Genomic DNA, 56,507 nt, shown 5'->3' with positions numbered 1-56,507 from the left:
CCGCGCCGGCATGCAGCGGCATCTCGCCGTCGAGGGGATGGCCGACCCCGGTGAAACCGTCGATCAGGCTCTCGGGCGGTGGCGGGAGATCACCGATGCCCAGTGGCTGCGGTTCGCCGCCGGGGAGACGGACTTCCTGGGGCAGCGGCGCGACCGGGTGCGGGTCTTCGTCGGCGGGGCGCTGAGCGACGGCGAGGCCGACGCGTGGTTCGACCGGTACATCACGCACTACGAAGCCGCCTGGAGCCTGTTCCCCGACAGCCTCGCCGCTCTCGACCTGCTCGCCGCCGACTACCGGCAGGCCGTGCTGTCGAACGCCTCGATCATCAACCAGGACCGGAAGCTGCGCGTCCTGGGTGTACGCGATCACTTCGAGGCCGTGCTCTGCGCCGCCGAGCTCGGTGTCTCCAAGCCCGACCCCGCCGCCTTCCACGCCGCGTGTGACGCGCTCGCACTGGAGCCGGGCGAGGTGATGTACGTCGGGAACGAGCCGGACATCGACGCGGGCGGGGCCACGGCCGCCGGGCTGGCCGGGGTCTGGTTGGACCGGGGCCGGCTCGGTGGGCGCCCCGAACTGGTGCGGATCACCGATCTGGGTCAGCTTCCCGCCGTACTGCGCGGGGATACCCGTTTTGGAGCGCCGTCCGCGATCGGGTAATGTTCTTCCTGCGCCGCCCGGAGAAACCGCAAGGTCCGACCGGGAAGCGCACGCCAGACAAGACCCCCGTACGGGGGTTCAGCTTTGGTGGGCTATGGTGTAATTGGCAGCACGACGGTTTCTGGTTCCGTTAGTCTAGGTTCGAGTCCTGGTAGCCCAGCGCAGACTGTATCTGCAACGCCCCCGTTGTGTAGCGGCCTAGCACGCTGCCCTCTCACGGCAGTAGCGCCGGTTCGAATCCGGTCGGGGGTACAGATCCTTCTCTCCGACGTCTTCGGGTCGCCCCCGGATGCGTTGATGCAGGATCGCTAGGGCCCCCGTTGTGTAGCGGCCTAGCACGCTGCCCTCTCACGGCAGTAGCGCCGGTTCGAATCCGGTCGGGGGTACTGATTCTCAGGAATCACCATGGGCTATGGTGTAATTGGCAACACGACGGTTTCTGGTTCCGTTGTTCTAGGTTCGAGTCCTGGTAGCCCAGCTTGGCCCAGGCCATGCCCCCGTTGTGTAGCGGCCTAGCACGCTGCCCTCTCACGGCAGTAGCGCCGGTTCGAATCCGGTCGGGGGTACCACGCAGGACAGTTACGGATCGGACCCTCCCCTCGGGGAGGGTCTTTTCCGTTACCCCGTACCGTCAACCGCCTTCGCCGAAACGCCGGTTGGACTCCTCCGCCTGTGCGAGCCGCCGCAGGCTCAGCAGCACCGGCTCGTACAGCACCGTCCCCGCCACCGCCGCCTCGACCTGTAGCGTCCCCGGTTCGTACCGCTCGATCATGTCCAGGTCCACGGCGCCGAGTTCGCCCGCGGAGTGCCCGTACACGAGCAGGTCCTCCATGGTGCACGGATAGCCGCTCCGCTCCAGGGCCGCGAGGGCGCCGACGAGCATCCGGTACGCGGGGGAGTCGTCCCGTGCCGCGTAGCCGAAGTTCCAGCCGAGCCTTTCCAGCAGCTCGACCGCCTGCCGTTCGGCCGCTTCCGCCGCGGCGTCGGGGACAGTCTCCATGGCGCCGGCCGTGCCCTCGGGCAGCAACCAGACCGCCGCGCCGATACGGCTGTGGTGGTCGAGCGACTCGTCCTCCACAGCCACCAGGACCTCCCGTGCCGTGGCCACCGGCATCCGGCCCACCTGGATCAACGCCCTGACCAGCCGCAGTCTGCGCAGATGCTCCTCGTCGTACGCGGCCTGCGTGGCGTTGATCCGGCGGCCGGGCCGGAGCAGCCCCTCGCGCAGGTAGTACTTGATCGTGGCGGTGGGGACCCCGCTGCGTTCGCTCAGCTCCGCCATGCGCATCCCAGTTGCACCTTTCCTTGGACAGTGGCACTATCCAATCATGGATAGTGGAGCTATCCAATTGATGGGGGCGCCATGGGTGACGTCCCGGAAGACAGGAAGAGGGGCTGGTATGGGTGCGAAGGTGATCGAAGGCCGGATGACCGCCGGTGCCGACCAGGGAGTGGTCGTGTTCCTGATCGGGATGCGCGTCAACAAGTTCCGCTCGCCGCACGACTGGTGGCCCGTCGCCAAGGCCATGCCGCGGATGCTGAAGGAGTTGGCCCGGGACCGCTCCAGCGGGCTGATATCCGCCCGGGTCCTGGTGGGCGGGGCGCGCCTCGTGTACGTCGTCCAGTACTGGGAGTCCACGGAGAAGCTGCTGGCGTACGCGGCGGCGACGGGCGGGGAGCACCGTTCGGCCTGGGCGGAGTTCAACCGCAGGGCGCGGGAGGGCGGCAGCGGTGTGGGGCTCTGGCACGAGACCTATGCGGTCCCCGCCGGCTCGTACGAGAGCGTCTACGTCAACATGCCGGAGTTCGGCCTCGGGGCGGGGAGCGGAGTGATCCCGATCGGCAGACGTGGTGAGCGCGCGGCGGACCGGCTCGCTTCGTAGTGCTGTGATCCGTGCCTGACCGGGGGCCCGGAGGGGCGGGGGACCGGAGGGGCGGGGGACCGGGGGCGGTCGGGCATGGCGGGCCGCTGCGGCGCTGGAGCGGCCTGCCCGGGTTGTTCGGGAACGTCTGGCGAGGTCAGCTCGTGCGGCGCAGGGCCTCGCTCAGCCGTCCCGCCGCGTCGATCACGGCCTGGGCGTGCATCCGGCCCGGGTGGCGCGTCAGGCGCTCGATCGGTCCGGATACCGAGACGGCCGCGACCACCCGGTTCGACGGGCCCCGTACCGGCGCCGAGACCGAGGCGACGCCCGGCTCCCGCTCGCCGATCGACTGGGCCCAGCCCCTGCGCCGTACGCCCGAGAGTGCCGTCGCCGTGAAGCGTGCCCCCTGGAGGCCGCGGTGCAGCCGTTCCGGCTCCTCCCAGGCCATCAGGATCTGGGCCGAGGAGCCCGCCTTCATGGTCAGGGTCGAGCCGACCGGGACCGTGTCCCGCAGCCCGGAGAGCCGCTCCGCCGCCGCCACACATATCCGCATGTCGCCCTGGCGGCGGTAGAGCTGCGCGCTCTCGCCGGTCAGGTCCCGCAGATGCGTGAGGACCGGTCCCGCCGTGGCCAGCAGGCGGTCCTCGCCCGCCGCCGCGGCCAGCTCGGCCAGCCGGGGGCCGAGAATGAACCGCCCCTGCATGTCCCTCGCCACCAGCCGGTGGTGTTCCAGTGCCACGGCCAGCCGGTGTGCCGTGGGTCGTGCGAGCCCGGTCGCCGCGACCAGCCCGGCGAGGGTGGCCGGACCGGACTCCAGGGCGCTCAATACCAGAGCCGCCTTGTCGAGAACGCCGACGCCGCTAGAGTTGTCCATGAAACGATACTCGCGTCTCACTCTGTGAAACGCAAGTTCAATTTTCCGGGGAAGTTGCCAACCTGTAGGTACGGGCCCGCGGAATCGGGCCCGCGGGAGACGGGCCCATGACCAAGGGGTCCCCCGCCGACGTCCGGTGCGTGGGGTACGGGCGTAGGCCCACATATCTCTAGGAGAGCCGGCCACGAGAGGCCGGCCGGAGGGAAAGCGATGGGTAGGACACTCGCGGAGAAGGTCTGGGACGACCATGTCGTCCGGCGCGCGGAGGGCGAGCCCGACCTTCTCTTCATCGATCTGCACCTGCTGCACGAGGTGACCAGCCCCCAGGCGTTCGACGGCCTCCGCCAGAACGGCCGGCAGGTCCGGCGGCTCGATCTCACCATCGCGACCGAGGACCACAACACCCCGACCCTCGACATCGACAAGCCCATCGCGGACCCCGTCTCCCGTGTCCAGTTGGAGACCCTGCGCAAGAACTGCGCCGACTTCGGCGTACGGCTGCACCCGCTGGGCGATGTCGAGCAGGGCGTCGTCCACGTCGTGGGCCCGCAGCTCGGCCTGACCCAGCCCGGCACCACGGTGGTCTGCGGCGACAGTCACACCTCCACCCACGGTGCGTTCGGCGCGCTCGCGTTCGGCATCGGCACCAGCCAGGTCGAGCATGTCCTCGCCACCCAGACGCTGCCGCTGGCCCGTCCCAAGACCATGGCGATCACGGTCGAGGGCGAACTGCCCGCCGACGTCACCGCCAAGGACCTGATCCTCGCGATCATCGCGAAGATCGGCACCGGCGGCGGCCAGGGCTACATCCTCGAATACCGGGGTTCCGCCATCGAGAGTCTTTCGATGGAGGCCCGGATGACCATCTGCAACATGTCGATCGAGGCCGGCGCCAGGGCGGGCATGATCGCCCCGGACGCGACCACCTTCGACTACCTCAAGGGCCGCGACCACGCCCCCGAGGGTGCCGACTGGGAGGCGGCCGTCGCGTACTGGGAGACGCTGCGCACCGACGACGACGCGGTCTTCGACGCCGAGGTCTTCATCAAGGCCGGGGAACTGGCCCCGTTCGTCACCTGGGGCACCAACCCGGGCCAGGGACTGCCGCTCTCCTCGCACGTCCCCGACCCGGCTTCGTACGAGGACGCTTCGGAGCGCCTCGCCGCCGAAAAGGCCCTGGAGTACATGGGGTTGACCGCGGGGCAGGCGCTGCGCGACATCAAGGTCGACACCGTCTTCGTAGGCTCCTGCACCAACGGCCGTATCGAGGACCTGCGCTCGGCCGCCACCCTGCTGGAGGGCCGCAAAGTCGCCGACGGCGTACGGATGCTGGTCGTCCCCGGATCGGTGCGGGTCGCCCTCCAGGCCGTCGCCGAGGGCCTGGACAGGGTGTTCACCGCCGCGGGCGCCGAATGGCGGCACGCGGGCTGCTCGATGTGTCTGGGCATGAACCCCGACCAACTCGCGCCCGGCGAGCGCTCCGCGTCGACGTCCAACCGTAACTTCGAGGGCAGGCAGGGCAAGGGCGGCCGTACGCATCTCGTCTCCCCCCAGGTCGCCGCCGCCACCGCCGTACTGGGCCACCTGGCCTCGCCCGCCGACCTGTCCGACGCCGGTGCCGGCGACCGTACGCCCGCTGGAGCGCGATAACCATGGAAGCCTTCACCACCCACACCGGTCCCGCGGTCCCGCTGCGGCGCAGCAACGTCGACACCGACCAGATCATCCCCGCCCACTGGCTCAAGAAGGTCACCAGGGACGGGTTCGAGGACGGGCTGTTCGAGGCGTGGCGCAAGGACCCGTCCTTCGTCCTCAACCGGCCCGAGTACGCCGGGGCCTCGGTCCTGGTCGCCGGACCCGACTTCGGCACGGGGTCGTCCCGGGAACACGCCGTCTGGGCCCTCCAGAACTTCGGTTTCAAGGCCGTCATCTCCTCCCGGTTCGCGGACATCTTCCGCGGCAACTCGCTCAAGAACGGCCTGCTGACCGTCGTTCTGGAGCAGTCCGTCGTGGACGCCCTCTGGGCGATCACCGAGAGCGACCCCACGGCGGAGGTCACGGTCGACCTGGAGCAGCGCCAGGTCCGCGCGACCTCCTCTGACGGCGCAACGCTTGTGGCCGATTTCGAGCTTGACGAGAACGCCCGCTGGCGCTTGCTGAACGGGCTGGACGACATCAGCCTCACCCTTCAGAACGAGTCCGACATCGCCGCGTACGAGGCCGCCAGGCCGCCCTTCAAACCGCGCACGATTGCCGCCTGATCAGCGCGTTTCCCCTACTGCACCCCCTGCCTCCAGGTAGGGGGTGCAGTTGCTTGTTGAGCCCCTGTCGGGCGACAACTCGCCCCAGATGGCACAATCGGTGCATGGAACGCGACAACCAACTCAAGCTCTACGGGTTAGTCGCCGAACAACTCAAAGATGCGCACGCGAGGGTGCGTGCACTGCAAGTCCCGGAGGGCGTGCGACAAGCTCTCTCCAGGAAGCTGCTGGTCATCACGGCTGCGGCGAAACACGATCTCCCGGGCGCGGCAAGGCGTCTGGACCGCTTGATGAAGGACCTGGACGAGGGTCGTTTTCCGGAAGGTCTCTGACCCTCCGCGGAACTCCGCCAGGCCGACTTCGTTGCGGCACTAGGGTGATTAGCCCGTTTCGTGTTTGATTTGCGGTATATATCTGCCTAACGTGCGAAAAAGCTTGAACACTTTCGTTCTGGCAATGTCTCCGAAGGGGAAGACGTGAACAAGGCGCAGCTCGTAGAAGCGATTGCGGACAAGGTCGGCGGCCGTCAGCAGGCCGCGGACGCGGTCGACGCGGTACTCGACGCGATCGTCCGCGCGGTGGTCGCCGGTGACCGGGTCTCGGTCACCGGCTTCGGTTCGTTCGAGAAGGTCGACCGCCCGGCGCGTTACGCCCGTAACCCGCAGACGGGCGAGCGCGTACGGGTCAAGAAGACCTCGGTGCCGCGGTTCCGCGCGGGCCAGGGTTTCAAGGACCTCGTGAGCGGCTCGAAGAAGCTCCCGAAGAACGATGTGGCCGTCAAGAAGGCCCCCAAGGGCAGCCTCTCGGGCGGATCTTCCACGCGGACGACCGTCAAGGCCGCGGCCAAGAAGGCCACCGCCAAGAAGGCGGCCACGGCGGGGAAGAAGACCGCGGCCAAGAAGACCACGGCCGCCAAGACCACGGCGAAGAAGACCAGCGCCGCGGCGAAGAAGACCACGGCGAAGAAGACCACGGCCACGGCGAAGAAGACCGCCAAGAAGGCCACGGGCACGGCCAAGAAGACCGCGCCGGCGAAGAAGGCGACGGCCAAGAAGGCTCCGGCGCGCAAGGCCACCGCGCGCACCACGACGGCGAAGAAGACTGTCGCCAGGAAGAAGTAAGCAGGAAGCGGTACAGGGCCGTACGCGCCGGGCCGGGCTCCCCTCGGGGAGCCCGGCCCGCGGCGTTCCGGAAGACCGGTCGGCGCCGTTACGGGAGGCCGCCGGCCCGCGTCCCCATGATCGTTCCAGGAGGTACGGGGCAGCCACGGGGCGGCTTCCGGGCCACTGAGAAGTACGAGGCGGCTTCCGGGCGGCTACAAGGCGGGGCGCAAGCCTTCAGAGGGTCTGGAGGGTGACCAGCGTGATGCGGAGCGGCCCGCTCTCGCCCTGGCCCTCGGTCTCGATCCGCACACGCTGACCCGGTCGGAGCAGCCGCAGCCCGCCGGCGTCGAAGGCCGCCGCGTCGAACTCCACCGGAGTGCCGTCGTCCAGCAGCACACTCCCGCAACGGGTCTCGGAATCGTATGTGTACGAGGTCGCCTGCATAGCCGCAGCGTATCGCCCGGTCCGTGGGGCCTCGCGCCGTAGGCCACAGCGGCCCGGCTCGACGGCCGGGCTCGGGCAGACCGGCTCAGCAGCCGGGACCGGGCGCCGGAAGCGGACCGTACGCCTCGTGCCCCCCGTACTCTCCGCGCTCTCCGCTCTCTCCGTGGCCTCCCCGCTCCCCGTCCCCGGCGATCTCCTCGTGCGCCGCGGTCCCCTCGTACCGCAGAGCCGTACGCGGACCGAGCCCCAGCTCCGCCGCCCGCAGCAGATCGTCGCCCGTATCGACATCCCGCCGTACGGAATCCACCCCGGCCAGAAGTATTTCCACCGCCCCTGTCGACAAATGTCCTCTGCGGGACGGGCCGCCGAAAGCCGGATTCAATTCCACGCCGGGCCCCGCCGTCAGCAAAGTCGTACCGATTCCCGCGGCGTCCGCCAGAAAAGCGCGCGGGAATGGCTCCGCGGCGGACAGGACCAGCGCCAGTTCCGCCGGGCGGAGCGCCGGCAGATCCGCGTTGAGCGCGGCCACCGCCGCCCGTGGACGCAGCGCCCTGACGGCCCGCGCCCCGTGCGCGAGCGCCGCGTTGAGGCCGCCCGCCGGGGTGTCCGGCACGATGCGCGCGCCCAGCGCGGACAGCTCCGCCGCCGCCGTCGGGTCGTCGGTCACCACCGCCACGTCGCGGACGGCGGGGCAGGCCAGCGCCGCGCCCACGGTGTCCAGCGCGAACGCGAGGGCCAGACGCGGACGCAGGGCGTCCCCCGTCGCGACGGCCAGCCTGCTCTTCGCGAGCCGCAGCGGTTTGAGCGGGACGACCAGGGACCATAGGGCGGCCCGGTCGGTGTGCGGGGCGAACTCTTCGTCCATCTCCACGTCCGCTCTCCCTCCCTGCGCGGTGGCCCGTGTACAGACCATGTGTATCGGCCCTCTATTGTGGCCCGGCACCGTCCCTGCCCACAGGGCCGGTCCCGGACCGGGGCGTACGGTGTTCTCGACAGAGCGGGGGACCGAGGCCACACTTGACCCCCGGCAGCCGGGCACGGGCCCGGCGAGATGAGGAAGGTGTTCGAGTGTCCCGCCGTAGAATCGGCTTCTGGTACCGCCTGGCGGCGGCCATCGCAAAGCCGCCGCTGATCCTTCTCCTCAAGCGGGACTGGCGGGGTACGGAGCACATTCCGGCCGACGGCGGATTCATCACCGCGGTGAACCACAATTCGCATCTCGACCCGTTCGCCTACGCCCACTTCCAGTACAACACCGGCCGCGTTCCGCGCTTCCTCGCCAAGGACGGCCTTTTCACCAAGGGGTTCATCGGCGCCGTCATGCGCGGCACGGGGCAGATCCCCGTCTACCGGGAGACCAGCGACGCCCTGAGCGCCTTCCGCGCCGCCATCGACGCCGTCGAGCGGGGCGAGTGCGTGGCGTTCTATCCCGAGGGCACCCTCACCCGCGACCCCGGCATGTGGCCCATGAGCGCCAAGACCGGGGTCGCCCGGGTCGCTCTCCAGACCAGGTGCCCGGTCATCCCCGTCGCACAGTGGGGCGCCAATCTCCTGCTGCCGCCGTACGCCACGAGACCCGACCTCTTCCCGCGCAAGACCCACCGCGTCCTCGTCGGCCCGCCCGTCGACCTGACGCGCTTCTACGGCCGGGAGATCGCCCCCGAATTGCTGCGCGAGGCCACCGAGGTCATCATGGCCGCCATCACGGAACTGCTGTCCGAGGTGCGCGGCGAGCCGGTGCCCACCGTTTCGTACGACTACCGCAAGGCCAGGGAAGAACAGCGGCGCAAAGCCGCGGAAGAGGGGTCGAAGTGACGCGGGTCGCCGTCTTCGGAGCGGGATCTTGGGGCACGGCGTTCGCCATGGTCCTCGCCGACGCGGGATGCGACGTGACGATCTGGGGCCGACGGCCCGAGATCGCCGACGCCATCAACACCACCCGCGCCAACCCCGCCTATCTGCCGGGCTTCGAACTGCCCGCGGGCGTACGGGCCACCACCGACCCGGCGGAGGCCGCGCGCGGCGCCGAGTTCACCGTGCTCACCGTGCCCTCGCAGACGCTGCGCGACAACCTCGCGCGCTGGGCGCCCGTACTCCCCTCCGACACCGTCCTCGTCTCCCTGATGAAGGGAGTCGAACTCGGCACCGCCAAGCGGATGAGCGAGGTGATCCAGGAGGTCGCCAAGGTCCCCGCCGAGCGTGTCGCCGTCGTCACCGGACCCAACCTCGCCAAGGAGATCGCGGGCCGGATGCCGGCCGCCGCCGTCGTCGCCTGCGAGGACGAAGGGGTCGCCCAGCGGCTCCAGGCCGCCTGTCACACCCCGTACTTCCGCCCGTACACCAACACCGACGTCGTCGGCTGCGAACTCGGCGGAGCCGTCAAGAACGTGATCGGTCTCGCCGTGGGCATCGCCGACGGGATGGGCCTCGGCGACAACACAAAGGCGTCCCTGATGACCCGCGGACTCGCCGAGACCACCCGGCTCGGCCTCGCCATGGGCGCCGACCCCCACACGTTCTCCGGACTCGCCGGAATGGGCGATCTCATCGCCACGTGTTCCTCGCCGCTCTCCCGCAACCACACCTTCGGCACCAACCTCGGCCGCGGTATGACCCTCCAGGAGACCATCGCGGTCACCAAGCAGACCGCGGAGGGCGTCAAGTCCTGCGAGTCCGTGCTGGATCTGGCGCGGCGCCACGATGTCGACATGCCCATCACCGAAACCGTCGTGGACATCGTGCACAACGGGAAGCCGCCGCTCGTCGCGCTCAAGGAGCTGATGTCGCGCAGCGCCAAGCCCGAGCGACGCTGACTCGGGCGGTACCAGCAGGTACGCTCATCGCGATATGAGCAGCGAGAACTCCCCCCGAAGCCCCGAGCGCAGCCTTGGGCACAGCCCGGAGAGCGGCGCCGAGCAGCCGCTCCGCAAGCCGCGCGTGGCCGTCGTCTTCGGCGGCCGCAGCTCCGAGCACGCCATCTCGGTGGTCACGGCCGGCGCCGTACTGCGGTCCATCGACCGTACGAAGTACGACGTCCTCCCGATCGGCATCACCACCGACGGCCGCTGGGCGCTCACCGCCGACGACCCGGACCGGATGGGCATCGCCGAGCGCTCCCTGCCGAGCGTCGAGCAGATCGCCGAGTCCACGGACGGCTCCGTCGTCCTCTCCGTCGACCCCGGCAACCGCGAGGTCGTCTACAGCGAACCGGGCTCCGTGCCCAAGGTGCTGGGCGACGTCGACGTGGTCTTCCCTGTGCTGCACGGCCCGTACGGGGAGGACGGCACCCTCCAGGGGCTGCTGGAGCTGTCCGGGATCCCGTACGTCGGCGCGGGCGTCCTCGCCTCGGCCGTCGGCCAGGACAAGGAGTACATGAAGCGGGTGTTCACCTCCTTCGGGCTGCCCGTCGGCCCGTACGTGGTGATCCGGCCCCGGGAGTGGGCACTGGTCCCCGACGACGGCGGGGCACCGGGCGCCGCCGCCCGCGGGAAGATCGTGGACTTCGCCGCCGAGCACGGCTGGCCGCTGTTCGTGAAGCCCGCGCGGGGCGGTTCCTCCATGGGCATCACCAAGGTCGACGACCTCTCGGGCCTTGACGAGGCGATCGCCGAGGCCCGCCGCCACGACCCCAAGATCCTGGTGGAGTCGCTGCTGCGCGGGCGCGAGATCGAGTGCGGCGTGCTGGAGTTCGAGGACGGTCCGCGCGCGAGCGTGCCCGCCGAGATCCCGCCCGTCACGGAGCACGACTTCTACGACTTCGAGGCCAAGTACATCGACTCGGCGGCCGGTCTGGTGCCCGCGCCCCTCACGCCCGAGGAGACCGCGGAGGTGCGGCGGCTCGCGGTGGCGGCGTTCGAGGCCACCTCCTGCGAGGGGCTGGTCCGCGCGGACTTCTTCCTCACCGAGGACGGCGAGTTCGTCATCAACGAGATCAACACGATGCCGGGCTTCACACCCATCTCCATGTACCCGCGCATGTGGCAGGAGAGCGGCGTGAGCTACGAGGAACTGGTGGACCGGCTCATCCAGGCGGCGCTGCGCCGCCCGACCGGCCTGCGCTGAGCACGCCGGGGAACGTCCGTACCGTATATGGCGCGTATGGCCCGGTGCGCCCGCCGCGCCGGGCCCGCGTCGCTCGTACGGTTCAGGAGTGCCTACACGCTGGGCGGGACCGTTTTGGCGACGGCCTCGGCCAGCCCCGCGAGCGGGGTGGAGTCATGGGTGAACCGCGTGGACATGATGACCTCGACATAGGTCTGGCGGTAGGTCGTGGTGAACCGAGGACCGGAGTCCCGTTCCTCCAGCATCCAGTTGACGCCGTTCGCCTCCACCCCCTGCGCCTGGGGGTTCTCCATCCCCGCGGGCCGGGGCACCCCGCAGCGCAGTACGATCGCGCCGTCCCCCCACCCGGCGGTCAGCTCCGAGCGCGGCTCGGGATCGGAGCGGCCGAGGTCGGCGAGGGTCTTGGGCAGCTCCTTGTCCAGGGCGCGGCAGAGGGCCGCCTCCTCCTTGGAGGGGGTGGGAACCGTGACCGACGCGTCCGTGGAAGAACAGCCCGCCGCCGCCGTCAGAAGGACGGCGACGGCGGGAAGACGGACGATCGAACGGCCGGACAGCCTGCGGCTCGGAAGCGGGCGACGGGAACGTATCACCGGCCAAGCGTAGACGGGGGCGGTCTAGAGATGGACGACCGGGCAGGTCAGGGTGCGGGTGATGCCTTCTACTTGCTGGACCTTGGCGACGACCATGCGGCCGAGCTCATCGACGGTGTCCGCCTGAGCCCGCACGATCACGTCGTAAGGACCGGTGACGTCCTCGGCCTGGATCACTCCCGGAATCTTTGCGATGGTCTCGGCGACGGCCGTCGCCTTGCCCACCTCGGTCTGAATAAGGATGTACGCCTGTACCACGGAACCTCCAGGGCGGCCACGAGGATCATGTGGGGAAAGAGACGCCACGGTATCGCGTCGCCATGGGCCGCGGGGAGACCCGGGCGCCCGGTGGCGCCCGCAGGGTGGCGCAGGCAGGTCCACGTTGACGCGAGCGGGCGACATGGCACGCGCGGCGTGCGGCGCGGGGTACGACACACCCGCCGTGGCCCGTGGGCGTGACCTGGCGTAAGACGGTGTTGACGTACCCGATGACGGCAGCGACAGCAGTGAGGGACCGCGACCGCAGACGCGGCCCCGTGAAGAGAGCAAGAGAAGGGGAGACTCGGTGAAGGGAACCGTGGGCGAGTTGGGGGAGTTCGGGCTCATCAGAGAGCTGACGTCCCGGCTCACCACCACCCCGGCGGTGCGGCTCGGGCCGGGCGACGACGCCGCGGTGGTGGCTGCCCCCGACCGCAGGGTCGTGGCGAGTACGGATCTGCTCCTCGAAGGGCGGCACTTCCGCCGCGACTGGTCGACGGCGTACGACGTGGGCCGTAAGGCCGCCGCGCAGAACCTGGCCGACATCGCGGCGATGGGCGCGGTGCCCACCGCGCTCCTGCTCGGGCTGGTCGTGCCGGCCGAACTCCCGGTCACCTGGCCCACCGAGCTGATGGACGGCATCCGCGACGAATGCCAGGTCGCGGGCGCCGCCGTGGTCGGCGGCGACGTCGTGCGCGGCGACTCCATCACGATCGCGATCACGGCGCTGGGCGACCTGCGCAACCACGAGCCGGTGACCCGGTCGGGCGCCCGGCCCGGCGATGTGGTCGCCTACACCGGGTGGTTGGGCTGGTCGGCGGCGGGGCACGCGGTGCTCTCCCGGGGCTTCCGCTCGCCGCGCGCCTTCGTGGAGGCGCACCGCAGGCCGGAGCCGCCGTACCACGCGGGCCCGGCGGCGGCCGGTCTCGGCGCCACCGCGATGACCGACGTCAGCGACGGACTGGTCGCGGACCTCGGGCACATCGCGGACGCGAGCCAGGTCCGTATCGATCTGCGGTCCGGACTGATCGACATCCCCTCGCAGATGAACGACATCGGCCAGGCGGTCGGCGTCGATCCGCTCCAGTGGGTGCTGACCGGAGGGGAGGACCACGCGATCGTCGCGACGTTCCCCGCGGACGCCAAGCTCCCGGCGCGCTGGAAGGTGATCGGGGAGGTCCTCAACCCCTCCGCGCTGCCCCAGGTGACGGTCGACGGCGCCCCGTGGACCAGCAAGGGCGGCTGGGACCACTTCGGCGACATCGAGGACACCCTGTAGGAGCAGGGCGGAGGGGCACGTAGATTCGTCGGTATGCCGATATCCGTGCCCGTGCCTCCCCGTGTTCTCACCGTCGCCGGATCCGACTCCGGCGGCGGTGCGGGCATCCAGGCGGACCTCAAGACGATGCTGGCGTTCGGCGTGCACGGCATGAGCGTGCTCACCGCCGTCACGGCGCAGAACTCCCGGGGCGTCCAGGGCGCCTGGGAGCTGCCGGTGGAGGCCGTACGGGCGCAGTACCGCAGCGTCGTCGACGACATCGGGGTGCAGGCCGTGAAGACCGGAATGCTCTCCTCCGCCGTTCTGGTCGACGCCGTGGCCGAACTGCTCGCCGGGACCGGCGTCCCCGTGGTCGTCGACCCGGTCGGGGTCTCCAAGCACGGCGATCCGCTGCTGGCCGCCTCGGCGCTGGACGGCGTACGGAAGAGGCTGCTGCCGACCGCGACGGTCGCCACCCCCAACCTGGACGAGGTGGCGCAGCTCACCGGCGTACGGGTGGCGGACGAGGCGGATCTGCGGCGCGCGGCGCACGCCGTCCTGGAGTTCGGGCCCCGCTGGGCGCTGATCAAGGGCGGCCATCTGCCGGGGGACGCGGTCGATCTGCTCACCGACGGCACCGAGGAACACTGGCTGCGGGCGCCGCGCCTCGACAACCGGCACACGCACGGCACGGGGTGCACCTACGCGTCGGCGATCGCCGCGGGGCTCGCGGGCGGACAGGACGTGGTGGCGGCCGTCGGGGCGGCCAAGGAGTACGTGACGGGCGCGATCGCGCGCGGCTTCGCACTGGGCGCGGGCATCGGCCCGGTGGACCACGCCTGGCGCTTCCGGGACTGAGGCGTCGAGGTCCGGACCTGAGGCGTCGGACCCCGGGCACGGCAAAGAGCCGGCCCACCGAGGTGGACCGGCTCTTCAAGGCAACCGCAGGGGCTGCGCTACGACGCAGGCGTCAGCGCGAGACCTTGCCGGCCTTGATGCACGATGTGCAGACATTGAGCCGCTTCGGCGTCCGACCGACCACGGCACGCACGCGCTGGATGTTCGGGTTCCAGCGACGGGGCGTACGGCGGTGCGAGTGGGAAATGCTGTTGCCGAAGCCCGGCCCCTTGCCGCAGACGTCGCAGTTGGCAGCCACGGGTCACTCCAAAGACTTCAGATGCTCGTACAGAGAAATCCGGCGTGGCTGAATCAACGAAAACCAAAGCTGTCGATATCGCTTTGCCGGGGGATTGGCCCGACTCTCATCGGGCAACCGCAGCAGCATACAACGACTGCCTCGGTACCCGGAAACTATACCCTTCTCGCATCACCCCGGCCGACGGAGGAGGACCCCGCAGGTGCCGCAGACCCTCGATGCCGCAGCGGTGCGGAGCTGGTGCGCGCTGGCGCTGGACGCCCTCGGCCGGGAGCGCGAGGAGATCGACGCGATCAATGTCTATCCGGTCGCTGACGGAGACACCGGCACCAACCTCTATCTGACCGTGGAGTCCGCCGCACAGGCGGTCGAGGCGGTGTTCGCGGCACACGAGACGGGCGTCTCCGCACCCGCTCCGGCCGACGCCGTACGGGCCATGGCGCACGGCGCGCTGATCGGCGCGCGGGGGAACTCGGGGACGATCCTGGCGCAGCTTCTGCGCGGGATGGCCGAGGTGCTGGCGGACGGTCCGGCCGGTGACGGGGATCACGCGGACGAGGGACCCGGCGAGGGGCCCGGACACGGATACGGGCAGCGATACCGGCAGGGATACGACAGCCGGCTCGCCCCGGCGCTGCGGCGCGCCGCCGAACTGGCCCGCGAGGCCGTCGCGCACCCCGTCGAGGGCACGATCCTGAGTGTGGCGAGCGCCGCCGCCGACGCGGCCGAGGCGGCGGCCCGAGCGGCCCGAGCGGACGGTGCGGACAGTGCTGTGTACGGGGCGGACAAGGGCGGCCGGAACGCGGGCGGGGCGTACGGGGCGGACGCGGCCGGCACCGTACGGGCCGCGTACGCGGGCGCTCGCGCCGCACTCGACGCCACCCCGGGCCAGCTCGCCGTACTCGGCCGCGCGGGCGTCGTCGACGCGGGCGGCCGGGGGCTCCTCACCGTGCTGGGCGCGCTGGTGCGCTGCCTCACCGGCGACGTGCCCGCGCCCTTCCCGGCGGGCCACCGCCGTCACGAGAACCCCGTGGCGGTGGAGTCCGCCGCCGAGGCGTGCGCCACGGAGGGCGGACCCGCCTTCGAGGTGATCTACCTGCTGGAGGCGGACGAGGCCGCCGTGGCCAGGCTGAAGGCCCGGCTCGACGGGCTCGGGGACTCCCTGGTGGTCGTCGGCGGCGACGGGCTGTGGAACGTGCACGTCCATGTCGACGACGCGGGTGCCGCCGTCGAGGCGGGCGTCGAGGCGGGCCGCCCCTACCGCATCCGTATCACCCACTTCGGCGCCGCCGCGGAGGAGCCGCGCGTCCAGCGCGCCGTCGTCGCGGTCGTCCCCGGCGAAGGTCTGGCGGGGCTCTGCGCCGAGGCCGGCGCGACGACCGTCCTCGCCCGCCCCGGGGAGCCGCCCGCCAGCGGGGAACTGGTCGAGGCGATCCGGCGCGCGCACGCCCGCGAGGTGGTCCTCCTGCCGAACGACGAGGCCCTGCGGCACACCGCGGCGGCCGCCGCCGAACAGGCCCGCACCGAAGGGGTACGGGTCGCTCTCATCCCGACCCGGGCCGCCGTCCAGGGCATCGCCGCGCTCGCCGTGCACCAGCCCGAACGCCGCTTCGACGAGGACGTCGTCGCGATGACCAGCGCCGCCGGGGCCACCCGCTACGCCGAACTGGCCGTCGCGGAGCGCCAGTCCTGGACCATGGCGGGCATCTGCCAGGCCGGGGACGTCCTGGGGCTGATCGACGGGGATGTCGCGGTCATCGGCTCCGACCTCGCCGCCACGGCGGAGACGATGCTCTCCCGGATGCTCTCCGCGGGCGGTGAACTCGTGACACTCGTCCTCGGGGAGGATGTGCCCGACACGCTCGCCGCCCGCCTGGAGAGCTACGTACGCGAAGGCCATCTCGCCGTCGACACCGTTGTCCACCGGGGCGGCCGGCAGTCCGCGCCGCTGCTCGTCGGCGTGGAGTGAACCCGGTACGGGACGCGGCGGCACGGCTGCGACCTGCGGAAACCCGGGGGTGTGCGACGGCTGTCAGTGGTGTGGTGTGCAATGGATCGCGTGTCCGCGCTGGATGAACCACTCAAGAAGTCACTCGGCCCCGCCACCGCGAAGGTGATGGCCGAACACCTCGGCCTGCACACGGTCGGTGACCTGCTCCACCACTACCCACGGCGGTACGAGGAGCGCGGCCAGCTCACCACCCTGGCCGAACTCCCGCTGGACGAGGACGTGACGGTGGTCGCCCAGGTCGCGGATTCCCGGATTCTCACGTTCAACCACGGCCGCGGCCAGCGCCTGGAGATCACCCTCACCGACGGCAGCGGCCGGCTCCAGCTCGTCTTCTTCGGCCGCGGGCTCCACAAGCCGCACAAGGAACTGCCGCCCGGCAGCCGCGGCATGTTCGCCGGCAAGGTGTCCGTCTTCAACCGCAAGCTCCAGCTGGCGCACCCCACGTACGTCCCGCTCGGCCGGCCCGACGGGGCCGTGGGGGACGACGACGCCGCGAGCGCCGCGGACGCCTTCGCCGGCAAGCTGATCCCGATCTACCCGGCCTGCAAGGGCCTGGAGTCCTGGAAGATCACCAAAGCCGTCGACGCCGTCCTGCCCCGCGCCGTGGAGGCCGCCGATCCGCTGCCGGCCGCGCTGCGCGAGGGACGCGGCTTCGTCCCGCTGCCCGAGGCGCTGCTCAAGGTCCACCGGCCCGAGACGAGGGCCGACATCGAGGACGCCCGCGCGCGCCTCAAGTGGGACGAGGCGTTCGTCCTCCAGGTCGCGCTCGCCCGGCGGCGGTACGCGGACACCCAGCTCCCCGCCGTCGCCAGGAAGCCGGTGGCGGACGGGCTGCTCGACGCCTTCGACGCCGAACTGCCCTTCACCCTCACGGAAGGCCAGCGGAAGGTCACCGCCGAGATCTTCGCGGACCTCGCCACCGAACACCCCATGCACCGGCTGCTCCAGGGCGAGGTCGGCTCCGGCAAGACGCTCGTCGCGCTGCGCGCGATGCTCACGGTGGTGGACGCGGGCGGCCAGGCCGCGCTGCTGGCGCCCACCGAAGTGCTCGCGCAGCAGCACCACCGCTCGATCACGGAGATGATGGGCGGGCTGGCCGAGGGCGGGACGCTCGGCGGCGCGGAGAACGCCACCAAGGTGGTGCTGCTCACCGGCTCCATGGGCACCGCCGCCCGCCGTCAGGCGCTGCTCGACCTGGTCACCGGCGAGGCCGGGATGGTGATCGGCACGCACGCGCTGATCGAGGACAAGGTGCGCTTCCACGACTTGGGCCTGGTCGTCGTGGACGAGCAGCACCGCTTCGGAGTGGAGCAGCGCGACGCGCTGCGCTCCAAGGGCAAGCAGCCGCCGCACCTGCTGGTCATGACGGCCACCCCCATCCCCCGTACGGTCGCCATGACCGTCTTCGGCGACCTGGAGACGTCCGTACTGGACCAGCTCCCGGCCGGGCGCTCCCCGATCGCCAGCCATGTCGTTCCCGCCGAGGACAAGCCGCACTTCCTCGCCCGCGCCTGGGAGCGGGTGCGCGAGGAGGTCGGCAAGGGGCACCAGGCGTACGTGGTCTGCCCCCGGATCGGGGACGACGACGCGGAGAAGGGCTCCAAGGGCTCCAAGGGCGGCGGCAAGGGCGGCGGAAGCGGGACGGGCGGGACGAAGAAGGCCGCCGAGGCCAAGGAGAAGGCCGCCGATGACGCGGAGAAGCGGCCCCCGCTCGCGGTGCTCGACGTGGCGGAGCAGCTCACGGCGGGGCCGCTGGCCGGGCTCCGGGTCGAGGTCCTGCACGGACGGATGCAGCCGGACGACAAGGACGCCGTGATGCGCCGCTTCGCCGCGGGCGAGGTGGACGTCCTGGTCGCGACGACGGTCATCGAGGTCGGGGTGAACGTCCCCAACGCCACCGCGATGGTGATCATGGACGCGGACCGGTTCGGCGTCTCCCAGCTCCACCAGTTGCGCGGCCGGGTCGGCCGCGGCGCGGCCCCCGGTCTCTGCCTCCTGGTCACCGACATGCCGGAGGCGAGCCCCGCCAGGGCCCGGCTCGGCGCGGTCGCCGCCACGCTCGACGGCTTCGAACTGTCCCGGATCGACCTCGAACAGCGCCGCGAGGGCGATGTGCTGGGCCAGGCCCAGTCCGGGGTGCGCTCCTCGCTGCGGATGCTCGCCGTCATCGAGGACGAGGAGATCATCGCCGCCGCCCGCGAGGAGGCCGTGGCGGTGGTCGCCGCCGACCCGGAGCTGGCGTCCAGCCCCGAACTGCGCACGGCGCTGGACGCGCTGCTGGACACGGAGCGCGAGCAGTACCTCGACAAGGGCTGACGGGGAGGCTGTGCGGGCCGGTCCTCGGGACCGGCCGGGCCCGCTCCCGCCGTACGCCATATCGTGGAGCCCGAGCGGTCGTCGCCGACCTCCGCCCCAGCGCTGTCCGCCCCAGCCCTCCCACGAACCGAGGACCCGACACCCATGACCCGCGTGATCGCCGGTGCCGCCGGCGGACGCCGGCTCGCCGTCCCGCCCGGCACCGGCACCCGCCCCACCTCCGACCGGGCGCGTGAGGGCCTTTTCTCCACCTGGCAGTCGCTCCTCGGCACCCTGGACGGCGTCCGGATCGCCGATCTGTACGCCGGGTCCGGTGCCGTCGGCCTCGAAGCGCTCTCGCGCGGCGCCGCACACGCCCTGCTCGTCGAGGCCGACGGCCGCGCCGCCCGTACCGTCCGCGAGAACGTCGCGGCGCTCCGCCTGCCCGGGGCCGAGGTCCGGACCGGCAAGGCGGAGCAGATCGTCGCGGGACCGGCCCCCCAGGACCCCTACGACCTGGTGTTCCTCGATCCGCCGTACGCCGTCACCGACGACGATCTTCGGGAGATCCTGCTCACACTCCGGACCGGGGGGTGGCTCAGCGGCGATGCCGTCGCCACCGTGGAACGCAGCACCAGAGGTGGGCAATTCGGCTGGCCGACCGGCTTCGTACCGCTGCGGTCCCGTCGCTACGGCGAGGGAACGCTTTGGTACGGTCGCGCCGCTTCTCGTGACGAAGACGCATCATGACCGGACCGGAGAGCGAGGGAATTCAGTTGCGCCGCGCCGTCTGTCCGGGGTCCTTCGACCCCATCACCAATGGACATCTCGACATCATCGCCCGCGCCTCCAAGCTGTACGACGTCGTACACGTCGCAGTGATGATCAACCAGTCCAAGAAAGGGCTGTTCACGATCGAGGAGCGGATCGAGCTGATCCGCGAGGTCACCGCCGAATTCGGCAATGTCGAGGTGGAGTCCTTCCACGGCCTCCTCGTGGACTTCTGCAAGCAGCGCGACATCCCGGCCATCGTGAAGGGCCTGCGCGCCGTCAGCGACTTCGACTACGAGTTGCAGATGGCCCAGATGAACAACGGGCTCTCGGGCGTCGAGACCCTGTTCGTCCCCACCAACCCCACGTACAGCTTCCTCTCCTCCTCCCTGGTGAAGGAAGTGGCCACCTGGGGCGGGGACGTCTCCCACCTGCTGCCGCCCGCCGTCCACACCGCGGTCATAGAGCGCCTCGGCAAGAAGTGACGCGCTGACCGCCCGTCACCCGGTGTCGGACGGACGCGCACTGGCCTTACAGTCGTTGCGTCCGTCTCCAAACCGGCCGAAAGAGTGGCGAGCACACGGTGGACGTGCAGAAGAAGCTCGACGAGATCGTCGACACGGTGGGCAACGCCCGCTCGATGCCCATGTCCGCGTCCTGTGTGGTCAACCGGGCCGAGCTGCTCGCGCTGCTCGAAGAGGTACGCGAGGCGCTGCCCGACTCGCTGGCCCAGGCGCGGGAGCTGCTCGGCGGGCAGGAGCAGCTCGCCGAACAGGCCCGCCAGGAGGCGGAGCGCATCATCGAGGGCGCGCACGCCCAGCGCTCCACGCTGATCTCGGACACGGCGGTCGCCCGCCGCTCCCAGGAGGAGGCCGACCGTATCCTCGCCGAGGCCCGCAGGGAGGCCGAGGAGGTCCGCGCCGAGGCCGACGACTACGTCGACTCGAAGCTCGCCAACTTCGAGGTCGTCCTCACCAAGACCATCGGTTCCGTCGACCGGGGGCGCGAGAAGCTGCTCGGCCGCTCCCCGGGCTCCGGCGAGCCGGGGTACGCGGGCGCCGATGACGACGACGCCCCGGAGTACAGCGCGGACCCCAGCACCCTGATCCGGCGGGCCGACGAGTACGTCGACGCCAAGATCGGCGCCTTCGAGGCCGTCCTGACCAAGACGCTCGAAGCGGTCGGGCGGGGCCGGCAGAAGCTGCACGGCCGCACGGAGTCCGACGAGCTGGGGGCGCACATGGCCGCCCAGGACGCGGCGGGCCCGCAGGCGCGCACCAGCGACGCCGACTACCTGGCCGACCTCGCCGGGACCCCGCGGGAAGCCCTCCAGGCGCCCGTGGCGGCCCCGCAGCAGCCCCTCGCGCCTCCGGAGCCCGCCCTGCCCCCAGCACCCGTCCAGCAGCCGTACACGGACCCCGCCTACGCGCGGACGGCGCAGCGGTCCGCCGGTACGGGGTACCAGGACGGCGGCTACGAGGCGACCGGCGGGTACCAGGACCCGGCGTACCCCGCCACGGACCCCGGCTACGGGGCGGGCTACCCGCAGCAGGACGCCTACGGTTATCAGCAGGACCCGTACACGTACCAGCAGCAGGGCTACGGCCAGGACCAGGGACAGGGGCAGCAGCAGGCCCAGGGGTACGACCCGAACTACGGCTGGCAGCAGCAACCGCAGACGGACGGGCGGCCCGCGCTCCCGGCCCTGCCCGCCGCCCCCGCCGACCAGCAGCAGGGCGCGCTCGACGAGACCAGTTTCTTCGACACGAGCATGATCGACCTGGAGCAGCTCCGCCGCTACGAACAGGGCCACTGACCGGGTCCGGACCCCGCCCAGGGCCCGGAACCCGTCCAGGCCCCGGCCCCGGCCCCGTCCCGTGACCCCGCCCAGGGCCCCTGACGGGCCCGGATTGGGTCTACGGCGGCCGGTCCAGTACCCTGGTTCTTCGGCCGTGTGTATGTCCGCGGCTCAGGCTGCCCGCTTCGCTTCCGCGACGGTGGCGGCCCCTCTCTCCAGATCCGAAAGCGGGAAACAGCCCTGAACGCGCGCCTCGACCACCACAACCCCCTCGTGTTCGACACACACGAGCTGGGGCGGCGTCCTGGTGCGCTCCGCAAGGTGACCCGCTCGGTGCCCGCCCCCAAGGACTTCGGTATCGACGGGGTCATCGGAGCGCCCGAGGGCGCCCCGGTGGAGCTGGACCTCCGCCTTGAGTCGGTCATGGAAGGGGTGCTCGTCACGGGCACCGCCCGTGTCTCGGCCGAGGGGGAGTGCGTAAGGTGTCTGGAGCCGCTCAGCCATGAAGTGGCGGCGGACTTCCAGGAGATGTTCTCGTACCACGACACCGACGACCGGGGCCGCAGCCGTGCGGAGCCGGCCGACGACGCCGAGGACGACGAGGACACGCTCTTCATCGAGGACGGCCTGTTCGACCTCGAACCCGTGCTGCGTGATGCGGTGGTGCTCGCACTGCCGATGCAGCCGGTGTGCCGGGAGACCTGCGCCGGCCTGTGTTCCACATGTGGGATCAGGCTGGACGAGAACCCGGACCACCACCATGACGCCGTCGACATCCGTTGGGCGGCATTGCAGGGACTCGCCGAGACCGTCAAGGACGGCGAGAAGGACAACATGGGCGGCGCCGAAGCAGGCGTCGACGAGAAGCAGGAGAAGTAGCCGTGGCTGTTCCGAAGCGGAAGATGTCGCGCAGCAACACGCGCCACCGCCGGTCGCAGTGGAAGGCTGCGGTCCCCAACCTGGTTTCGTGCGAGCGTTGCCAGGAGCCGAAGCTCCAGCACATCGCGTGCCCGAGCTGCGGCACCTATAACAAGCGCCAGGTCCTCGAGGTCTGAGCGGCTGGTGAGAGGCTCGATGTCTGAACTGGTCCCTGCTAAGAAGCAGACAGACACTGTCAGTACGGCCTCGTCCCACACGCTTCTGGAAGGGCGGCTCGGGTACCACCTCGAGACCGCCCTTCTGGTACGTGCGCTGACCCATCGCTCGTTCGCGTACGAGAACGGCGGTCTGCCCACCAACGAGCGGCTCGAATTCCTCGGGGATTCGGTGCTCGGCCTGGTGGTCACGGACACGCTGTACCGCATCCACCCCGACCTGCCCGAAGGCCAACTGGCCAAGTTGCGGGCCGCGGTGGTCAACTCACGTGCGCTGGCGGAAGTGGGCCGCGGCCTCGAACTCGGCTCCTTCATCCGGCTCGGCCGGGGCGAAGAGGGCACGGGTGGCCGGGACAAGGCCTCCATCCTCGCCGACACCCTTGAAGCGGTGATCGGCGCCGTCTATCTCGACCAGGGCCTCGAAGCGGCGTCCGAGCTGGTGCACCGGCTCTTCGACCCGCTCATCGAGAAGTCCTCGAATCTCGGGGCGGGCCTGGACTGGAAGACCAGTCTCCAGGAGCTGACCGCGGCGGAGACCCTCGGCGTGCCCGAGTACCTCGTCACGGAGACAGGACCCGACCACGAGAAGACCTTCACCGCTGCCGCCCGCGTCGGTGGTGTCTCGTACGGCACCGGCACCGGCCGCAGCAAGAAGGAAGCGGAGCAGCAGGCGGCGGAGTCCGCCTGGCGGTCCATCCGGTCCTCGGCCGACGAACGGGAGGCGGCGGCGAAGTCCGGCGCCGGTGGACCGTCCGTCACCGACTCCGGAGCCGGTGAACCGGCGGTCGCCGGCACCGGTGACTCGCCCGCTGCCGGCGGAGGAGGGGCCACCGACGCCACTTCTCCACCGGCGGAGCAGGCTCCGGCGGACACCGCGACGGGCTGACCGTCCGTCCGTACGCTCCTTCCCGGTACGCCCCTCGTGCCGTCCGCGGCGCGAGGGGCGTCTCCCGTGGGGCCCCCGCCCGGCGGGCTCCGTACCCGCTGATCGCCGTTGCCCTGTTCCGAGGAGCCTCCCGTGCCCGAGCTGCCCGAGGTCGAAGTCGTCCGGCGCGGACTCGAACGCTGGATCAGCGGCCGGACCGTCGCCGAGACCGACGTGCTCCATCCGCGCGCGGTACGGCGCCACCTCGGGGGCGGTACGGACTTCGCCGCGCGTCTCAAGGGGCACACCATCGGCGCCGCGCGGCGCCGCGGCAAGTACCTGTGGCTGCCGCTCACGGACACCGACGCCTCGATCCTGGGCCATCTCGGGATGAGCGGTCAGCTTCTCGTGCAGCCCGAGACCGCCCCCGCCGAGAAGCACCTGCGGATCCGGGTCCGCTTCGACGACCCGCTCGGCACCGAGCTGCGCTTCGTCGACCAGCGCACCTTCGGCGGCCTCTCGCTCCACGACAACACACCCGACGGGGTGCCGGACGTCATCGCGCACATCGCCCGTGACCCCCTGGACCCCGCCTTCGACGAGGACGCCTTCCTCACCGCGCTGAAGCTGCGCCGTACGACGGTCAAGCGCGCGCTGCTCGACCAGTCACTGATCAGCGGCGTCGGCAACATCTACGCGGACGAGGCGCTCTGGCGCGCCAGACTCCATTACGAACGTCCCACCGCGACGCTGCCCCGCCCCCGCGCCGTCGAACTGCTCGGCCACGCGCGCGACGTGATGCACGCGGCGCTCTCCGTCGGCGGCACCAGTTTCGACAGCCTGTACGTCAATGTGAACGGCGAGTCCGGTTACTTCGACCGGTCGCTCGACGCGTACGGACGCGAGGGCGAGCCGTGCCGCCGCTGCGGGACCCCGATCCGCCGGCGCCCCTGGATGAACCGCTCCAGCTACTTCTGCCCGCGCTGTCAGCGCCCGCCGCGCGCCGCGTCGTAACGCTCCCGCGCCGCCAGCACCTCGGGCATCCGCCCTTCCAGCAGGTGGACGAGCCCGAGCAGCCGCCCGGCGGCCTCCCGGCCCAGCGGCGTCAGCTCGTAGTCCACGCGCGGCGGGTTGACCGGTTGCGCGTCGCGGCGTACGAGGCCGTCCCGCTCCAGTGCGTGCAGGGTCTGGGAGAGCATCTTCTCGCTCACCCCGTCGACGCGCCGCCGCAGCTCGTTGAAGCGGAAGCCGCTCTCGTGAAGCGCGCAGAGGGTGAGACCGCCCCAGCGGCCCGTCACATGCTCCAGCGTGCCGCGCGAGGGGCACTGCCGGGAGAACACGTCGAAGGCGAACCCGTCGGGCCCGGCGTCATCGGAGAGGGTGTCCATCTCCGCACCTTACTAGCGGAAAGCGCCACCCGATGGGTGGCGCTTTCTCGCAGTGGGTGCTGGGGCGGGCCGGCCGCGCACCGTACGGGGCGGCCCCGCGCGCCGTACCGGGTCAGAAGCCGAAGTTCTGCGTCCACCACGGGCCGCCGGAACTGGTGTTCACCCCGACGCCGAGCCGGGTGTAGTCGCAGTTCAGGATGTTGGCGCGGTGGCCCTCGCTGTTCATCCAGGAGTCCATCACCGCCTCGGCGGTGGCCTGCCCCCGGGCTATGTTCTCGCCTCCGAGGTTCTTCACACCGGCCTGGTCCGCGCGGTCCCAAGGAGTGTCGCCGTCGGGGTCCGTGTGGTCGAAGAAGCCACGCGCCGCCATGTCGTCGCTGAACGCCTGCGCCAGCGCGTTCAGACTCCCGTCGGCCTTCAGCGCGGCGCAGCCGACCTTGGCCCGCTCCTGGTTGACCAGCGAGAGCACGGCCGACGCGGTGGACGAGGGCGCCGCCTGGGGCTGCTCGGCGGCGCGCTCCGTGGTCTGCGAGGGCGCCGGAGCCTCGTCCTCCTTGGTGGGGGAGGCGGCCGAGCCCGCCGAGCCGGAGCCCGTGTCCTTCGAGGGGGTCTCCGTCTTCGCCTTCGGCGGCGCGGGGGCGGGCTTCGCCTGCGTCGGGGAGGCGGAGGGCGACGTGGAGGAGGGCGAGGCCGACTTCTTCGGGCCCGTCGTCCGCTCCGCGCTACGGCTCGGCTCCATCTTCGCCGTACGCGTCGGATCCGCGGAGGCACCGCCCTGCTGCTGGAGCTCGGGCGCGCCCTCGCTGCGGATCTGCTCACCGGTGGTGCCGCCGCCGCTCACCGAGAACTGGCCCCCGCCGGGCAGCAGACCGGAGGCGACCGCGACGGCGCCGACCGCCATCGCCGCGGAGGCGCCGAGCAGTCCCGTACGGACGGGCTTGGCGACCCGGCCCTTGCGGCGCGGTGCGCCCGAGGGGCCGTTGGCGGAGTCCTCGGGGGATACGACAGGTACGCCGGGGGCGGCGGAGCGTCGGTGGCGTCCCATCTGTGGTGCCTTCCTCAGTCTCGACGGCAACGTTACTCACCCGTATGAGTGAGGCTCATTGCGACCGGACTGTACGGCATGGCACGTGGGGGTGCCGGGCCTGGAGAGCAATTGGCCGATTAGCTTTGCGCCTATGAAAGAAGATGTACGACTCACGGCTTGGGTCCGCGGCCGAGTGCAAGGAGTCGGCTTCCGCTGGTTCACCAGGGCGAACGCTCTGGAGATCGGCGGTCTCACCGGATTCGCCCTCAATCTCGACGACGGCAGGGTGCAGGTCGTCGCGGAGGGACCGCGTGACAATTGCCACCGGCTGCTGGAGTGGCTCCGTTCCACCGACACACCCGGGCGAGTGGACGGAGTCACTGAGATCTGGGACACCCCGCGCGGCGGTTACGAGAGCTTCGCGATCCGCTGAGAAGCGAGCCCGTCTTCCCGGCTCACAGGGGCCGGGAATTGCCACCGGGATAACCGACTCTCCGCGATGACCAGCGATGACCTGGTGGTTGCCAAGAACGGCCGGCTGTGCCAAGCTCCCCGGTCAGCGAAGATCTCGACGCCCCCCGGGACCCGGGGAGAGCGCGCGCCGCCGCAGGCCGCGGCCCCGCGCCACCGGGCCGTCCGGCGCCCCGGGCTGTGATCGTGTTGACCGTCAAACTTTTTGGTGAGACTCTGGAATCCCCGCGCACCTTAGCTGTTTGGCAGTAAGACCCGCAGTGATGAACAAGCACTGCCAGGCACCGCGGGTGCGATTTCCCTCACGACCCACACCGCATTCGGTCGGTCACACAGTGTGGAGGACCATTCATCATGGCAAAGGCGCTTCTCGGTTATGTCGGCGGTTCCGACCCGCGACTCCTCGCCGAGATGCGACGGCTTCAGCAGCGCGTCCAGGACCTCGAATCCGAGCTCGTACGGATCCAGTCCGAGAACGACGTGCTGAATGCTGCTGTCGCACAGCACCCCGGAGAGTCGCTGCTCAACGGCATCGACATTGACGTACCCCAGGCGGAGCCCGCGCTCACCTGATGACAGCCCCCGTCGGGGCCGGGTGAGAAACACTCTCGCAAGATATGCAAGGGACGCTTCGGCGTCCCTTCTTTCTTTCCATCTTCCCCTGTACGAAGCTTTGTTGGCGCTGCCACGCCTTTCTTAACGTCTGATGTGCCCTGCGCGTTCCACGGTGAAACCGGCGACGGACGATCCGGGCCCGGTAGAGTCCGGCGGCGTGCACCTCAAGGCCATGACCCTGCGCGGGTTCAAATCCTTCGCCTCCGCCACGACGCTGCGCTTCGAGCCGGGTATCACCTGTGTCGTGGGCCCGAACGGCTCCGGGAAATCCAATGTGGTGGACGCGCTCTCCTGGGTCATGGGAGAGCAGGGCGCGAAGTCGCTGCGCGGCGGAAAAATGGAAGACGTGATCTTCGCCGGCACGACCGGGCGCCCCGCGCTCGGCCGTGCCGAGGTCTCTCTCACGATCGACAACTCCGACGGCGCGCTGCCGATCGACTACGCCGAGGTCACCATTACGCGGATCATGTTCCGCAACGGCGGCAGCGAATACCAGCTCAATGGTGATACCTGCCGGTTGCTCGATATCCAGGAACTGCTCTCCGACTCCGGTATCGGCCGCGAGATGCACGTGATCGTCGGACAGGGCCAGCTCGACTCCGTACTCCACGCCGATCCGATGGGCCGCCGGGCATTCATCGAGGAAGCCGCCGGGGTGCTGAAGCACCGCAAGCGGAAAGAGAAGGCGCTGCGGAAACTGGAGGCGATGAAGGCGAATCTCGCCCGGGTCCAGGACCTGACGGACGAACTGCGCCGCCAGCTCAAGCCGCTCGGCCGGCAGGCGGCGGTCGCGCGGCGGGCCGCCGTCATCCAGGCCGACCTGCGTGACGCCCGGCTGCGGCTGCTCGCCGACGATCTGGTGCGGCTGCGCGAGGCGCTGCGTACGGAGATCGCGGACGAGGCCGAGCTGAAGAGCCGCAAGGAGGAGGCCGAGAGCAGGCTGCAGGCCGCGCTGACCCGCGAGGCCGAACTGGAGGAGGAGGTGGCGCGGCTCGCGCCGCGCCTGCGGAAGGCCCAGCAGACCTGGTACGAGCTGTCGCAGCTCGCCGAACGGGTACGCGGCACCATCTCGCTGGCCGACGCGCGGGTCACCAGCGCCACCCACGCCCCCGAGGAGGAGCGGCGGGGCCGCGACCCGGAGGACTTGGAGCGCGAGGCCGCCCGGGTCCGGGAGCAGGAGGCGGAGCTGACCGCCGCGCTGGAGGCGGCCGAGCACGCCCGCGAGGACACCGTCGCCCACCGCGCCGAGCTGGAGCGCCGTCTCGCCGAGGAGGAACGCCGCCTGAGGGACGCCGCCCGCGCTCTCGCGGATCGCCGCGAGGGCCTGGCGCGGCTGCACGGCCAGGTCACCGCGGCGCGCGGCCGGGCGGCCTCGGCGCAGGCGGAGATCGGCCGGCTCGCCACGGCCAGGGACGAGGCGCGCGAGCGCGCGGCCCTGGCGCGGGGGGAGTACGAACAGCTCAAGGCCGAGGTCGACGGCCTCGACGCGGAGGACGACGCGCTCGGGGCCCGGTACGAGGACGCCCGCCGCGCGCTCTCCGAGGCGGAGACGGCGCAGAGTGCGGCGCGCGACGCCGCGAACACGGCGGAACGCGAACACGCCGCGCTGACCGCCCGCCACGACGCCCTCGCCCTGGGGTTGCGCCGCAAGGACGGAACCGGGGCGCTGCTGGGCGCCCGCGACCGGCTCACCGGCCTGCTGGGCCCCGCGGCGGAACTGCTCACCGTCACCCCAGGCCAGGAGGTCCCGGTCGCCGCGGCGCTGGGCGCGGCGGCCGACGCCGTCGCGGTCAGCGGCCCCGCCGCCGCAGTGGAGGCCCTGCGGCTGCTGCGCGAACAGGACGCGGGACGGGCGGCGCTGCTACTGGGCGCCCCGGCGCCGGACGCGCCGCAGGCCGGGGTCCCGGGCCAGGGCGCGGACGGTGCGCGGGGCGCGGTGCCGCCCGTACCGGCGGCGGACACCGGTGACGCCCCGCCCGGCCCGCGCGGGGCACCCGCGTCCGCCCCGTCGCCCGCGTCCGCCCCGTCGCCCGCGCCGTCCGCCCCGTACGCGCCCGGCGGGGTACCCGCGCAGAGCGGCGGCCCCGGTACGGACGAGGCAGGGACGGCGGTTACGGCGGGAGCGGCCCCCGGGACGGCCGGCTCCGTACGGACCGCCGTCGCCGCGCCGTACGTCGTCGACCTCGTCCAGGGACCGGCCGAGCTGATGGGCGCCGTACGCCGGCTCGTACGCGACATGGTGGTCGTCGCCACCCTCGAAGATGCCGAGGCACTGGTCGCCGCGCGGCCCACACTCACCGCCGTGACCGCCGAAGGGGATGTGCTCGGGGCGCACTTCGCGCACGGCGGCTCCGCGGGGGCGCCCAGTCTGCTGGAGGTGCGGGCCTCCGTCGACCAGGCGGCCGACGAACTGGCGCTGCTCGCCGTACGGTGCGAGGAACTGGACGGGGCGCGGCGCGCCGCCGCCGCACGCCGCACCGAACACGCCGCGCTCGTGGAGGAGCTGGGGGAGCTGCGCCGGGCCGCCGACCGGGAGAAGTCCGCGGTGTCCGGGCGGCTCGGGCGGCTCTCCGGGCAGGCCGGCGCCGCCGCCGCGGAGGCCGAACGGGCCGCCGGGGCCGCCGCCGAGGCGCAGGAGGCGCTGGAGCGGGCCACGGAGGAGGCGGAGGAGCTGACGGAGCGCCTGCTCGTCGCGGAGGAGGAGTCCCCCCTCGGGGAGGGCCACGAGGAGCCGGACACCTCCGTACGGGACCGGCTGGCCGCCGACGGCGCGAACGCCCGGCAGACCGAGATGGAGGCGAGGCTCCAGGTTCGTACCCACGAGGAGCGCGTGAAGGGGCTCGCGGGCCGGGCCGACGGCCTCGACCGTGCGGCACGCGCCGAGCGCGAGGCGCGGGCGCGCGCGGAACGGCGGCGCGCCCGGCTGCGTCACGAGGCACGTGTGGCCACCGCGGTCGCGGCCGGCGCCCGGCAACTTCTCGCGCACGTCGAGGTCTCGGTCGTACGGGCCGAGGCGGAGCGCGCCGCCGCAGAGCAGGCCAGGGCCGTACGCGACCAGGAGCTGACCGCCGAGCGGAACACCGGCCGCGACCTCAAGAGCGAGCTGGACAAGCTCACCGACTCGGTGCACCGGGGCGAGGTGCTCGGTGCCGAGAAGCGGTTGCGGATCGAGCAGCTTGAGGCGAAGGCGCTGGAGGAACTGGGCGTGGAGCCGGCCGGGCTGATCGCCGAGTACGGCCCTGACCAGCCTGTGCCGCCCTCGCCGGCGGCCGAGGGCGAGGGGCTGCCGGAGGACCCCGGGGATCCACGGAACCGGCCCAGGCCGTACGCGCGGACCGAGCAGGAGAAGCGGCTCAGGGCCGCCGAACGGGCGTATCAGCAGCTCGGGAAGGTGAATCCGCTGGCCCTTGAGGAGTTCGCGGCGCTGGAGGAGCGCCACCAGTTCCTCTCCGCGCAGCTCGAAGACCTGAAGAAGGCGCGGGCGGATCTGCTGGGGGTGGTGAAGGAGGTCGACGAGCGGGTGGAGCAGGTCTTCACCGAGGCGTTCCGTGACACCGCCGTCCAGTTCGAGGGGGTCTTCTCGCGGCTCTTCCCGGGCGGCGAGGGGCGGCTGATCCTCACGGATCCGGAGAACATGCTGACCACCGGTGTGGACGTGGAGGCCAGGCCGCCGGGCAAGAAGGTCAAGCGGCTCTCGCTGCTCTCCGGCGGCGAACGGTCCCTGACCGCGGTGGCGCTGCTGGTGTCGATCTTCAAGGCCAGGCCGAGCCCGTTCTATGTGATGGACGAGGTCGAGGCGGCGCTCGACGACACCAATCTCCAGCGGCTGATCCGCATCATGCGGGAGCTCCAGGAGAGCTCCCAGCTCATCGTGATCACCCATCAGAAACGGACGATGGAGGTCGCCGACGCGCTCTACGGGGTGTCGATGCAGGGGGACGGGGTATCCAAGGTCATCAGCCAGCGGCTCCACTGAGGTTCATGGCTTCACTGAGCGACATGTCATTTTCAAATCTTGAAGATCTGGTGAGAGTGAGGCGAGGGATTTGTCGCACAGTGCCGTATACGGTCCCGGATCATCTCTTCAAAAGCTGAAGGCATAGTCTCTTACGCGTTGCTTTTGCCTTCAAGTGGTGGCTGGCGAGACGTTATGCCTCACTTGGAAGGCTCGCCCACCCCACGCCCGGCAAGGCAGCCGGGCGGCCTCAGGAGTACACGTGACCAGCACAGCGCAGGTTCCGCCGCCAGGAGGCCGAGCGGCCCACCCCGAACACCTCGGCCATGTCGTCTTCATCACGGCCGCCGCCGCGATGGGCGGCTTCCTCTTCGGCTACGACAGCTCGGTGATCAACGGCGCCGTCGAGGCCATCCGGGACCGGTACGACATCGGCTCCGCGGCCCTCGCCCAGGTCATCGCCATCGCACTGATCGGCTGCGCGATCGGGGCCGCCACGGCGGGCCGGATCGCCGACCGGATCGGCCGGATCCGCTGCATGCAGATCTCCGCCGTCCTCTTCACGATCAGCGCGGTCGGCTCGGCCCTGCCGTTCAACATCTACGACCTCGCGTTCTGGCGGATCATCGGCGGCTTCGCGATCGGCATGGCGTCGGTGATCGGCCCCGCGTACATCGCCGAGGTCTCGCCCGCCGCCTACCGTGGCCGGCTCGGCTCCTTCCAGCAGGCCGCGATCGTCATCGGCATCGCCATCTCACAGCTCGTCAACTTCGGCATCCTTCAGCTCGCGAACGGCGACCAGCGCGGCAAGCTGCTGGGATTCGAAGCATGGCAGTGGATGCTCGGTGTGATGGTCGTACCGGCGGTGCTCTACGGTCTGCTCTCCTTCGCGATCCCCGAGTCCCCGCGTTTCCTGATCTCCGTCGGCCGGGTGGACCGCGCCAAGCAGGTGCTCGCCGAGGTCGAGAGCAAGGACATCGACCTGGACGCGCGGGTCGACGAGATCAAGCACGCGATGCACCGCGAGCACAAGTCGACCTTCAAGGACCTGCTGGGCGGTGGCGGCTTCTTCTTCCTGCCCATCGTGTGGGTGGGCATCGGGCTCTCGGTCTTCCAGCAGCTCGTCGGCATCAACGTCGCCTTCTACTACTCGGCGACGCTCTGGCAGTCCGTCGGGATCAACCCGTCCAGCTCGTTCTTCTATTCGTTCACGACGTCGATCGTCAACATCATCGGCACCGTGATCGCGATGGTCCTGGTGGACCGGGTCGGCCGCAGGCCGCTCGCCCTCGTCGGCTCCACCGGTATGGCCGTCGCGCTCGCCTGCGAGGCGTGGGCGTTCTCCGCCCACCTGGTCGACGGCAAACTTCCCAGCACCGAGGGCACCGTCGCCCTGGTCGCCGCGCATGTGTTCGTGCTCTTCTTCGCGCTGTCGTGGGGCGTCGTCGTCTGGGTCTTCCTCGGTGAGATGTTCCCGAACCGGATCCGCGCCGCCGCGCTCGGTGTCGCCGCCTCGGCACAGTGGATCGCGAACTGGGCCATCACGGCGAGCTTCCCGAGCCTGGCCGACTGGAACCTTTCGGGAACGTACGTCATTTATGCCTGCTTCGCCACGCTCTCCATTCCGTTCGTGATCTTCTTCGTGAAGGAGACGAAGGGAAAGACGCTGGAGGAGATGGGTTAGCCCGTCCCGGAGCGGGGCGGGCAGGACGCGAGGACGTCAGACGCCCAGTCCTGTCGATTCCGTGTCGGACCCGCCTGCCGTCGGCGCTGTCCCTGCCGCCGGCTCTCCTCCCGTCCTGGCCCCGGCCTCCGCTCCCGCGGTCGCCGGGGCCTTCGCGCGCTCGCGCGGCAGTACCCCGTACAACCCCGCCGCCACCAGGACCGTGACGACCCAGCCCAGGCTGTTCTCCCCGACCCAGGTCCCGGTGAGGGGGCCCGAGAACCACTGCACCGAGGTGAAGAGCAGCCCCACCACCAGCGCCGTACCCCAGGCGACCATGGCCGACGGGGCGAATCCGCCCCGGTACCAGTAGCCGCTGGTGCGGGTCGTGTCCATCAGCGCCGCACCGTCGTACGTACGCCGCCGCAGCATGTCCACGCCGAAGACGCCGATCCACGCGGAGAACGCCACCGCGAGCAGTGTGAGGAACGAGACGAACGAGCCGATGAAGCTCGTGGCGACCACCATCAGCAGGAAACCGAGGATCAGGCTGATCACCGCGTTCACGCTGACCGCCCACGCACGGGGCACCTTGATGCCCAGCGTCTGCGCCGTGAACCCCGCCGAGTACATCGACATCGAGTTGATCAGCACCATCCCCACCAGCGCGATCAGCAGGTACGGCACGGATATCCAGGTGGGCAGCAGGGCGCCGATGAAGGAGACCGGGTCCTGCGCCGTGGCCAGATCCGGGGTCCCCACCGCCATCACCGCACCCATCAGCACCAGGGGCAGCACCACGATCCCCGCGCCGCCCACTGTCGTACCGACCATCGCCCGGCCCGAGGCGGACCGGGGCAGGTAACGGGTGAAGTCGGGGCCCGAAGGGACCCAACTGAGACCGCCTGCCGCGATCGTGCCGATACCCGCGATCATCATCGCCGTCGATCCGGCCGGCTTGCCGAAGACCGCCGACCAGTCGGTCCCGGCGATGAGATAAACGAGCACCAGCACGCTGAACGCGCCGAAGAGATACGCCGACCAGGTGCCGCAGATCCGCAGCGCCTTGATGCCCAGACCCGAGACCAGGAAGGTCCCGGCCACGAAGAGCAGCAGAGTGATCACGACGAGCGGGGTGCCGCGCTTGATTCCGAAGAGCAGATCGAGCACCGTCAGCACGGCGTACGCGCCGGTCACCGCGTTGATCGTCTCCCAGCCCCAGCGGGCGACCCAGATCAGCGACCCCGGGAAGAGATTCCCGCGCTGACCGAAGACCGCCCGGGAGAGCGCCATCCCGGGCGATCCGCCGCGCTTGCCCGCGATGGAGATCAGCCCCACCGTGCCGTACGAGACGACGGGCGCCGTGACCCCGACGACCAGCGCCTGCCAGAAGTTGAGGCCGTTGAGGACGATCAGACCGGCGCCCATCGTGAGCAGCAGCACGCTGATGTTGGCGGCGACCCAGGTGGGGAAGAGTCCCCGCACATGACCGGTGCGCTCGTCGTCGGGGACGGGCTCCAGGCCACGGGTCTCCATCGCGCCTTCGGGCGCGGAGGCGTGGGGCATGAACAGGCTCCGTACAGAGGTGGGGGCTCCTGCGGGGGGAGTGGACCTCCGGGCGAACCCGGAACCTCCACCATCGTACGTTCGGGGTAAAACGTCCAAATCGTCACGAGGATCTTCGTGCGAACCTCTGAAGTCAGGGCCGGGGCGGACCTCGTCGGGACGCGCCCCGGCATGGCCGAGAGCCGCGCCCGGCCGTGGCCGATACTGGGAGCGTTATGGAAATCGTCATCCTTGTTGTAGTCATCGCCCTGGTCGCGGTCGGCGCGATCAGCGGGCTCGTGGTCAGCAGCCGCAAGAAGAAGCTGCCGCCCTCGTCACCGTCGAGCACGCCGACCATCACAGCCCCACCCGCAGAACCGCACGTCGGTGACGAGGCGGAGACACCGCGCGACGAACCGCGCCGTACGATCGAGGAGGTCGGGCTCCCCGACACCACGGCCGGTGCGCCGGTCGTCGTCGAGGAGCCCGTCGAGGCCGCCGAGGCACCCGCCGTCGAGGTCCCCGAGCCGTCCGCCGGCCGGCTGGTCCGGCTGCGCGCGCGGCTCGCCCGCTCGCAGAACACCCTCGGCAAGGGCCTGCTCACCCTGCTCTCCCGCGAGCATCTGGACGAGGAGACCTGGGAGGAGATCGAGGAGACCCTGCTCACCGCCGACGTCGGTGTCGCGCCGACCCAGGAACTGGTCGAGCGGCTGCGCGAACGCGTCCGGGTACTGGGCACCCGCACCCCGGCGGAGCTGCGTACCCTCCTCAGGGAAGAGCTGCTGGCGCTCCTCGACCCCGAAGTCGACCGGGCGGTCAAGACGGAGAGCGGGCTGGACACGCCCGGCGTCGTGATGGTCGTCGGCGTCAACGGCACCGGTAAGACCACGACCACCGGCAAGCTGGCGCGGGTGCTCGTCGCGGACGGCCGGTCGGTCGTCCTCGGCGCGGCGGACACCTTCCGCGCCGCCGCCGCCGACCAGCTCCAGACGTGGGGCGAGCGCGTCGGCGCGCGCACCGTGCGGGGCCCCGAGGGCGGCGACCCGGCGTCGGTCGCCTTCGACGCGGTCAAGGAGGGCATCGCGGAGGGCGCGGACGTCGTCCTCATCGACACGGCGGGGCGCCTGCACACCAAGACCGGCCTGATGGATGAGCTGGGCAAGGTCAAGCGGGTCGTGGAGAAGCACGGCCCGCTCGACGAGGTGCTGCTCGTCCTGGACGCGACGACCGGGCAGAACGGGCTCGTCCAGGCGCGGGTCTTCGCGGAGGTCGTCGAGATCACGGGGATCGTGCTGACCAAACTGGACGGTACGGCCAAGGGCGGCATCGTGATCGCGGTCCAGCGGGAGCTGGGCGTACCGGTGAAGCTGGTGGGTCTGGGCGAGGGCCCGGACGACCTCGCGCCGTTCGAGCCCGCCGCCTTCGTCGACGCGCTGATCGGGGACTGACCCCGGCCGTCGAGGCGTCGCCGTCCGTCGGGAAACCGCCGGACGGCGCAGCGCCGGCTCGGGCGTACGGGTACTCACCCGGCCGGCAGCGGCCTCGTGCCCTCGTAGTCACGTTCCCCCGCTCTGCGGCTCTATGGCCATGCGGCTCTACGGCGGCGGCATCGAGCGGTGGCAGATGTACGCCAGGGTGCCGAGCAGCAGCCGGGCCTGCGGGGGCGGTGCGGCCGTGTCCAGGGACGGTGGCCGCAGCCAGCGGACCGGGCCGAGACCGGCCAGGTCCGACGGGGGTGCCGTGACGTGCGTGCCGACGCCCAGACCGTGCAGATCCAGATCCGCGTCGTCCCAGCCCATCCGGTAGAGCAGCTCCGGCAGCTCGGCCGCCGCGCCCGGTGCGACGAAGAAGCGGGCGCGGCCCGTCGGCGTCGCCAGCACCGGGCCCAGCGGGAGCCCCATCCTTTCGAGCCGGACCAGGGCGCGGCTGCCGGCCGGCTCCGCGACGTCGATGATGTCGAAACTCCGGCCCACAGGGAGCAGCACCGCCGCGCCCGGCACCTCCGACCACGCCTTCGCGGCGTCGTCCAGCGTGGCGCCCGCCGGGACCTCGTGGCCGCAGTCGAGCGGGTGGGCGCCCGGCGCCGTACATCCCGGATCGCCGCAGGAGCAGTGTCCGCCCGAGGCCCGCGCGCCGGGCGCGACGTCCCAGCCCCAGAGTCCGGTGTACTCCGCCACCGCGGTGCACTCTGTGGTGCGACCGCGGCGGCGCGAGCCGGACCGCATCTCCCGGATGCCGCCGATCGTGAAGCCCATGCCCCCTCCAACGGGTCGAACTCGCCGGTGGTTACGACTCGCAGTCTGCCCGTGACGCTCCGCTGTCACTTGACCCATTCGGGTGGCGCGAAGTGGCATTGGGGGTGGTGCGATCCGATTCGCACGCCCCGGCGTGCACCGTTGTGCCACCCCCTGGACGTCGTTCGTCAAGTCAATCGCGCACCACGGCGGGCTAGTTCATTCGAAGGGGTGGCGAATGGTGGCGTTTGTGGAATCGCCCTCGCCGGACGGGTGATCGTAGGATTACTTTCGGTGCACGAACTCCGGGTAAGACAGTCTCGCGGGTATGCCAAGGGCAACTCGGTTTCCTGTTCGAAGGGGCGCAACCTCCGGACACGGAGCCGTCACTCACGGCATTCTGATAGCGGTTCGCGGGACAAGGGCATTCGGTCGGATGGGGGCTTTCCAGTGGGCAGCGGCGCAGGCGGTACGGATACCGGCAAGCGTCCGAACGGGCAACTCAACTCGTGGTTCCTGCGCAGCGGCTGGTCGAAGGGTGAGCTGGCGCGCCAGGTCAACCGCCGAGCGCGTCAGATGGGCGCGCATCACATCAGCACGGACACCTCGCGGGTACGCCGCTGGCTCGACGGCGAGCAGCCGCGCGAGCCGATCCCGCGCATCCTCTCGGAGCTGTTCTCCGAGCGGTTCGGTGCCGTGGTGGCGGTCGAGGAGCTGGGGCTGCGCTCCGCCCACCGCTCCCCGTCGGTGTCCGGTGTCGACCTGCCCTGGGCGGGCCCCCAGACGGTCGCCCTGATCAGTGAGTTCTCCCGCAGCGACCTGATGCTGGCGCGGCGCGGCTTCCTCGGTACGTCCCTGGGTCTGGCCGCGGGGCCCGCCCTCGTCGAGCCGATGCAGCGCTGGCTGGTGCCCACCCCGGCGGCCGACCCGGGCGATCCGGCGCCGGGCCCCGTCGCCCCGGCCCGCCCCACCCGCCTCTCCGACCCCGAGCTCGACCTGCTGGAGTCGACCACGGCCTGCTTCCGGCAGTGGGACGCCCAGTGCGGGGGCGGCCTGCGCCGCAAGGCGGTCGTCGGCCAACTCCACGAGGTCACCGAACTCCTCCAGGAGCCGCAGCCGGAGGCGACCTCCCGGCGGCTCTTCCGCTGCGCGGCCGAGCTGGCGGAGCTGGCCGGCTGGATGAGCTACGACGTGGGCCTCCAGCCCAACGCCCAGAAGTACTTCGTGCTGGCCCTGCACGCGGCCAAGGAAGCCGGGGACAAGCCGCTCGGCTCGTACATCCTCTCCTCCATGAGCCGCCAGATGATCCACCTCGGCCGGCCCGACGACGCCCTCGAACTCATCCATCTCGCGCAGTACGGCGGCAGGGACGGCGCCACCCCCAGGACCCAGGCGATGCTGTATGCGATGGAGGCCAGGGCGTACGCCAACATGGGCCAGCCGAGCAAGACCAAGCGGGCCGTCAGAATGGCCGAGGACACCTTCTCCGACGTCGGACTCGACGGCGAGCCGGAGCCCGACTGGATCCGCTTCTTCTCCGAGGCCGAACTCAACGGGGAGAACGCCCACTCGTACCGCGATCTCGCCTACGTCGCCGGCCGCAGCCCCACCTACGCCTCTCTCGCGGAGCCCGTCATGCAGCGGGCCGTCGAACTCTTCGCCAAGGACGACGACCACCAGCGGTCGTACGCGCTCAACCTGATCGGCATGGCCACCGTCCACCTCCTCAACCGTGAGCCCGAGCAGGCGACGGCGCTGGCGGAGAAGGCCCTGGACGTCGCCCGCAGCGTCCGCTCCGAGCGGGTCAACACCCGGCTGCGCAAGACGCTCGACACCGCCGCCCGGGACTTCGGCGACGTCGCCGAGGTGTTCGATCTGACCGAAGTGCTCGCCCAGAAGCTGCCCGAGTCCGCGGAGGCCGTCTGAGCCGCGGGCCCGCCCCCGGTCGTACACAGCCCGCCCCCGCCGCCGTACACGGCCCGCCCCAGCTCCGGCCGCGGCAACCACCCCGTACAGCCCGACACGGCTCCCCCGCCGCCAGGACAGCAGGGTGAATGCCGCGGCCGGTTTCCGCTGCCCGCGGGACGCCCGCTGGATGTCCGCGGAGGGTATCCGCGCCCCCCGGACGTGACCGGCGGGTTCATCGAGGCGTAACACTCGGGACACCTTCGTCACCGCTGTGAAACATCGAGCGGCACTGGCTGAAACCGCGCTGCGCCAATCTCCTGAGCACAGTCGGCCCCATACCTGCTTGAGCATCCGCACGGGCCGTATCCGACCCACGAGGAGACGCTGGCCTTGAATGGCGCAGATACCGCATTCGTACTGATCAGTGCCGCGCTCGTCATGCTGATGACGCCCGGCCTGGCATTCTTCTACGGCGGCATGGTGCGGGTGAAGAGCGCCCTCAACATGCTCATGATGTCCCTGATCTCGCTCGGAATCGTCAGCGTGCTGTGGGTCCTCTACGGATACTCACTGGCTTTCGGTGACGACATCGGCGGCGGTCTCCTGGGCAACTTCGACCACATCGGGCTCAAGGGCATTTCGGTCGACACCCTGACCGGCGGCACGGAAGGCATCCCCGTCTTCGCCTTCGCCCTTTTCCAGCTCATGTTCGCCGTCCTGACCCCCGCGCTGATGAGCGGTGCGCTCGCCGACCGCGTGAAGTTCAGCGCCTGGGCGCTCTTCATCACGCTCTGGGTCACCGTGGTGTACTTCCCGATCGCGCACTGGGTCTGGCAGTCCGACGGCTGGCTCTTCAAGCTGGGCGTGATCGACTTCGCCGGCGGTACGGCGGTCCACATCAACGCCGGTGTCGGCGCGCTCGCCGCGGTCCTGGTCGTCGGCAAGCGGATCGGGTTCAAGAAGGACCCGATGCGGCCGCACAGCCTGCCGCTCGTCGTCCTCGGCATGGCCCTGCTGTGGTTCGGCTGGTTCGGCTTCAACGCCGGCTCCGCGCTCGCCGCCAACGGCACCTCCGCGATCATGGCCTTCAACACGCAGATCGCCACCGGCGCCGCCATGCTCGGCTGGCTGATCTACGAGCGCATCCGGCACGGCGCGTTCACCACGCTGGGCGCCGCCTCCGGCGCCATCGCCGGCCTCGTCGCGATCACCCCGTCCGGTGCGAACGTCAACCCCTTCGGTGCCATCCTCATCGGTCTCGTGGCCGGTCTGGTCTGCTCCTGGGCCGTCAGCCTCAAGTTCAAGCTGGGCTACGACGACTCCCTCGACGTGGTCGGTGTCCACCTGGTCGGCGGTGTCATCGGCACCCTGCTCGTCGGCCTCCTCGCGGTCGACGGTGTCGGCGGCCTCACTCAGCTCGGCAAGCAGGCCACCGGAGCCTTCTCGGTGATGGCGTACTCCTTCGTGGTTTCCTGGATCCTCGCCAAGATCGTCGACGCCACCATCGGTTTCCGGGCCTCCGAGGACGACGAGACCAGCGGTGTCGACATGGCGTACCACGCGGAGTCGGCGTACGACTACAGCGCGGTCGGCGGCTCCCCGTCGGGCCGTAGCAGCGTCGCCACCCCGCACCACGACGAGAACCACGCCGCCGCGGCGAAGACCAAGAAGGTGGACGCATGAAGCTCATCACCGCAGTCGTGAAGCCACACCGTCTGGACGAGATCAAGGAAGCCCTCCAGGGCTTCGGCGTCCAGGGCCTCACGGTCACGGAGGCCAGCGGGTACGGCCGGCAGCGCGGCCACACCGAGGTCTACCGGGGTGCGGAGTACACCGTCGACCTCGTACCGAAGATCCGTATCGAGGTACTGGTCGAGGACGACGACGCCGAACAGCTCATCGATGTGGTGGTGAAGGCCGCCCGCACCGGCAAGATCGGTGACGGAAAGGTATGGAGCGTCCCGGTCGACACGGCGGTCCGCGTACGGACCGGCGAGCGCGGCCCGGACGCCCTCTAGAGACAGGAACGACTGGGTGACGAGCGTCGAAGAGACCACCGAAAAGGCAGACTCGGGACCCAGCGGCTATGCGGCGGCCCGGCTGCGCCTCCTCCAGGAGAAGGCGCGGCCAGGGCCGCCGCGCCGTGCCGCGCTGGCCCGCCTCACCGACGACTGGCTGAACGCGCTGTTCACCGCCGCCGCCCAGGAGACCGGGGTACGCGGCGCGGCCCTCGTCGCCGTCGGCGGCTACGGGCGGGGCGAACTCTCCCCGCGCAGCGATCTCGACCTGCTGCTCCTGCATGACGGCAAGACGCCCGCCAAGGCGATCGCCGCCCTCGCCGACCGCCTCTGGTACCCGGTCTGGGACCTCGGACTCGCCCTCGACCACTCCGTACGCACCCCCGCGGAGGCGCGCAGGACCGCCGCCGAGGACCTCAAGGCGCAGCTCGGCCTGCTCGACGCACGACAGGTCGCGGGAGACCTCGGCCTGGTCACCGGCGTACGCACCGCGATCCTCGCCGACTGGCGCAACACCGCCCTCAAACGCCTGCCCGAACTGGACGAACTGTGCCGGGAACGGGCCGAGCGCCAGGGCGAGCTGCAGTTCCTGCTGGAACCCGACCTCAAGGAGGCCAGGGGCGGACTGCGCGATGCCACCGCGCTGCGCGCCGTCGCCGCCTCCTGGCTCGCCGACGCGCCCCGTGAGGGCCTCGGCGACGCACGCCGCAAGCTGCTCGACGCCCGCGACGCCCTGCACCTGACCACCGGACGCGCCACCGACCGGCTCGCCCTCCAGGAACAGGACGCCGTCGCCGCCGAACTCGGCCTGCTCGACGCCGACGCCCTGCTCCGTCAGGTGTACGAGGCCGCGCGCACCGTCTCGTACGCCTCCGACGTCACCTGGCGCGAGGTCAACCGCGTCCTGCGCTCCCGCTCCGCACGCCCCCGGCTGCGCGCCATGCTGGGCGGCAAGCCCGCCCCGGACCGCACCCCGCTCGCCGAAGGCGTCGTCGAGCAGGACGGCGAGGTCGTCCTCGCCCGCACCGCCCGGCCCGAACGCGACCCCGTGCTGCCCCTGCGGGCCGCGGCCGCCGCCGCGCAGGCCGGACTGCCGATCTCCCTGCACGCCGTACGCCGCCTCGCCGGCGCCGTCAAACCCCTGCCGGTACCCTGGCCCGCCGAGGCCCGCGAGGAACTCGTCACGCTGCTCGGCGCCGGCGAGTCGACCGTCCCCGTCTGGGAGGCCCTCGAAGCCGAAGGGCTGATCACCCAGCTCCTGCCCGACTGGGAGCGCGTACGGTGCCGGCCCCAGCGCAACCCCGTCCACACCTGGACCGTCGACCGTCACCTCGTCGAGGCCGCCGTCCAGGCGTCCTCGCTCACCCGCCGCGTCGGCCGCCCCGACCTGCTGCTCGTCTGCGCCCTGCTGCACGACATCGGCAAAGGCTGGCCCGGAGACCACTCCGTGGCCGGTGAGGTCATCGCCCGCGACGTCGCCGCCCGGATCGGCTTCGACCGCGAGGACGTCGCCGTCATCGCCACCGTCGTACGCCACCACCTGCTGCTCGTCGACACCGCGACCCGGCGCGACCTGGACGACCCGGCGACCGTCAGCTCGGTCGCCACCCGCGTCGGCTCGCTCGCCACCCTGGAACTCCTGCACGCCCTCACCGAGGCCGACGCGCTCGCCACCGGCCCCGCGGCCTGGTCGTCCTGGCGCTCCTCCCTCGTCACCGACCTGGTCACCCGCGTCGCCGCCGTGCTCGCGGGTGACGACCCGGCGGAGCCCGAGCCCGCCGCGCCCAGCGCCGAGCAGGAACGCCTCGCCGTCGAGGCGCTGCGCACCGGCGGCCCCGTACTGGCCCTGCGCGCACAGACCGAGGCCCCGCAGCCGGGGACGGCGCAGGAGGAGCAGGAGAACGGTGCACCGGAACCGGTCGGCGTCGAACTGCTCATCGCCCTGCCCGACCAGCCCGGCGTGCTGCCCGCGGCGGCCGGGGTGCTCGCCCTGCACCGGCTCACCGTACGGGCCGCCGACCTGCGCGCCGTCGAACTGCCGGGCGAGCTGGGCGCCCTGCCGGGTGAACCGGGCGGGGCGGTGGCGGGGGCCGTGCCGGGCAGAACCACCGATGTCCTGCTGCTGAGCTGGCGCGTCGCCGCCGCGTACGGCTCGCTGCCGCAGGCCGCCCGGCTCCGCGCCGACCTCGTACGGGCCCTGGACGGCTCCCTGGACATCCCGGCCAGGCTCGCGGAGCGGGAGGCCGCCTACCCGCGGCGCCGCGGCGTCACGGCCCCGCCGCCGCGCGTGACGGTGGCGCCGACCGCCTCCCGGCACGCGACGGTCATCGAGGTACGCGCGCAGGACGCCCCGGGGCTGCTGCACCGCATCGGCCGCGCCCTGGAGGACGCACGGGTGATGGTGCGCAGCGCTCATGTGTCGACCCTGGGTGCCAACGCCGTCGACGCCTTCTACGTCACCTCGGACCGTGGACGCCCGTTGACGGCGGAGGCCGCCACGGAGCTGGCACGTACCGTGGAGAGCGCACTGCGCTGAGACCTGTCGCGCGCCGGGCCGGGCCGCGCGAGCAGCGCCGGCCCTGCGCGCACAGCCCGGGGTCGGACAGGGCGCGCGTACGCCGTCCGTAAGGTCTGGCCACCCACGGGGCAGACCCCACCGCGCGCGGCCGGATACCCTGGGGGACGGTCTGTCCTTCACCGCGTGGGACAGCCCCCTCATCCGTTCCCGACCTGAGGATCCGCGACCGCCGTGTTCGACACTCTCTCCGACCGCCTCGCAGCCACATTCAAGAGCCTCCGGGGCAAAGGGCGCCTCAGCCCGGAGGACATCGACGCCACGGCCCGCGAGATCCGTATCGCCCTGCTCGAAGCCGACGTGGCGCTGCCCGTCGTCCGCGCCTTCATCGCCAAGGTCAAGGAGCGCGCGGCCGGTGCGGAGGTCTCCCAGGCGCTGAACCCCGCGCAGCAGGTCGTCAAGATCGTCAACGAGGAACTGGTCGGCATCCTCGGTGGTGAGACCCGCGTCCTGCGTTTCGCCAAGCAACCACCGACCGTGATCATGCTGGCGGGCCTCCAGGGCGCCGGTAAGACCACCCTGGCGGGAAAGCTCGGCCTCTGGCTCAAGGGCCAGGGCCACACGCCGCTGCTCGTCGCCTGTGACCTCCAGCGCCCCAACGCCGTCACCCAGCTCTCCGTCGTCGCCGACCGCGCGGGCGTCTCGGTGTACGCGCCGGAGCCGGGCAACGGGGTCGGTGACCCGGTCAAGGTCGCCAAGGACTCGATCGAGTACGCCAAGACCAAGCAGCACGACGTCGTCATCGTCGACACCGCGGGCCGCCTCGGTATCGACGAGGAGCTGATGAAGCAGGCCGCGGACATCCGCGACGCCGTCAGCCCGGACGAGGTCCTGTTCGTCGTGGACGCGATGATCGGCCAGGACGCCGTCAACACCGCGGAGGCCTTCCGTGACGGCGTTGGCTTCGACGGCGTGGTCCTCTCCAAGCTCGACGGTGACGCCCGTGGTGGCGCGGCCCTCTCCATCGCCCATGTCACCGGCAAGCAGATCATGTTCGCGTCCAACGGCGAGAAGCTGGACGAGTTCGACGCGTTCCACCCCGACCGGATGGCCTCCCGCATCCTCGACATGGGTGACCTGCTCACCCTCATCGAGCAGGCGGAGAAGACGTTCAGCCAGGCCGAGGCCGAGAAGATGGCCTCCAAACTGGCGAGCAGCAAGGGCGGGAAGGACTTCACGCTCGATGACTTCCTGGCTCAGATGGAGCAGGTCAGGAAGATGGGCTCCATCTCCAAACTGCTCGGCATGCTGCCCGGCATGGGGCAGATCAAGGACCAGATCAACAACATCGACGAGAAGGACGTGGATCGCACCGCCGCGATCATCAAGTCGATGACCCCGGGCGAACGCCAGGACCCGGTCATCATCAACGGCTCGCGCCGCGCCCGTATCGCCCGGGGCTCCGGCGTCGAGGTCAGCGCCGTGAAGAACCTCGTGGAGCGGTTCTTCGACGCCCGCAAGATGATGTCGAAGATGGCGCAGGGCGGCGGAATGCCGGGCATGCCGGGCGTCCCGGGGATGGGCGGCGGCCCCGGCCGTACGAAGAAGAAAGTCAAGCAGGCCAAGGGCAAGCAGCGCTCCGGCAACCCGATGAAGCGCAAGGCCGAGGAGCAGGCGGCACTGGCCCGGCGCGAAGAGACGGCGCAGTCGGGCAACGCGTTCGGACTGCCTGCCGGCGGCCAGGAGAAGGACTTCGAACTGCCGGACGAGTTCAAGAAGTTCATGGGCTAGCCGTACGCGTACGGAGGGCGGTGGGGCCACGACAGCGCTCCGCGCACCACCGCCCGGGCCGTCGATGCCGGTCCTGCTCATGGGGCGACTCCTTCGACGGCCCTGCCCCGCGCGTCGTACAGCCCCGTCAGCCGGGGCCTTCCTCCTGCGAGACCGGAGACGACCGCGACGGTCGAGCGGGTGACGAAGATCTGCGTACGGAAAGCCAGGACAGCGGTGTCCCCGAGTCCGACCTCGCCGGATCCCTTACCGGGAGCGTCCAGCAGCCGGTAGTAGTCGATGTTCTCCGCAGGGGCGTCGCACACCCGGAGGCGCAGCCCCGTGCGGGGCAGCAGGGCGGCGTGGATCCCGCCCCGGGCGTAGAACCCGCCGCCGAAGAGCGCGGGCCGGCCGTCCGCGAGCGTGTGAGCGACCTCGGTGACGTACACATAGGCGGGCCGTTCCGGTTGATGCGGATCCGCCGCGTGCAGCGGTGTGGTGCCGGTGAGGGCGTGACCCGGCTCGCCGTGGGTCGCACCCAGCCGGGCCAGTAGCGGCAACGCCGCCACGGAGGTCGCCCCAGGGGCGCTGAGACCCAGCCCCTGATGACCGCGCGCGGTCAACAGCTCCCGCGCCTTGAGAGCGAGCTCGAAGCCGGCCGTCGGGGCCGGTCGGCCCGTGTCCGGGTCGCACACCACACAGGGGAACGCCGTCACCCCGGCGATCCTGACCGATGCCAGTCGCTCCACTGAGGCGGCGAAGTCGTCCAGGGCGTCCAGCGGTACGCCGCCCTCCTGGCCCGGATGGCCGGACCCCGCCACGGCCTCGATCCGTACGAACACGTCCTGGACGAGGCCGAGACGGCCCGCCGCGTCCGAGACGGCCCGCGCGTTGGCGAGATCGAAGACCGTGACCGCCTCGGGGCGCCAGGCCAGCATCTCGGGCAGGGCACGCCGCGGGATCTGCACGAGATGGCCGAGGTTGCCCGCCCGGGTCCCCGCGGCGTGCAGCGCCCGGGCCTCGGGCGGGTCGATCGCGGCGAAGCGGGGGATGTGCCGGGCGACGGCCCGGATCAGCGCGGGGTTGCGGCCGAACTGCTTGACCACGAACCAGAGCGAGAGCCCCAGCCGTTCAGCCTCGGCCGCGAGCAGCGCCGCGTTCGCCTCCACGGCGTCCGCGTCCAAGACATAGGTGTCGGGTGGAACGGCGCCCGAGGCGTGCAGCGCGGTCGCCGTCTCGACGAGCGCGGGGTTGCGGGTGAGCACGGTGTCCAGGAACACGATCAGCCCTTCAGGTCGCGCAGCGAACAGCGGAGGATGTCGATCACCAGGTCCGCGCCCGCCCGCATGGGGTTGATCCGTACGGTCCAGTCGGCGAGCTCAGGAGCGTCGTCGAGCGACGAGGCGGACATCCGGTGGACGAGCGGGGCGATCTCGTAACGGGAGTTGGAACCCACGGGGTATGGCGCGGCGCCGTACCGCGCGGCCACGGCGGGCAGTTGGCGGGCGACGGGCCGGTCGAGCCGTACCAGCAGACAGCGGTCCTGCGCGTTGGCGATCCGCACCTCCGCGACGCCCGGTACCTCCCCGGCGGTCAGGCGTCCTGCGACCTCGGCGGACACCCGGGACTGGAGCGCCCACAGGACGGGCACATGGGTGAGGGCGCGCAGCGCCTCCAGGGCCTGGGCACCCTGCACCTGGCCGCCGCCCGAGTAGTTGTCGGCGCGGACGCGCCCGACGAGGTCACGGGCACCGACGACCGCGCCCACACCCTCCGGGCCGTGCAGTTTGAAGAGGGAGAAACAGGAGACGTCGGCGCCGAGCTGGACACCACAGGCGGGCACGCGCAGCACCGTGTAGTTGTCGTCGACGACCGTACGCACCTCCGCGGTACGGCACGCCGCCAGCACCTCGCCCGGATCGTACGAGTCCCCGAGCCGTTGCCGACTGTGCTGGATGTACGCCCAGGTGAGGTCGGTCGGCATCAGGGCCTCCCGGAGCGCCTCACGGTCGTTGAAGTCGGCCTCGGCGGCGCGGACACCGAGCCCGCGCAGGGTGACGGCGGTCGTGCGGTAGACCGGCGCCCGGTGGATCAGCAGCGGATCGCCGGGGGAGAGGGCCGCCTGGAGGGCGGCCCGGATCGCGCCCGTACCGGCGCCCTGCACCAGCGCGGCGTCCTCGGCACCGAGCCAATCAGCGAGGACGGCCTCGACGCGTGCCGTCGTACGGGGTCGGCCCAGCCCGGTGACCACACCGGCGTCCGCCTCGAAGAGCTGGGGCCCCTCGAAGTGCGCGGCGGTGTGCTCCAGCAGCCGGAACTGGATCTGAGCCGCGTCCTCCAGGGTGATCGTGGGCAGCGGGAAGGTCCGGGGAAGCGGTGGAGGCATCTCAGATCTCCTCGGCGTCGGTGCCCGTGGCGTGGATGGTGTCGGTGCCGGTCCCGGTGTCCCTGCGCGCGTCTCCGTCCGAGTCGGCGCCGGTCAGGAAACGCAGCGGGTTGCGGCGTGTCATCAGGTCGATCAGGTCGTCGTCCACGCCCGCCGTGCGTGCCGCCGGCAGGAAGGAACGGAAGAGATGCCCGTACCCCCGGCCGCCCTCAGCCGTCAGATAGCCGTGGCGGGAGATGTCGCAGCTCAGCAGCGCCCGGTCGGCGTGCCCGGCGTCCAGCAGGGCAAGCAGCAGCCGTAAGCGGGTGTCGTCGCTCTGGTAGCGCTCCTTGCCGACGGTGTCGAAAGCGACGTACGCGCCGCTCGCCGCGAGTTCACGGTGGACCCGCGGATCGTCCAGCAGGTCCTGGTGGCCGATCGAGATCCGGTACGGCGGAAGCCCCGTGCCGGTGAGTAACTCCAGTTGGGCGAGCCCGCCGCGGCCGAACTGGGCGTGGGTGGCGAGCGACAGACCGGTGGCGCGCGCGGCATGGGCCGAGGCGAGCAGCGCGCGGCTCTCGCGCCCGCTCGGCCGGTCTCCGTGGCTGCCGATCTCACCGAGTACGCCGGGTCGGACACCGCTCGTCCCGATGCCGTTCTCGATCTCCCGCACCAGGATGTCCGTGAGTTGCGCGACGCTCGCCTCCGCCGTCTCCCGAGGGTGGAACGGCTCGTAGTACCAGCCGGTGGCGGCGACCACCGCGACGCCGGACTCCTCGGCGATACGCGCCAGGGTGCGCGGATCGCGGCCCATGCCCCGGCAGGTCAGCTCGATGACCAGGGCGAGTCCGAACTCGGACGACAACGCGGCCAGTTCGGCGACGACGGCGGACCGGTGGCGCCGGGCTTCGAGGAGGGCGGCGCCGTCGCCCTTACGGTCGAGATCGAGCACGAGATGCTCATGGGCGAGCGCCGGGCCGCGCACGGCGGAGACGGGCAGTGGCCCGGTGACCGTGGTGAGACATGGGGTACTGGAGGACGAAGCGGGGAGCGGGGAGTGCATGGGTACGGGTGCCTTCCTGACGGGTCCTTCCGCCGAGGGACGCCGAGTGTCAGCTCTTCAGCGGGGTGAACAGGTCAAGCCAGTGGAGGAGGTTGAGCAGGACGCCGCCGACGACGACCGCGGCGGGCGCCGCCGCCATCCGCACCACCGGTCTGCCCATCGCCTCGTTGAGGAGATAGAGCCCGCCGACGACGAGAACCGCCAGGCCGCCGCCCATCACATGTGCCGCGAGCAGGGAGCCGAAGAGAATGGCCAGCCCCAGCGTCTCCGTGATCGCGGCGCGTAGATGCTCGGAGGAGTCACGCACGCTCGGGAGCTTGCCGAGGACCTTCCCGACGGAGGAGAGCGCCAGCACTTCGAGGGCGAAGACCACGGCACCGACGGTGGCCGCGAGGAACGGGTTGGGCAGCAGATAGCCGAGGGGGTAGACGAGTGTGAACCCGGCGATGCCGTACGCGCCTGAGGCGAGCGCGGTCGTCGCGATCAGCGGGATGAAGCCGAACATCCGGTAGAAGTCGACCTGGGCGGCCTCGCTGTACTGCCCCTTGGCGATCAGGAAGCTGGTCGCCTCCCCGCCGCCGAATATGTGCATCTGTGCCAGGACACACACCCCGGCACCCAGCACCATGAAGAGCGGGAGATGGCGGCGCAGTCGCAGGGCGCTGCCACTGAACAGCGAGGCCATCGGGTCGCCTCCGGCCTCCTCCCGTTTCTGCTCCTTTTCCAGCCCTCGCCCCTGCTGCTCCTCACGGGCTCGCTCCTGCTTCCGTCGGAGCAAGTCCCTCCTGACGGCGAATCCGATGAGCAGCAGCACTCCCGCCGCCATCGCGAGCGAACCGGCAAAGACCGTCGGCCATAGCTTCATCGTCAGGACGACCAGGGTCAGTTCCAGCATGGCCGCGAAAGCGCCGCGCGGCCGTCCGAACTGTTTGGTGATCGCGAGCACCGGAAAGAGCGTGAAGAGGAAGAGGATCGGCGCCGACATCTGCTGCATCGAGGTCAGGAAGTCGACGGGCAGGTCGTGCGCCAGGTCATTGGCGCCGCCGAGGCCGAAGACGACCACCGCGCCCCAAGCGCCGCCCAGCAGCGGCGCGATCCACGTCTTGGGCGAAAGGATTCCCAGGATGTCGGTGGGGAGGAAGAGCAGCCATGGGTTGAGGACGCCGCTGGCGAGGGCCATGGGCGCACCGAGTCCGAAGATGAAGCCCGCCGAAAGCCCGAAGGACACCGACGTGGTGGCTGAGCGCTTGGCGCGTCCCTGGACGAAGTCGAGCATGAAGGGGCGTACGCCGTCGTTGAAGACGGCCAGTGCCATGTGTGAGACGAAAGCGGTCAGCGCGCACAGGGCTATGACGAACAGGTTCTGCGTCAGCGAGAGGTTCAGACGGGTACTGGCTGCGAGGACGGTGTGCACAGGGAGGTCTCCTCTGCTGTCCGGCAGGTTGCCGGGGTCAGCCGCGCGCCGCGAGCGCGCGGGCCATGAGCGGGGCGAGCACGTCGATCCGGTCGATCGCGAAGCCGAAGACCTTCTTGCCGTCCGAGAGCAGCGCGGCCACCTGTTCCTCGGTCGGCACGGAGCGGCCGAAGGTGTGGCAGAGGGGGCTGCCCAGCAGCCCGACGAGAATGCCGAGTGAGGCACCGGCGCCGGTGTGACAGGTGCCCAGGTAGTAGTCGGCCTGGCCGGCCCGGAGTCTCACCGCGGCGTCCATGTCGTTGGAGACCGAGATCTCCAGGCCGCCGAGGCCGAGCCGCGAGACGGTGTCCGCGACCTCGGTCTTTCCGATGCCGCCGGTGAGGATCTTCGTCATGACTGACTCCTTCGCTCTGATGCGTGGTGCGGGGCAGGGGAGTTCTGGGCCAGTACGGCGAGGTGCAGGCCCAGGAAGTTGACTTCGGAGCCGGGCAACGGGGCGCCGAGCGCCCTCTCGGCGCGTAGAGCCACGGCACGCGCCCGGGCGACCGCCTCGGGGTGTCCGGCCAACTCGGCCGAGACCTGGTCATCCGTACGGAACGCCTCGATCGGTTCACCGTTCAGCAGCCGGGTGAGCGCCGCCATCAGATGACTGGTGAGCAGTCCGGCCGTGTCCTCGGTGACGGTGAGGCCCTCGGCGGCCAGGACGTCTAGCTCCGCCACGACAAACGCGGCGACCTCGGGGCCGGCCTGGCCGGTCTCACGGAAAAGCTGGATACGGAGGGTCAGTTGGTCGTCCATGAGGCTCCTTCCTACGGATCACGCGAACGAGTGAAACAGATAAAGCAGTAACCGGGATTTTGTATTTTGCGGTGCGCCGGTTCCACTGGATGGAGTGGTGGTGGTCCGGCTTGTCGCGCTGGTCAGTACGAGGGTGTGCGTTCGCCGCGCAGCACTTCCGTCTGGAGCGCGGTGACGACGGACAGGTCGAGGGATTCGCGGACGGCGCCGAGCGCCTTCGCTCCCTCGGTTCTGCTGATGATCGCCGCGCTGGAGTTGCGCCGTGACAGGTCACGGGTGACCTCGTCGTCGAGCGGCAGGACGTCCACGTCCGTACCGAGCAGGCTCTCCTGTGCCTCGTCCAGATCCCAGACGGTGGCGTCGGCCCGGTCTTGCTCGAACAACTCGCGCAGATGTGTGTGAGTGGTTTCGACCCACTCGATGTCGTCCCGCCCCGCGAACGTGCGCTCCGCGAGTAGGCGCTGGTCCTCGGAGGAGTGGTCGACGGCGACGCGTAGCCCCGGGCTCCCCAGGTCCGATCCGTGTCGCAGCAGTATGCCGTGTGCCCCGACGTAGGTGATCGGGCCGAGATCCGCGACGAGCTCGACCGGATACTCCTCGATCAGTCGGTCGGCCGCGAAGCGGGAGAGCACCACGAGGTCGACCTTGCCTTCGAGCAGCGTGGTGGTGCGGGCCTCCGCACCGTGCATGAAGGTGATCGCGAAGGGGGCCCCGGCCTCCTCGAAAGCGGAGCGCAGCCCGGTGGCCAGCCCCTCGTAGCGACGTGAGTAGGGGAGTGGCATGGCGGCGAGCAGAGTGCCCAGCCCGGAGAGCCGCCAGAGTATCGAGCGGTCGGCGCGGACCAGGAACGTGCCGAGGTGGCCCCGCGCCGTCGTCTCGATGGCGCCGGCGCTCTCCAGGAGGTGGAGTGCGGCCTGCACCGTGCCGTTCCCGACTCCCAGTTCCACGGCGAAGTCACGGACGCGTGGCAGCCGGGTGTCCGGCTCGTGGTTCAGCAGGAGTACCGCGAGCTGCCGGGCCGCGAGGCCGTTGCGGGTCAGGAAACGTTCGTCGAAGTCTGTCACGCAAATGACAGTAAACAGGATTCTGGATACTGGCAAGGCTCTCTCAGCGGCATGGCGTCCACACGCCATTTCGCCGGTCGGTGTCACTCGCCGGGCGCCGCCCGTCGGCCTTCGACCGACCTCCGCCGGCGCGGCGATGCCGTGCGGCCCGCGCCGCGCCGCACGCCCGCCGTCAGGGCGTACGGGCGATGAGATACCGGAAGACGTTCGGCATCCAGACCGTGCCGTCCCGCCGAAGATGCGGATGGAGCGCCTCGCCGATCTCCTTCTCCACCTGTCGCCGGTCGGTCGCCCGGATCGCGCCGTCGAACACCCCGGTCGACAGCAGCCCGCGTACCGCGCTCTCCTGGTCGGCGTAGCCGAACGGGCAGGCCACCCGCCCTGAACCGTCCGGTTTCAGCCCGGCTCGCGCCGCGACATCCTCCAGATCATCCCGGTATGCGGGGCGCCGGGCGCCCTTGCGCAGCCGGTCGGCCAGTCGGCCGGCTACGCGCAGGACCGCGTCCGTGGCGCAGCGTTCCGGCGGCCCCCAGCCGGCCAGCACCACCGGGGTGCCCCGCCCGGCCAGCGGTATCGCTGTCCTGAGGGCGGGATCGAGCCCTTTCGCGTCGCCCGCCACGGAGCCGATCGGCTGGAAGGCGGTGATCAGGTCGTACCCGGTCCGGTCGGGTCCCCCGGCGGCGTCGGCCATGCGGTCGGCGGGCAGCAGCGTCTCGCACCCGGTGCCGCTCGGCCGGCGTCCGACCCCGTCCCGTCCGTCCTCCGTGAGCAGCCGCTCACGGGCCAATGCCAACCGTTCGCCGTCCGCTTCGACACCGGTCACACGCGCGCCCCGCGCGGTGGCCAGCAGCAGGGCGAGCCCTGAGCCGCAGCCGAGACCGAGCACCCGGGTCCCGTCGCGGACCTCCAGGCGTTCGTACACCGCTTCGTAGAGCGGCACCAGCATCCGTTCCTGGATCTCGGCCCAGTCGCGGGCGCGCGCGGCGGCTTCCGGCGGTGCCGGGTCCGTCGCCGTGTCTGAAGGGAGCTGATGATGCTGGACGAGCGTACGTGTCATGGATAGCGCCCCAATCCACCGAGAGGTCGTTCGTACCCTGTTTGACAGCCCCCCGTGTACGCGTGAGCACACACCCCCCGTATGTCAGAGAACTCCCCATCCGTGCCCGCGTCCAGTGGGTGACGGGCAAAGCGTGCGTGCCCCGGGCGTACGCCCCCGCGTGCATGGCCGATTCCTTTTCCCGGCTCCGGAACGGGTACCAGGATCTGAGCAGGACCGTCGAGCGGGCCGCTGACCGGGCGGCGCCCGGCCCGGCCTCGATTGAGCCATTCGGGGCAACTGCTCGTCGCGGGGGCGTCGCGGGAAGGCGGGGCACGCGGCGGTACTGTCACCGTCGTGGAGTGGGGTAGACGTAGATCGTCTACGCGTCGATGCGTATCCAGTGCTACGTACCACCTTGGTATGAGCTGTGAGCCTTCTCCGCAGATCGACGCACCCGCCCTCGTCAGGACGCATCAATGGCAACTGACGGGTACGTGCAAATTATTTGTGATGCCCCGTAATGGAACCCGGGAGGGATCCGGCTCGTTATTCACGACGTGAGCACGACACCACCTGTTCTCGCCGCAGAGCTGGCACAGGCGTGGGCCGACATTCAGCGGTCCCACTCCGAGTTGCCGGATCTTGCCGCGCCAGAGTCCCTGATCGGAGAGTCGTCGTCCGCCTGCGGCGCCGAGCTCTCTTTCGAACGACTGCTTCACGAAGCGGTCCACGGCATCGCCGCGGCCAGAGGTGTCCGCGACACCTCGCGCGCGGGCCGCTACCACAACCGCCGATTCCTTGCGATCGCCGAGGAGATGGGTCTCGACCATCCGGAGGAGCCGCATCCCAGCAGTGGTTTCTCCCTGGTCTCGCTCAGCCCCGAGGCGAAGCGCCGGTACCGCCCCACCATGGAGCGGCTCCAGCGTGCCCTCAAGGCGCACACGGTCGCGACGGCCGCCGATACCAAGCGCAGTTTCCGCGGCCCGGCCGCCCGGCACGGCTCGTCCGGCGGTGGGGTGCGGGTCAAGGCGGTCTGCGACTGCGGCCGGAATGTGCGCGTCGTCCCCTCGGTCCTCGCCCAGGCCCCGATCGTCTGCGGCGGCTGCGGCAAACCGTTCCGTATTCCGGAAGTGGTCGCCGCCGCGAGCTAGTGCGCCTCCCCGGCGCCCGCGGGTGGCCCTCTCCGATGGCCTCGCGCCGTCGCGGGGCGGCGACCTTTACCTGCGGCACGGCCCCGTCATCCGCGGGGCCGGAGCCGTGCGTCGTACGCCGTACCCCGGCCGGGTCAACCCCGGTGCCGGGGTGTGGCAGAATAGCCAGCCGTACTCGACAGTCGCACAGGACCCCTCTCTCCTCCGGCTGACGCGTCCATCGGGCAGATCGGGTACCGCAACCCCACGCGGCATCCCGCTGTGCCCAACCACGTCAAGACCAGGAGACACCACTCCAGTGGCAGTCAAGATCAAGCTGAAGCGTCTGGGCAAGATCCGTTCGCCTCACTACCGCATCATCGTCGCCGACTCCCGTACCCGCCGTGACGGCCGGGCCATCGAGGAGATCGGTCTGTACCACCCGGTGCAGAACCCCTCGCGGATCGAGGTCGACTCGGACCGCGCGCGTTACTGGCTGTCTGTCGGCGCCCAGCCGACCGAGCCGGTTCTCGCGATCCTCAAGCTCACGGGTGACTGGCAGGCGCACAAGGGCCTTCCGGCCCCCGCGCCGCTGCTCCAGCCGGAGCCGAAGGCCGACAAGCGCGCCCTCTTCGAGGCCGCCGCGAAGGACGCCGGCGACGAGCCCAAGGGCGAGGCCATCACTCAGAAGGCCAAGAAGTCCGACAAGAAGGCCGACGAAGCCGGGACCGAGTCCTCGGCCGCCGCCGAGTCGACCGGGGCCTGAGCATGCTCGAGGAGGCTCTCGAGCACCTCGTGAAGGGCATTGTCGACAACCCGGACGAAGTGCAGGTCGCCTCGCGCAACCTGCGTCGCGGCCGGGTGCTGGAAGTCCGGGTTCACCCGGACGACCTCGGCAAGGTGATCGGCCGCAACGGCCGCACCGCGCGTGCGCTGCGGACGGTCGTTGGCGCCCTCGGGGGCCGCGGCATCCGCGTCGACCTCGTCGACGTGGACCAGGTCCGCTGACACACCAGAACACCGGCACGGGCCGGGAAGGGCATCCACCTTCCCGGCCCGTGTTTGCGTGCTGGTACGACCATCATCAATTGAGCAACCACGACGGCGAGCGACCGCCTCCGCGACAGCAGGCGACGGTCCAGCCGCACAGAGGGCGGGCTTGGCAGTGCAGTTGGTAGTCGGGCGGATCGGCCGCGCCCACGGCATCAAGGGCGAGGTCACCGTCGAGGTGCGTACGGACGAGCCCGAGGTACGACTCGGTCCCGGCGCCGTCCTCGCCACGGAACCGGCCTCGACCGGGCCGCTGACGATCGAGACGGGCCGGGTGCACAGTGGCAGGCTGCTGCTGCGCTTCGCCGGAGTACGTGACCGTACGGGCGCCGAGGCCCTGCGCAACGTCCTGCTGATCGCCGAGGTCGACCCGGAGGAACTTCCTGAGGATCCCGAAGAGTTCTACGACCACCAGTTGATGGATTTGGACGTAGTCCTGGCCGACGGCACCGAGATCGGCCGCATCACCGAGATCTCGCATCTGCCCTCGCAGGACCTGTTCATCGTGGAACGGCCCGACGGCAGCGAGGTCATGATCCCCTTCGTGGAGGAGATCGTCACCGAGATCGATCTTGAGGAGCAGCGGGCCGTGATCGACCCGCCGCCCGGGCTGATCGACGACCGGGCGGAGATCGTGCCCGGCGGCGGAGAGGCCGGCGACCGATGAGGCTCGACGTCCTCACGATCTTCCCGGAGTATCTGGAGCCGTTGAACGTCTCCCTCGTCGGCAAGGCCCGGACGCGCGGACGCCTCGACGTACACGTGCACGACCTGCGGGAGTGGACGTACGACCGCCACAACACGGTCGACGACACGCCCTACGGCGGTGGCCCCGGCATGGTCATGAAGACCGGGCCCTGGGGTGACGCCCTCGACGAGACCCTGGCGGACGGCTACGAGGCGGGCGCGTACGGCCCCGTCCTGGTCGTTCCCACGCCCAGCGGCCGCCCCTTCACCCAGGAACTGGCCGTGCAGCTTTCCGAGCGCCCCTGGCTGCTCTTCGCACCCGCCCGCTACGAAGGCATCGACAGCCGGGTCATCGACGAATACGCGACGCGGATCCCGGTCGTCGAGGTGTCCATCGGGGACTACGTACTGGCCGGCGGCGAGGCCGCGGTCCTGGTGATCACCGAGGCCGTGGCCCGGCTGCTGCCCGGCGTCCTCGGCAACGCGGAGTCGCACCGCGACGACTCCTTCGCCTCCGGCGCGATGGCCGATCTGCTGGAGGGACCCGTCTACACCAAGCCGCCCGAGTGGCGTGGGCGCGGCATCCCGGGCGTTCTGCTCAGCGGCCACCACGGGAAGATCGCACGGTGGCGCCGCGACGAGGCGTTCCGGCGTACGGCGCTCAACCGGCCCGATCTGATCGAACGGTGCGACCCCGCCGCCTTCGACAAGAAGGACCGGGAGATGCTCTCCATCCTGGGGTGGGCACCGGACCCCGGCGGCCGATTTTGGCGCAGGCCCGACGACGTGGAACAATAGGCCGCTGCTGTACGTCCGGTGTGCGCCCCTGCCACAGGGGGACCGACGCCCGCCCGACGCGAACGGCACTCATACTCTCTCTCGATCATCCGCTGATGACCTGTGGCATCAGCGAGGAAGCAGACCTTCATGGCCAGCCTGCTCGACTCCGTCGATGCCTCGTCGCTCCGCAGCGACCTCCCCGCCTTCCGCCCCGGTGACACCGTGAACGTCCACGTGCGCGTCATCGAGGGCAACCGCTCCCGTATCCAGCAGTTCAAGGGCGTCGTCATCCGCCGCCAGGGTTCGGGTGTCCGCGAGACCTTCACGGTCCGCAAGGTCTCCTTCTCCGTCGGCGTCGAGCGTACCTTCCCGGTCCACAGCCCGATCTTCGAGAAGATCGAGCTGGTCAGCCGTGGCGACGTCCGCCGCGCCAAGCTGTACTACCTCCGTGAGCTGCGCGGCAAGGCCGCGAAGATCAAGGAGAAGCGCGACCGCTGAGCCCCCACGGTCCTGGGCGGGAGACGTCTCAAGCCGAGGACCGGGACTCTTCTCACGCCCGGTGTGACAGGGCCGCCGGATAAGATCTGGCCCCGATGGACACCGAAGCACAGCACGAGAAGCGCGACCGCTCTTCCGATACCCCCACGG

At 70.9% G+C, this 56,507-nt stretch carries 55 protein-coding genes and 5 tRNA genes (1 of these 60 running past the window's edge); 41 read left to right on the top strand and 19 right to left on the bottom strand.

Annotation, left to right across the window (positions count from 1 at the left end; all coding sequences use genetic code 11):
• From ACFXPL_RS23005 to ACFXPL_RS22980, 6 genes are all read left to right on the top strand, one after another.
• On the top strand, nt 1-658 hold the 3' portion of the coding sequence (locus ACFXPL_RS23005; protein WP_384922549.1) for an HAD family hydrolase. 62 nt of this gene lie to the left of the window's left edge; 658 of the gene's 720 nt are visible here — the last part of the coding sequence; the start codon falls outside the window, past its left edge; the stop codon is at nt 656-658.
• An 88-nt stretch (nt 659-746) separates the two neighbouring features.
• Nucleotides 747-818: transfer RNA gene (locus ACFXPL_RS23000), tRNA-Gln, on the top strand.
• Between the two features lie 19 nt (nt 819-837).
• Nucleotides 838-910, top strand: a tRNA-Glu gene (locus ACFXPL_RS22995).
• A gap of 61 nt (nt 911-971) precedes the next feature.
• Nucleotides 972-1,044: transfer RNA gene (locus ACFXPL_RS22990), tRNA-Glu, on the top strand.
• A gap of 20 nt (nt 1,045-1,064) precedes the next feature.
• A tRNA-Gln gene (locus ACFXPL_RS22985) sits at nt 1,065-1,136 on the top strand.
• A gap of 15 nt (nt 1,137-1,151) precedes the next feature.
• Nucleotides 1,152-1,227, top strand: a tRNA-Glu gene (locus ACFXPL_RS22980).
• 62 nt (nt 1,228-1,289) lie between these two features.
• Here ACFXPL_RS22980 and ACFXPL_RS22975 read toward each other — a convergent pair.
• The gene (locus ACFXPL_RS22975; RefSeq protein ID WP_384922546.1) at nt 1,290-1,946 is read right to left on the bottom strand and encodes a MerR family transcriptional regulator; all 657 of its coding nucleotides are present in this window, start codon (nt 1,944-1,946) and stop codon (nt 1,290-1,292) included.
• Between the two features lie 112 nt (nt 1,947-2,058).
• Between ACFXPL_RS22975 and ACFXPL_RS22970 the strand changes: the two genes are divergently transcribed.
• Nucleotides 2,059-2,541: a DUF4188 domain-containing protein gene (locus ACFXPL_RS22970; RefSeq protein WP_384922543.1), complete on the top strand. Its 483-nt coding sequence runs from the start codon at nt 2,059-2,061 to the stop codon at nt 2,539-2,541.
• Between the two features lie 136 nt (nt 2,542-2,677).
• Here ACFXPL_RS22970 and ndgR read toward each other — a convergent pair whose 3' ends face one another.
• Nucleotides 2,678-3,394, bottom strand: a complete 717-nt coding sequence (ndgR, locus tag ACFXPL_RS22965) for an IclR family transcriptional regulator NdgR (protein WP_114662287.1) — start codon at nt 3,392-3,394, stop codon at nt 2,678-2,680.
• Nucleotides 3,395-3,604: 210 nt separating this feature from the next.
• Here ndgR and leuC point away from each other — a divergent pair, with 210 nt between their 5' ends.
• From leuC to ACFXPL_RS22945, 4 genes are all read left to right on the top strand, one after another.
• The gene (gene leuC / locus ACFXPL_RS22960) at nt 3,605-5,044 is read left to right on the top strand and encodes a 3-isopropylmalate dehydratase large subunit (RefSeq protein WP_384922540.1); all 1,440 of its coding nucleotides are present in this window, start codon (nt 3,605-3,607) and stop codon (nt 5,042-5,044) included.
• Between the two features lie 2 nt (nt 5,045-5,046).
• On the top strand, nt 5,047-5,655 hold the full coding sequence (leuD, locus tag ACFXPL_RS22955; RefSeq protein ID WP_384922537.1) for a 3-isopropylmalate dehydratase small subunit: 609 nt from the start codon (nt 5,047-5,049) through the stop codon (nt 5,653-5,655).
• Nucleotides 5,656-5,759: 104 nt separating this feature from the next.
• Entirely contained in the window at nt 5,760-5,987 is a 228-nt protein-coding gene (locus ACFXPL_RS22950; protein ID WP_329823065.1) for a hypothetical protein, read from the top strand.
• Between the two features lie 144 nt (nt 5,988-6,131).
• On the top strand, nt 6,132-6,776 hold the full coding sequence (locus ACFXPL_RS22945) for an HU family DNA-binding protein (RefSeq protein ID WP_384922533.1): 645 nt from the start codon (nt 6,132-6,134) through the stop codon (nt 6,774-6,776).
• Between the two features lie 216 nt (nt 6,777-6,992).
• Here the strand turns inward: ACFXPL_RS22945 and ACFXPL_RS22940 are convergent, their stop codons facing one another.
• Entirely contained in the window at nt 6,993-7,202 is a 210-nt protein-coding gene (locus ACFXPL_RS22940; RefSeq protein ID WP_384922530.1) for a hypothetical protein, read from the bottom strand.
• Nucleotides 7,203-7,287: 85 nt separating this feature from the next.
• Entirely contained in the window at nt 7,288-8,067 is a 780-nt protein-coding gene (cofC, locus tag ACFXPL_RS22935) for a 2-phospho-L-lactate guanylyltransferase (RefSeq protein ID WP_384922592.1), read from the bottom strand.
• A gap of 203 nt (nt 8,068-8,270) precedes the next feature.
• Between cofC and ACFXPL_RS22930 the strand changes: the two genes are divergently transcribed.
• From ACFXPL_RS22930 to ACFXPL_RS22920, 3 genes are read left to right on the top strand one after another with little or no spacing between them, the layout of a single operon-like run.
• A complete protein-coding gene (locus tag ACFXPL_RS22930; protein WP_384922525.1) occupies nt 8,271-9,017 on the top strand; it encodes a lysophospholipid acyltransferase family protein in 747 nt (248 codons plus the stop codon).
• Entirely contained in the window at nt 9,014-10,015 is a 1,002-nt protein-coding gene (locus ACFXPL_RS22925) for an NAD(P)H-dependent glycerol-3-phosphate dehydrogenase (RefSeq protein ID WP_384922522.1), read from the top strand. Before ACFXPL_RS22930 ends, ACFXPL_RS22925 begins: the two co-directional genes overlap by 4 nt.
• A gap of 34 nt (nt 10,016-10,049) precedes the next feature.
• Nucleotides 10,050-11,264, top strand: coding sequence for a D-alanine--D-alanine ligase family protein (locus ACFXPL_RS22920; protein WP_384922519.1), 1,215 nt, complete (start codon nt 10,050-10,052; stop codon nt 11,262-11,264).
• Nucleotides 11,265-11,356: 92 nt separating this feature from the next.
• On the opposite strand, the gene ACFXPL_RS22915 is transcribed toward ACFXPL_RS22920, so the two are convergent.
• Together ACFXPL_RS22915 and ACFXPL_RS22910 are read right to left on the bottom strand one after the other, a co-directional pair.
• Complete coding sequence (locus ACFXPL_RS22915) at nt 11,357-11,851, bottom strand: DUF3515 domain-containing protein (RefSeq protein ID WP_384922589.1); 495 nt, start codon at nt 11,849-11,851, stop codon at nt 11,357-11,359.
• A 27-nt stretch (nt 11,852-11,878) separates the two neighbouring features.
• Entirely contained in the window at nt 11,879-12,112 is a 234-nt protein-coding gene (locus ACFXPL_RS22910) for an Lrp/AsnC family transcriptional regulator (protein ID WP_384922516.1), read from the bottom strand.
• 307 nt (nt 12,113-12,419) lie between these two features.
• On the opposite strand from ACFXPL_RS22910, the gene ACFXPL_RS22905 reads away from it, so the two are divergent.
• Complete coding sequence (locus tag ACFXPL_RS22905; RefSeq protein WP_384922513.1) at nt 12,420-13,391, top strand: thiamine-phosphate kinase; 972 nt, start codon at nt 12,420-12,422, stop codon at nt 13,389-13,391.
• Between the two features lie 33 nt (nt 13,392-13,424).
• Nucleotides 13,425-14,228, top strand: a complete 804-nt coding sequence (gene thiD / locus ACFXPL_RS22900; protein WP_384922510.1) for a bifunctional hydroxymethylpyrimidine kinase/phosphomethylpyrimidine kinase — start codon at nt 13,425-13,427, stop codon at nt 14,226-14,228.
• Nucleotides 14,229-14,340: 112 nt separating this feature from the next.
• On the opposite strand, the gene rpmB is transcribed toward thiD, so the two are convergent.
• Complete coding sequence (gene rpmB / locus ACFXPL_RS22895; RefSeq protein ID WP_028426177.1) at nt 14,341-14,526, bottom strand: 50S ribosomal protein L28; 186 nt, start codon at nt 14,524-14,526, stop codon at nt 14,341-14,343.
• Nucleotides 14,527-14,728: 202 nt separating this feature from the next.
• Here rpmB and ACFXPL_RS22890 point away from each other — a divergent pair, with 202 nt between their 5' ends.
• The 9 genes from ACFXPL_RS22890 (at nt 14,729) to mutM (ending at nt 24,374) form a co-directional block, all read left to right on the top strand.
• Entirely contained in the window at nt 14,729-16,495 is a 1,767-nt protein-coding gene (locus ACFXPL_RS22890; RefSeq protein WP_384922507.1) for a DAK2 domain-containing protein, read from the top strand.
• 81 nt (nt 16,496-16,576) lie between these two features.
• A complete protein-coding gene (gene recG, locus ACFXPL_RS22885) occupies nt 16,577-18,853 on the top strand; it encodes an ATP-dependent DNA helicase RecG (RefSeq protein WP_384922504.1) in 2,277 nt (758 codons plus the stop codon).
• Nucleotides 18,854-18,997: 144 nt separating this feature from the next.
• Nucleotides 18,998-19,582 carry a 16S rRNA (guanine(966)-N(2))-methyltransferase RsmD gene (rsmD, locus tag ACFXPL_RS22880; protein WP_384922501.1) on the top strand — a complete coding sequence of 195 codons (585 nt, stop codon included), beginning with the start codon at nt 18,998-19,000 and terminating at the stop codon, nt 19,580-19,582.
• 26 nt (nt 19,583-19,608) lie between these two features.
• Nucleotides 19,609-20,088, top strand: a complete 480-nt coding sequence (gene coaD / locus ACFXPL_RS22875) for a pantetheine-phosphate adenylyltransferase (protein ID WP_384922586.1) — start codon at nt 19,609-19,611, stop codon at nt 20,086-20,088.
• A 98-nt stretch (nt 20,089-20,186) separates the two neighbouring features.
• The gene (locus tag ACFXPL_RS22870; RefSeq protein WP_384922498.1) at nt 20,187-21,419 is read left to right on the top strand and encodes an ATP synthase F0 subunit B; all 1,233 of its coding nucleotides are present in this window, start codon (nt 20,187-20,189) and stop codon (nt 21,417-21,419) included.
• A gap of 222 nt (nt 21,420-21,641) precedes the next feature.
• Entirely contained in the window at nt 21,642-22,280 is a 639-nt protein-coding gene (locus tag ACFXPL_RS22865; protein ID WP_384922583.1) for a YceD family protein, read from the top strand.
• 2 nt (nt 22,281-22,282) lie between these two features.
• The gene (gene rpmF, locus ACFXPL_RS22860) at nt 22,283-22,456 is read left to right on the top strand and encodes a 50S ribosomal protein L32 (protein WP_053675094.1); all 174 of its coding nucleotides are present in this window, start codon (nt 22,283-22,285) and stop codon (nt 22,454-22,456) included.
• A gap of 19 nt (nt 22,457-22,475) precedes the next feature.
• Nucleotides 22,476-23,381, top strand: coding sequence for a ribonuclease III (rnc, locus tag ACFXPL_RS22855; RefSeq protein WP_384922495.1), 906 nt, complete (start codon nt 22,476-22,478; stop codon nt 23,379-23,381).
• A gap of 132 nt (nt 23,382-23,513) precedes the next feature.
• Nucleotides 23,514-24,374 (top strand): bifunctional DNA-formamidopyrimidine glycosylase/DNA-(apurinic or apyrimidinic site) lyase, encoded by an 861-nt coding sequence (gene mutM / locus ACFXPL_RS22850; protein ID WP_384922492.1) that lies wholly within the window; start codon nt 23,514-23,516, stop codon nt 24,372-24,374.
• Here mutM and ACFXPL_RS22845 read toward each other — a convergent pair.
• Nucleotides 24,347-24,748: a winged helix-turn-helix transcriptional regulator gene (locus ACFXPL_RS22845; protein ID WP_384922489.1), complete on the bottom strand. Its 402-nt coding sequence runs from the start codon at nt 24,746-24,748 to the stop codon at nt 24,347-24,349. The two genes, mutM and ACFXPL_RS22845, sit on opposite strands and share 28 nt — an antisense overlap.
• Nucleotides 24,749-24,860: 112 nt before the next feature.
• On the bottom strand, nt 24,861-25,793 hold the full coding sequence (locus tag ACFXPL_RS22840; protein ID WP_384922486.1) for a CAP domain-containing protein: 933 nt from the start codon (nt 25,791-25,793) through the stop codon (nt 24,861-24,863).
• 133 nt (nt 25,794-25,926) lie between these two features.
• On the opposite strand from ACFXPL_RS22840, the gene ACFXPL_RS22835 reads away from it, so the two are divergent.
• The 4 genes from ACFXPL_RS22835 to ACFXPL_RS22820 all read left to right on the top strand — a co-directional run bounded on the left by ACFXPL_RS22835 (nt 25,927) and on the right by ACFXPL_RS22820 (nt 32,500).
• On the top strand, nt 25,927-26,208 hold the full coding sequence (locus tag ACFXPL_RS22835; protein WP_384922483.1) for an acylphosphatase: 282 nt from the start codon (nt 25,927-25,929) through the stop codon (nt 26,206-26,208).
• A gap of 392 nt (nt 26,209-26,600) precedes the next feature.
• A complete protein-coding gene (locus ACFXPL_RS22830) occupies nt 26,601-26,819 on the top strand; it encodes a hypothetical protein (protein WP_030351764.1) in 219 nt (72 codons plus the stop codon).
• Nucleotides 26,820-27,018: 199 nt separating this feature from the next.
• Nucleotides 27,019-30,837 carry a chromosome segregation SMC family protein gene (locus ACFXPL_RS22825; RefSeq protein WP_384922480.1) on the top strand — a complete coding sequence of 1,273 codons (3,819 nt, stop codon included), beginning with the start codon at nt 27,019-27,021 and terminating at the stop codon, nt 30,835-30,837.
• Between the two features lie 241 nt (nt 30,838-31,078).
• Nucleotides 31,079-32,500, top strand: coding sequence for a sugar porter family MFS transporter (locus ACFXPL_RS22820; RefSeq protein WP_384922477.1), 1,422 nt, complete (start codon nt 31,079-31,081; stop codon nt 32,498-32,500).
• Between the two features lie 36 nt (nt 32,501-32,536).
• On the opposite strand, the gene ACFXPL_RS22815 is transcribed toward ACFXPL_RS22820, so the two are convergent.
• Nucleotides 32,537-34,045: a purine-cytosine permease family protein gene (locus tag ACFXPL_RS22815; protein ID WP_384922474.1), complete on the bottom strand. Its 1,509-nt coding sequence runs from the start codon at nt 34,043-34,045 to the stop codon at nt 32,537-32,539.
• A 215-nt stretch (nt 34,046-34,260) separates the two neighbouring features.
• On the opposite strand from ACFXPL_RS22815, the gene ftsY reads away from it, so the two are divergent.
• Nucleotides 34,261-35,472: a signal recognition particle-docking protein FtsY gene (gene ftsY, locus ACFXPL_RS22810; RefSeq protein ID WP_384922471.1), complete on the top strand. Its 1,212-nt coding sequence runs from the start codon at nt 34,261-34,263 to the stop codon at nt 35,470-35,472.
• Nucleotides 35,473-35,619: 147 nt separating this feature from the next.
• On the opposite strand, the gene ACFXPL_RS22805 is transcribed toward ftsY, so the two are convergent.
• Complete coding sequence (locus ACFXPL_RS22805; RefSeq protein WP_384922468.1) at nt 35,620-36,279, bottom strand: bifunctional DNA primase/polymerase; 660 nt, start codon at nt 36,277-36,279, stop codon at nt 35,620-35,622.
• A gap of 555 nt (nt 36,280-36,834) precedes the next feature.
• Between ACFXPL_RS22805 and ACFXPL_RS22800 the strand changes: the two genes are divergently transcribed.
• The 5 genes from ACFXPL_RS22800 (at nt 36,835) to ffh (ending at nt 44,490) form a co-directional block, all read left to right on the top strand.
• Nucleotides 36,835-38,184, top strand: coding sequence for a hypothetical protein (locus ACFXPL_RS22800; RefSeq protein WP_384922580.1), 1,350 nt, complete (start codon nt 36,835-36,837; stop codon nt 38,182-38,184).
• Nucleotides 38,185-38,556: 372 nt separating this feature from the next.
• The gene (locus ACFXPL_RS22795) at nt 38,557-39,849 is read left to right on the top strand and encodes an ammonium transporter (protein WP_384922465.1); all 1,293 of its coding nucleotides are present in this window, start codon (nt 38,557-38,559) and stop codon (nt 39,847-39,849) included.
• Entirely contained in the window at nt 39,846-40,184 is a 339-nt protein-coding gene (locus ACFXPL_RS22790) for a P-II family nitrogen regulator (RefSeq protein WP_365814097.1), read from the top strand. Before ACFXPL_RS22795 ends, ACFXPL_RS22790 begins: the two co-directional genes overlap by 4 nt.
• Before the next feature lie 16 nt (nt 40,185-40,200).
• Entirely contained in the window at nt 40,201-42,720 is a 2,520-nt protein-coding gene (locus ACFXPL_RS22785; protein WP_384922461.1) for a [protein-PII] uridylyltransferase, read from the top strand.
• Nucleotides 42,721-42,933: 213 nt separating this feature from the next.
• Nucleotides 42,934-44,490: a signal recognition particle protein gene (gene ffh, locus ACFXPL_RS22780; protein WP_384922458.1), complete on the top strand. Its 1,557-nt coding sequence runs from the start codon at nt 42,934-42,936 to the stop codon at nt 44,488-44,490.
• Nucleotides 44,491-44,567: 77 nt separating this feature from the next.
• Here ffh and ACFXPL_RS22775 read toward each other — a convergent pair whose 3' ends face one another.
• From ACFXPL_RS22775 to ACFXPL_RS22740, 8 genes are all read right to left on the bottom strand, one after another.
• Nucleotides 44,568-45,749: an alanine racemase gene (locus ACFXPL_RS22775; protein WP_384922455.1), complete on the bottom strand. Its 1,182-nt coding sequence runs from the start codon at nt 45,747-45,749 to the stop codon at nt 44,568-44,570.
• Between the two features lie 2 nt (nt 45,750-45,751).
• Nucleotides 45,752-46,855, bottom strand: coding sequence for an aminotransferase class V-fold PLP-dependent enzyme (locus ACFXPL_RS22770; RefSeq protein WP_384922453.1), 1,104 nt, complete (start codon nt 46,853-46,855; stop codon nt 45,752-45,754).
• Nucleotide 46,856: 1 nt separating this feature from the next.
• The gene (locus tag ACFXPL_RS22765; RefSeq protein ID WP_384922450.1) at nt 46,857-47,897 is read right to left on the bottom strand and encodes a phosphotriesterase; all 1,041 of its coding nucleotides are present in this window, start codon (nt 47,895-47,897) and stop codon (nt 46,857-46,859) included.
• A gap of 49 nt (nt 47,898-47,946) precedes the next feature.
• The gene (locus ACFXPL_RS22760) at nt 47,947-49,311 is read right to left on the bottom strand and encodes a YhfT family protein (protein WP_384922448.1); all 1,365 of its coding nucleotides are present in this window, start codon (nt 49,309-49,311) and stop codon (nt 47,947-47,949) included.
• A gap of 37 nt (nt 49,312-49,348) precedes the next feature.
• Nucleotides 49,349-49,705 (bottom strand): DUF2620 domain-containing protein, encoded by a 357-nt coding sequence (locus ACFXPL_RS22755; protein ID WP_384922445.1) that lies wholly within the window; start codon nt 49,703-49,705, stop codon nt 49,349-49,351.
• The gene (locus tag ACFXPL_RS22750; protein WP_384922442.1) at nt 49,702-50,109 is read right to left on the bottom strand and encodes a transcriptional antiterminator; all 408 of its coding nucleotides are present in this window, start codon (nt 50,107-50,109) and stop codon (nt 49,702-49,704) included. Before ACFXPL_RS22750 ends, ACFXPL_RS22755 begins: the two co-directional genes overlap by 4 nt.
• A gap of 122 nt (nt 50,110-50,231) precedes the next feature.
• Entirely contained in the window at nt 50,232-51,173 is a 942-nt protein-coding gene (gene yhfZ / locus ACFXPL_RS22745; protein ID WP_384922439.1) for a GntR family transcriptional regulator YhfZ, read from the bottom strand.
• Nucleotides 51,174-51,345: 172 nt separating this feature from the next.
• A complete protein-coding gene (locus ACFXPL_RS22740; RefSeq protein ID WP_384922437.1) occupies nt 51,346-52,230 on the bottom strand; it encodes an SAM-dependent methyltransferase in 885 nt (294 codons plus the stop codon).
• A 539-nt stretch (nt 52,231-52,769) separates the two neighbouring features.
• Between ACFXPL_RS22740 and ACFXPL_RS22735 the strand changes: the two genes are divergently transcribed.
• The 6 genes from ACFXPL_RS22735 to rplS all read left to right on the top strand — a co-directional run bounded on the left by ACFXPL_RS22735 (nt 52,770) and on the right by rplS (nt 56,357).
• Entirely contained in the window at nt 52,770-53,363 is a 594-nt protein-coding gene (locus ACFXPL_RS22735) for a hypothetical protein (protein ID WP_384922434.1), read from the top strand.
• A gap of 298 nt (nt 53,364-53,661) precedes the next feature.
• Nucleotides 53,662-54,108 carry a 30S ribosomal protein S16 gene (gene rpsP, locus ACFXPL_RS22730; RefSeq protein ID WP_329823029.1) on the top strand — a complete coding sequence of 149 codons (447 nt, stop codon included), beginning with the start codon at nt 53,662-53,664 and terminating at the stop codon, nt 54,106-54,108.
• Nucleotides 54,109-54,110: 2 nt separating this feature from the next.
• A complete protein-coding gene (locus ACFXPL_RS22725) occupies nt 54,111-54,350 on the top strand; it encodes an RNA-binding protein (RefSeq protein WP_329823028.1) in 240 nt (79 codons plus the stop codon).
• Nucleotides 54,351-54,507: 157 nt separating this feature from the next.
• Nucleotides 54,508-55,059 carry a ribosome maturation factor RimM gene (gene rimM / locus ACFXPL_RS22720; RefSeq protein ID WP_384922577.1) on the top strand — a complete coding sequence of 184 codons (552 nt, stop codon included), beginning with the start codon at nt 54,508-54,510 and terminating at the stop codon, nt 55,057-55,059.
• Entirely contained in the window at nt 55,056-55,877 is an 822-nt protein-coding gene (trmD, locus tag ACFXPL_RS22715) for a tRNA (guanosine(37)-N1)-methyltransferase TrmD (RefSeq protein ID WP_384922430.1), read from the top strand. The genes rimM and trmD overlap by 4 nt, the downstream gene beginning before the upstream one ends.
• 129 nt (nt 55,878-56,006) lie before the next feature.
• Nucleotides 56,007-56,357, top strand: coding sequence for a 50S ribosomal protein L19 (gene rplS / locus ACFXPL_RS22710; RefSeq protein ID WP_329823025.1), 351 nt, complete (start codon nt 56,007-56,009; stop codon nt 56,355-56,357).
• Nucleotides 56,358-56,507: the final 150 nt, after the last annotated feature.

The sequence above is a fragment of the Streptomyces sp. NPDC059092 genome, from assembly GCF_042756365.1.
GTDB lineage: Bacteria > Actinomycetota > Actinomycetes > Streptomycetales > Streptomycetaceae > Streptomyces.
The sequence above is the reverse complement of the archived record's forward strand: the minus strand, read 5'-3'. Positions and strand labels throughout refer to the sequence as shown.

Coding starts and splice junctions, on each gene's coding strand:
- ACFXPL_RS22840 (WP_384922486.1), bottom strand. CDS start 25,793: ATGGGACGCCACCGACGCTCCGCCGCCCCCGGCGTACCTGTCGTATCC.
- rnc (WP_384922495.1), top strand. CDS start 22,476: ATGTCTGAACTGGTCCCTGCTAAGAAGCAGACAGACACTGTCAGTACG.
- ACFXPL_RS22755 (WP_384922445.1), bottom strand. CDS start 49,705: ATGACGAAGATCCTCACCGGCGGCATCGGAAAGACCGAGGTCGCGGAC.
- ACFXPL_RS22975 (WP_384922546.1), bottom strand. CDS start 1,946: ATGCGCATGGCGGAGCTGAGCGAACGCAGCGGGGTCCCCACCGCCACG.
- ACFXPL_RS22790 (WP_365814097.1), top strand. CDS start 39,846: ATGAAGCTCATCACCGCAGTCGTGAAGCCACACCGTCTGGACGAGATC.
- ACFXPL_RS22845 (WP_384922489.1), bottom strand. CDS start 24,748: ATGGACACCCTCTCCGATGACGCCGGGCCCGACGGGTTCGCCTTCGAC.
- ACFXPL_RS22725 (WP_329823028.1), top strand. CDS start 54,111: ATGCTCGAGGAGGCTCTCGAGCACCTCGTGAAGGGCATTGTCGACAAC.
- leuD (WP_384922537.1), top strand. CDS start 5,047: ATGGAAGCCTTCACCACCCACACCGGTCCCGCGGTCCCGCTGCGGCGC.
- ACFXPL_RS22970 (WP_384922543.1), top strand. CDS start 2,059: ATGGGTGCGAAGGTGATCGAAGGCCGGATGACCGCCGGTGCCGACCAG.
- ACFXPL_RS22740 (WP_384922437.1), bottom strand. CDS start 52,230: ATGACACGTACGCTCGTCCAGCATCATCAGCTCCCTTCAGACACGGCG.
- ACFXPL_RS22815 (WP_384922474.1), bottom strand. CDS start 34,045: ATGCCCCACGCCTCCGCGCCCGAAGGCGCGATGGAGACCCGTGGCCTG.
- ACFXPL_RS22950 (WP_329823065.1), top strand. CDS start 5,760: ATGGAACGCGACAACCAACTCAAGCTCTACGGGTTAGTCGCCGAACAA.
- rplS (WP_329823025.1), top strand. CDS start 56,007: ATGGCCAGCCTGCTCGACTCCGTCGATGCCTCGTCGCTCCGCAGCGAC.
- ftsY (WP_384922471.1), top strand. CDS start 34,261: ATGGAAATCGTCATCCTTGTTGTAGTCATCGCCCTGGTCGCGGTCGGC.
- ACFXPL_RS22805 (WP_384922468.1), bottom strand. CDS start 36,279: ATGGGCTTCACGATCGGCGGCATCCGGGAGATGCGGTCCGGCTCGCGC.
- ndgR (WP_114662287.1), bottom strand. CDS start 3,394: ATGGACAACTCTAGCGGCGTCGGCGTTCTCGACAAGGCGGCTCTGGTA.
- recG (WP_384922504.1), top strand. CDS start 16,577: ATGGATCGCGTGTCCGCGCTGGATGAACCACTCAAGAAGTCACTCGGC.
- leuC (WP_384922540.1), top strand. CDS start 3,605: ATGGGTAGGACACTCGCGGAGAAGGTCTGGGACGACCATGTCGTCCGG.
- ACFXPL_RS22830 (WP_030351764.1), top strand. CDS start 26,601: ATGGCAAAGGCGCTTCTCGGTTATGTCGGCGGTTCCGACCCGCGACTC.
- ACFXPL_RS22940 (WP_384922530.1), bottom strand. CDS start 7,202: ATGCAGGCGACCTCGTACACATACGATTCCGAGACCCGTTGCGGGAGT.
- rsmD (WP_384922501.1), top strand. CDS start 18,998: ATGACCCGCGTGATCGCCGGTGCCGCCGGCGGACGCCGGCTCGCCGTC.
- trmD (WP_384922430.1), top strand. CDS start 55,056: ATGAGGCTCGACGTCCTCACGATCTTCCCGGAGTATCTGGAGCCGTTG.
- ACFXPL_RS22800 (WP_384922580.1), top strand. CDS start 36,835: ATGGGCGCGCATCACATCAGCACGGACACCTCGCGGGTACGCCGCTGG.
- cofC (WP_384922592.1), bottom strand. CDS start 8,067: ATGGACGAAGAGTTCGCCCCGCACACCGACCGGGCCGCCCTATGGTCC.
- ACFXPL_RS22770 (WP_384922453.1), bottom strand. CDS start 46,855: ATGCCTCCACCGCTTCCCCGGACCTTCCCGCTGCCCACGATCACCCTG.
- ACFXPL_RS22920 (WP_384922519.1), top strand. CDS start 10,050: ATGAGCAGCGAGAACTCCCCCCGAAGCCCCGAGCGCAGCCTTGGGCAC.
- ACFXPL_RS22765 (WP_384922450.1), bottom strand. CDS start 47,897: ATGCACTCCCCGCTCCCCGCTTCGTCCTCCAGTACCCCATGTCTCACC.
- ACFXPL_RS22750 (WP_384922442.1), bottom strand. CDS start 50,109: ATGGACGACCAACTGACCCTCCGTATCCAGCTTTTCCGTGAGACCGGC.
- ACFXPL_RS22835 (WP_384922483.1), top strand. CDS start 25,927: ATGAAAGAAGATGTACGACTCACGGCTTGGGTCCGCGGCCGAGTGCAA.
- thiD (WP_384922510.1), top strand. CDS start 13,425: ATGCCGATATCCGTGCCCGTGCCTCCCCGTGTTCTCACCGTCGCCGGA.